Origin of the sequence: Desulfosalsimonas sp., assembly GCF_046483245.1 — a bacterium.
Lineage (GTDB): Bacteria > Desulfobacterota > Desulfobacteria > Desulfobacterales > Desulfosalsimonadaceae > Desulfosalsimonas.
In genome coordinates this window covers 1-57,671 of sequence record NZ_JAWODO010000003.1, presented here as the reverse complement: position 1 = coordinate 57,671, position 57,671 = coordinate 1, and the positions used below count along the sequence as shown (strand labels likewise).

Here is a 57,671-nt window from a genome sequence, read left to right as displayed (position 1 = left end):
ATCATCAGTTTTTGGCCCGGCTTCATTCCGCAGTCGCCGGCAGTTGATGCTGCCATGCGGCTGCCGGTGGCTGCACAGGCGGTCAAAGAGCAGATCAGGGCTCCCATCAGAATCACATACAGACCAGTTTTCAATTGTTTCATTGTCATCTCTCCTTTACTCTATTGTATGTTATAATAATTCATGCCATTTTGATGGCGCCGTAAAAGTCCAATATCTGCGTTACGCGCAATTTCTCAGAATTTCACGTACGGCTAAGTACGCTGCATTCTTCGAAATTGCGCAAGCCTTGATCTTGAACTTTTTACGGCACCATCTGAAATCAGACTTTTTACGGTGCCATCATTTTTGAAATTCGGCAGAAGCGTAAAAAGCTTTTATTTGTGATAATGCCAGATCTGTGCCAAAAAAATAAATTAAATTATTTCAAGTATTTGAAAAATAAGAAAGGTTGCATTTGTTATATATGAACAAAATCATTTAGTCATATATGACAAATTAGTTATATATGACTAAACATCCGGGAGATATTATGCAGGTGGATGGCAATGAATTTTTCCGGCAGGCAACTGTCCGGATATGCAGCAGTTTGGATATTGAAGTGGCCCTGAAACGGATGCAGCAGTATGTGAACCAGTTTTTGCCCGCCGGCTTCATATCCCTGGTGCTGTTTGACCCGCAGAAAAATGTGATCCGCAATATTGCGGGAAAAATTTCAAAAACCGCGGAAAAATACGGACAAGAAGTCTCATTGCCAGACACCCGGGAGATGCGGGCCAGGTGGATCCAAAAACAGGTGGACCTGGAAGCCTATATGGTGGTCAATAATCTGGAGCAGGACCCGGACCTGCTGGACTTGTTCACCCGGCTGGGCCTGGATACCGACATTTCCTTTATCATGATCCGGCTGGAGCTGGAGGGAAACCGCATCGGAGGCCTCTGGGTTTCGACTGCCGGCCGGAACCAGTACACCAAAGAGCAGGCGGAGCTGCTGCAGATTATCCATGAGCCCGTGGCCATTGCCATGTCCAATGTGCTCCAGCACCGGGAGGTGCTTGCGTTAAACCGGCAGCTCACAGATGATATCCGCCATCTTCACGCGCGGCTGGATGAAAAAGCAGAGACAGAGATCATTGGTGCAGATCAGGGGTTAAATCAGGTCACGGAAATGGCCCGGCAGGTGGCCGGCCTGGACAGCCCGGTTCTGATCCTGGGCGAAACCGGGGTGGGCAAGGAAGTGATCGCCAATTTTATCCATAACCATTCCCACAGGCGAAACGGACCGTTAATCAAGGTCAACTGCGGGGCCATTGCCGAAAGCCTCATGGACAGTGAATTGTTCGGGCATGAAAAAGGGGCGTTTACGGGTGCCGTTGAAAGAAAAAAAGGACGTTTTGAAAGGGCCGACCGGGGAACCATTTTCCTGGATGAAATCGGAGAGCTTTCCCCCCAGGCGCAGGTTCGGCTGCTTCGGGTGCTGCAGGAGAAAGTCATTGAAAGGGTGGGCGGATCCGGGGAGATTGCCGTTAATGTCCGGATTTTATCCGCCACTCACCGCAATCTCCAGGACATGGTGGCAGAGGGCCGCTTCCGGCAGGATTTGTGGTTCCGGCTCAATGTGTTTCCCATTTCCATCCCGCCCCTGCGTGAGCGAAAGGAAGATATCCCCGAGCTGGTGAATTTTTTCATGCAAAAAAAGGCACAAGAGTTGAAAATCAAGCAGCCTCCTGAACTGCAGAGCGGGGCTTTGCGTCAGTTGCTGGCCCATGACTGGCCCGGCAATGTCCGGGAACTGGAAAATCTCGTGGAACGGGCCCTGATTCAATACCAGGGGGGCCGGATTTCCTTTTCCGGATTTTTCCGGAAAAATTCGTCGCTTTTGCAGGATACGGACGAACTGCGGGAATCCGGCCCGATGCCGACTTTAGATGAGGTGATGGCCCGTCATATCCGCCGGGTGCTGAAGGCAACCAACGGCAAAATCAGCGGCCCCGGTGGTGCCGCCGAGATTTTGGGCCTTCATTACAGTACCTTGAGGCACCGTATGCGGAAGCTCGGGATCTCTGTTGACCGAAACCCTTCCGGATGATCTTCACGTGTCTTTCCTCGTAATAAACCGGGCTTTTTTTCTCGTACCGGCTGTGGCTCCGGGCCTTCCAGTGGCCCCGGGCCCTTGAGTGACTCCGGCTGTAGTGCGGCGGCGGACATGCCCGGTGATCGCGGCTTTTGTGGATTACGGTGACATGGTCCGGGCCACTGTTGTAGTAGCTGCTGATAATGGCATGGCCGACAATGGCCGCGCCCACCCCGATGGCAACGCCTTCCCACCGGTGGCGCTGTTTGTCTCCGGCAGATGCGGATGTGCCGGCAAAAGCCACCAGGCAGACCGCAACGAGAAGCACAGTAAATATCTTTTTCATTTTTTGCCTCCTTTTTTTCGTGCTTTCAGTCCACCCGGGATATAATGCCGGTTAATCCCGGGATTCCGCGTGCCGGGTGATTTCCCGGTCCACCAGTTCGATGGCCCGGTCCACCACACGCTGCAGTACGGCAATTTCATCCGGTTCATCGCCAATGGCGGCGGCCAGGGGCTTATAGCTTCTGGCCTGCCGGGCCTTGATCTCCGCAACCTTTTCACGGCCTTTCTGCGACAGCTCAATTAAGTGCACCCGCATGTCGTTTCGGTCCACTTTCATGTCCACCATTTCCAGTTCTGATCTGAGCCGTTTGACATCCGTGGACAGGGTGCTCTGCTTGACTCCGGGAAAAAAGCGCAGCAGGTCGCTCATGCTCATGGGGCCCTGGGTGCTGAGGATTTCAAGAATCAGCATTTCCCGGTCCTTAAGTTCTCCGGCCTCGCTTCCCGCAGCCTCAATGGCCCGGTAAATCCGCATCTTGATGCTTAATCTGGCGATGTTTGTAAAAAGATCCTGAATCATTGCCCTGCCTTTTTCTGAAAGCGTGTTTGAAACCAGTTAATAATTTCAAGATAGTTTTGTCAAGAAAAATAGTTCATAAAAATAATATAGTTCATAAAAATGATATAGCTGGACCAAACCCCCCGGCATCCGGGAAAACAAGGAAAAAGTGGGGGAATGACCAAGCCCTGGTATGACAGGCAGTGAAATCAGGCTTGATTTTCCGGGCGGACAGATGCACACTACACTTTCATGAATCGCGGAGCTTTGAACATGGCAAAAAAGAAATTAAAAGCCCATCACATTGAACGCACCTGGTGCAAGGGTTGCGGGATTTGCGTGCATTTTTGTCCCAAGCAGGTTCTGGCGCTTGATGAGCACAACATTGCCTATCCTGCCGCCCCGGAAGCCTGTATCTGCTGCCGCATGTGCGAATACAGGTGCCCGGACCTTGCCATTGAAGTCGAATGTCAGGAGACTTGAACTGATGCAGGGCAAAGTGAAATTCATCCAGGGAAACGAGGTCTGCGTGGAGGCTGCCCTTTATGCGGGCCTGGAGTTTTTTGCCGGCTATCCCATCACGCCTTCCACCGAGATTGCCGAGGCCATGTCCGTTCGCCTGCCGCAGATCGGAGGCCGGTTTCTGCAGATGGAAGACGAGATTGCCTCCATCTGCGCCATTATCGGGGCATCTTTGACCGGCCGCAAGGCCATGACCGCCACCAGCGGCCCCGGTTTTTCCCTGATGCAGGAAGCCCTGGGCTATGCCGTGATGACCGAGATCCCCTGCGTGATCGTGGATGTGCAGCGCGGCGGCCCGTCCACGGGTCTTCCCACCCATGTGGGGCAGGGCGATGTCAACCAGGCCCGCTACGGCACCCACGGTGATCATGCCATTGTCGCCCTGACCGCCTCCAATCACCAGGACATGTTTGCCATCACCGTGGAGGCCTTTAATATTGCCGAGACTTTCCGCACCCCGGTGATCCTGCTGTTTGACGAGGTCACCGGCCACATGCGCGAAAAGGTGGTGATTCCCGAAAAGGGTGAAATCGCCCTGGTGGAGCGGCTCAGGACGTCTGTTGAAAGCGGGGTGGACTATCACCCCTATCTGCCTCGGGAAGACGGACGGCTGCCCATGTCGGATTTCGGCGGGGTGCACCGCTACAATGTCACCGGGTTGTATCATGATATGTGGGGCTTTCCTTCAGATGATCCCAAAATCGTCTACGGCCTGATCCGGCATCTCATGGACAAAATTCAGAATTATGCCGGCAATATGACCTTTTTTCGGCAGGATCACATCGAAGATGCCCACACGGTTCTGGTTTCCTATGGAGCGGCTGCCCGCTCGGCCCGGCATCTGGTGGAAAACCGCCGCAAGCGCGGAGAAAGGCTGGGCCTGCTGGAACTGCAGACGCTTTGGCCGTTTCCCGGTGATGTGGTCCGCAAGGTTTGCAAAAATGCCGATTATATTGTGGTGGTGGAATTAAACACCGGCCAGGTGATCCGGGAGGTAAAGCTGGCCGTGGACCGGCCCGAGCGGGTGTATCTGGCCAACCGCATTGACGGCCAGCTGATTTCCCCCACGGATATCCAGAACATCCTGCGGCTGCTGCATGGCAAAGGCGTATAATTTCAAGGTGATTTGATGTCTGTCAAAGACTATATCCGCGAACGGTTTTTCCCGCACATGTGGTGCCCGGGCTGCGGTCACGGGGTGGTGCTAAACGCCATGATCCGGGCCATGGAATCGCTGGGCATGAGCAAAAACGAAATCGTCATGGTTTCGGGCATTGGTTGTTCGGCGCGGATTTCCGGGTATGTGGATTTCCACTCCATGCACACCATCCATGGCCGCGCCCTGGCCTTTGCCACGGGAATCAAGATGAGCCGGCCGGAGCTAAACGTGATCGTTCCCATGGGAGACGGAGACGCGCTGGCCATCGGGGGCAATCATTTTTTGCATGCCGCCCGGCGCAATGTTGAAATGACGGCCATTATCATGAACAACCGGATTTACGGGATGACCGGCGGGCAGTTCTCCCCGCTGTCGGGTTATGCAGCCGCGGCCTCCACTGCGCCTTATGGCAACATTGATCACGGCTTTGACATTGCAAAACTCTCCGAGGCGGCAGGGGCCACATTCGTGGCCCGGACCACAACCTATCATGTCCATGAACTTTCCCGCCTGATCCGGGATGCCATTTTGCATGAAGGATTTTCCGTGCTTGAGGTGCTCACCCAGTGTCCCACGTATTTTGGACGCTACAACCGGGCCGGGGATGCCCCGGAAATGATGGAGGCCTATAAGAACCGCACCGTGGCCGTGGGTTCTGAAAAAAAGAACCAGGACCCGGATCTGATCGAGCGGGGCGTGTTTGTGAAAAAAGAGCTTCCGGAATACTGCCGGGAGTATGAAAAAATCATCGAAAAAAACCAACAAAAGCAGACATAAAAGAAGGCATGATGGAAAAGTGCAGGCTGGTTTTTTCCGGTTCCGGCGGGCAGGGCATCATCACTGCGGCAATCCTGCTGGCAGAAGCCGCTGTCCTCCACGAGGGGCTAAACGCGGTCCAGTCCCAGAGCTACGGGGCCCAGGCCCGGGGCGGGGCTGCCAGAAGCGATGTGATCATCTGGGATAAGCCCATTTACTACCCCAAGGTGATCCAGCCCAATGTTCTGGTCTGCCTGACCCAGACCGCATACAACAAATACCATCCCACCATGCGCCCCGGCGGCCTGCTGATCACCGACACCGCCCTGGTAAAGGTGGACAAAAGCGCTGAAGCCCGCCTGGCGCAGCTGCCGTTTCAGGATCAGGTCAAACAGGAGATGGGCAATACCCGGGGTCTGAATATTTGTGTGCTGGGGGCCGTGGCCGCCCTGACCCAAATCGTTTCCACCCCCAGCCTGGAATCAGCCGTGGCCGGCCGCTTTGATGAAAGCTTCCGGGAAGCCAACCTCAAGGCCCTGCACATGGGAATAGCGCTTGGAAGCCAAAGATCTTCAGCTATCGCTTAACAAAACCGCCCGTGCCACCTGCTATTGCAAAAAATCGGTCATAATGCTTGAACAAGGTTAAATTAAATGATATTATTAAATTTGATTGAAAATTTTTTGTGTCCCTGGAATTCAGTGTAAAGGTGTATTAAATGGATAGCCAACAAAACGCAAAAACTATTGAGGATAGACGAAAAAGCACTCGGATACAGACCGAAAACGATGTCAGCTATATTCTTTTTGATGCGAACAGGCAATTAACGGATCAGGGCAGGGGAAAGGCCCTGGACCTGAGTCAAAACGGCATACTTTTGGAAACAGAAAAACCATTGAATGGCTCCTGCATTATGCTGATCACCCTTGATTTGAACGGAAAAAAGGTAAAAGTCAAAGGCCGGGTGGCAAATACCCGGAAATCAGATACGCCGGGCTGCCATTTAACCGGGATTGAATTCAAAGGACCTGAAGAAGAACAAACAAAGGCCATTGTTGCATTTGTAAAAGTTTATCATAATCGCCGGCAGCGCGATCAAAATAAAAACCTGTATTCAGTCCAACAACCTGTTTTAAACAGCAGCGTATCGGACCTGAAATTCTCCAGGAGATCCATTTTTTTGCAGGTGTAAAAAATGCAAACCAACGCTGCGGATGACCGGAGTGGCTTCGGTCATCCGCAACAGATCGGCCCGGTTGCAGGCAACCGGTATGGGATATCAAATGCGATGTGTTAACAGCAATCGTCTCAATTCTGTTCCGATAACACTTCCAGGGCATAGCCCTTGTTGTCTCTCACCAAACCCAGCAGAGTTGTCTTCTGATTTTGCTGAAAAAAAACAAAATCAATTAAATCCCTGGGGATTTTCTCGGAACTCCAGCTCTGATACAGGTTGTCTGAAGCGCATGTTAGCCCGACAATCCGATCCAGACCATCTTTGGGAGAAATCAAGCTGATCAGTTTTTCTGAAACTTTTTTTGCCGGGACCCGGCCTTTATCCATGAAAAAACACTGGTTTTGGAATTCTTTTGCAAAGACAAATCTTCTTGGGGCAAATGCTTCCCGGCTGGTGATCTCCTCATCAAATCCACCCCGATAGGTTTTTTCCGCCAGCCTGACCGGGTAAGCAATCTCCTTGTATGTGCCAAACCCCACGTCCGTAGTATCCAGCAGATGTTCATCCGGCAGCCGGTACAAAGACACATGGTTTTCCGGCTCAAGAATCAGGGCTTTTTCAGGTGATCCGCAGCCGAAGGTGAACTGATAAAGGCTGTAAATACCCGATGCAGGCTCATACTCACGGCCCTGGCTGAATTTTTTGTTTTCCCGGTCCCAGTGAACCTGAAAAATAGGACCGGCATATTTTTCCGGGCCCTTTTTCTCCTGTCCCAGCAGGATTGGCTTTCCTGAAGGCTCATGGACAGCCCTGAGATAAAACCCAATATTGTCATCCAGCACTGTAAATCGATCTTCCTGCCAGTCCAGGGCTGCCGAACGCAGGTTTGTGTCCGGAGCATCCAGATAGGTGGTTTTCCGGGCGCAGGTGGCAAACACCTCCTCTGTTCCGTCACCGGTTGCGTCCATGGCATGCAGGTGCAAACCGATCAATTGGTGATCGTTGAATTGATGGGCTTTTAAAAGCGTCAGGGCGCCTTGATTGAGGGAAAAGGCAAAGACCCCGTTGTCATTGAGCAATACCAGTTCCTTTGGCGGGGTTCCGTCCAGTTCTGCTGCCACAACTCTTCTGAATGCCTCCGGAAGCCGAATGTTTTTTACTTTTTCAAATTGCGCAGCCATTGGATCCCCGGATTTTTCATCGGGTTTCCGGCTTTGCGCAGTTGTCCCGGCAGTTTGCTGCGCCAGGTTTTCATTTTCGCTGAAACCCCGGAAATCTGACAAATCAGAAAGGCTGTGGGTGCGGGAAAACAGCGTTGAACCGGTATAAAGGGAGTTGATTTTTATTGTGGCATTTTTTCGGGACTGGCGGAGATCAACCCGCAGGGCATAATTATCCGTTTCCTGCAGATCTTTTGTGCCTGAGATTTCCACAACATCATAATGGTCTCCCAAAAGGGCCTGCAGCAGGCTGTTGTATGCCAGGGAATCCTGCTTTTCTTCAATGTTGGTGCTCAGGCCGATTTTTGGAGGGGGAGGCAGGGCAATGGGGTCGTTTGCTTCAATGGACCCATCAAATTTTTTGACGACTCTGGCCCCGATTGTCTTGTCATCAATGGCATTGACCTTGATTACTGCCTTTATTGAAAACAAAGAAACCGGCTTGCCCCCGGCTTTTTTCAATACCAGCAGTTCCTGTCCCCGGACCGGAATTTTGACAGGATTTTTAAAAATTAATTGGTTGTGGTCCGTATCCGCCACTTCCGCGATTGTTTCATAAGCCGGTGCATGGCGGGTTTCCAGGTAGGTAAAAATGTCTGAATAATCACCAGAATCCCCATAGACCGGGGCTGTGCCCATAATGATCACCATCAAACAGTAGACAGCGGATCTCATAAAAACATCCTGTGTGTTAAAGTTTGATTCAACGTCTCTGCTGGTTTTTCCTGATATCACCGGAACTACCAAAAGGCTTTTCAACAATTTTGCCAATACAATTACACCTGATGTCAAGCAGGTATTTCATTGTTTTTCCCGGGCCTGGCTGAGGGCGGCAGCCGTGCTGTGTCATCTTTTCATTTCCTAGAATGTCCAGGTCATCTCCACGGTATCCAGATATGCTGTTTCATCAAAGTCTGGGCCATATAAATCCTGGATGCCGTCACCCGGGTCAAATACGCTCAAAACATTACCGATGGAGAAATTTTCACTGAAATGGTAAGTGATCCGCAGGTCAAATTCCCAACCGATATCATCGTCAATTTTTCTTCCATAAGACTGGTCCAGCGCTCCTGTTTCCTCAAACCAGAAGTACTGAAATTGTGTCTTGTAGCTGATGTTATGGTTTTCAAATTTACCCTTGGTTCCAAAACCCAGGCTGTACATTCCGGGACTGTCAGCTTTGGCGGAGTTGCTGATGCCGCCGTAGCCGGGGTCATCTCCGAGCATGGCAAAATCATTGCTGTAAAGGTGTGATCCCAGGATGGGAACATATCTGTAAATGAAAGCATTTTCCATGCCAAAGGTGGAGGTGTACCTGGAAATATTGGTGATGGGGTTATAGGCCTCAATGTCATTGTCATTGCGATCATCATCACCGGTCATATAATAGCCGCCAAAGTAAGGATTCATTTCATCGCTTACATTGACCTCCAGTGCGGCAAACGCAGCCCATGCATCAATATCATAGTCGCGTCCAAACGGGTTGTCCTTGTCTCCTTCGGCATAGACAAACTCCGCTCTGGGAGTGAGCCTCCCGATTTTGCCAAAGGTCTGAACGCCGATGTAATGGACATTGGCGTCCCTGGCTTTGTTGTGGCTGTATGCGTAAAAGGGATTCAGTGTAAGGCCCTGGGCAACAGGCATGGCAAATTTAAAAGTATAGGCTTCCCAGTCATTGTCCTCGAAGTCGGGGCCACCGTAGACCTCGTCGTTGATAAACATGGTCAAAGCTTCCCAGGAAATATCATTGTATTTCCCTTTCAGGCCGATGTAGGGATGATCATCTCCATAGGCCAGACCTCCGGTTTCAATATCCAGCCATTTGGTGTCCCATCCGGTCATCACTTGCATGGGCGCGCCATGGGAGGTGAAATCATAGGTGAATTCCAGTTTTTCAATGGCAAATTCATTTCCTGTCATTCCAGTATCTTCGATTTCGCCCCCGAGCCGCCTGCCGCGGTCCGTGTTGCCCTTGCTCAGGGCAAAGTCCGCCTCAAGGATGGTCATAAAGGACCAGTTTTCACCCTTGCCGGAAAATCCCAGTCTGGCTTCACTGCGCACGGTTGCCGAGTCGTCAATCCAGCCACCCTCATCCAATAGACGATCATATTCCGTGTTGTCTGAATTAAAATCCGAATCCGTCATAAAATGCGGATACATTTTCAGACTTCCAAACAGTTCAATATCCACATTTCCGCTTTTGGCTGTGACCCTTCCTGAGCCTACTTCACAAAAAGCAACGCTTGAATGAACAATAAACATTGTTAACATTAATAGAACAATCTTTTTTGTCATCTTTTTGGCCTCCTTTGGGTTTGTTTTGGCCAGATGGCCAGGTGGGTTTACACGGCCTGCCGCCCGCGGCCGGTTTAAGAATTACGTTTTAATTTATATCTCAGGCAAATATTAATGCAAGAATAAATTTTAAATTTCCCTGGTTTTATATGTTGGTAACCGGATAACACCTTAGTTTAATTGGAAATAAAAAATAGGAGAGGAGCAAATGGATCCAGGCAGGACAGATCTTTTGTTCGAGTCTTTGTGTATGAAAAAATATTGAAATATGCTAGAATTTAAAATTGATGGTGCCGTAAAAAGTCCAATATCTGCGTTACGCGCAATTTCTCAGAATTTCACGTACGGATAAGTACGCTGCATTCTTCAAAATTGCGCAAGCCTTGATCTTGAACTTTTTACGGCACCATCTGAAATCAGACTTTTTACGGTGCCATCAAAATTGATGGCGCGGTAAAAAGCTTTTTACGGGTGCATCAAAATTGAAGCGGAAATAACTTTTTGCTGTAAAACCTGGTACAGGCGACTCAGTAAAGCGGCATTACATAAGGATCGATCATGAGCGCAGGCAATCAAAAAATCCGGATTTTCGGCCAAACAGCTTTGACAGACCGCAAGTTTGTCAATCTGTTTGAAATCCGGTACTCGGACAGAAACGGCAATGAAAGGCGCTGGGACTTTGCCTCCCGGCAGAATCCGCCCAAGATTGAAACCGGCGCATTTGACATTGTGGATGCAGTCATTATCGTGCCCTGGCATGTGCCCAGCGGCAAGCTGGTTGTGATCCGGGAATTCCGGATGCCGTTAAATGACTACCAGTACGGATTTCCCGCCGGACTGGTGGATCCGGGCGAAAGCCCGCAGCAAAGTGCCATTCGGGAACTCGGGGAGGAAACCGGCCTGAAGACCACCGGCATCCGCCGCACCAGCCAGCCCATATATGTGTCATCGGGCCTTACAGACGAATCCATTGTCATGGTGTATCTCGACTGTGATGGCCGGCCATCCGACAGCAACACCGGCAGCGCAGAAGACATTGAAACCGTGTTTTTGTCCCAAAAAGAGGCCGCAGATCTGTGCGCTGATTCGGCGCTCAAGGTGGATGTGAAAACCTGGCTGGTTATGGATAAATTTGCCGCCACAGGCGGGATATAAAAATATTTGAAGGGCGTTATGCCTGCGTATATACCGGCGTGATCACACCGTGGCATCTGCATGCAGTGGCAATCAGATGCTTGCCGGGTTTTTGGGACACTTTTTGTTTGAGTTCAAGCAGGGATTCGGGTTTGTAGCCGCCAACGCCCGGCGCAAGCTGATGGCTTCGGATTATCTTGATTTCAAATTCCGAAACATCCAGTTTTTCCAGCCGTTCAAACAGGTTCTGCTCCCGTTTTTTACCGGTGGCCGGGCAGTAATCCGCCGGCTCGGGGCAGTTGTCCGGGCACATAAAATCAGCCATGCTTATGTAGATATCGCCGGTATGGCCGTATATGGGATTGGGAAGCCGTTTTTCCAGGCCTTCGGGCGGCTCACAGCGCCGGATCCGCACCGGTTCGGCATCGGCCATGAGCCAAAGCACGGCCAAATGCACGGGAAGGGCGGGGATGATCCAGTCAGGGGCGCTTTGTCCGGCCAAATTTTGTTTTAGAAAATCGACCCCGTCCTGACGGACAATTTTCACATTTGCCCTAGGCTGTGGAAAATGTTCGGGCTCTGGTTCCACTACCACGAATTTGGTTATGCGTTTGCCTGAATCCAGCCTTTCCAGAGCAATACGGCCAAACCGGCCGCAGCCGATGATCCATATGGTTTCCATGTTTTATCCCTGCCGGGTTTTTATCAATTCCGGGATCGGTCTGCCTTTGACCCAAAAGAGCGGGGTATCGGGCAGCGGGGTTGAACATTGTCTGGCAATTGATTATAATTAGTGCCTGAACGAAAACCGTCTTTTTCGCCAATCTCTGCGTCCGGCTCAAATTTTAATCCTCAAAATACGTCGAGTATTCCTGCGGTTAAAATTTTCGCCGTCCTTGACCTTGACGAAAAATCCTGGTTTTCGTTCGGGCACTAATTACACAATAACCTTGTCGGATGGACGGGCACAAGGCATTTTTTTTAAATCAGACGGGCAAACGTGGAAAGGAACAAGCCAATGGAGGAAATACGCGAAAAAGCACGCACCCTGATGAAGGGATACTGCCGGGTCTGCCCGGTGTGCGACGGCCGGGCCTGTGCCGGGCAGGTGCCGGGAATGGGCGGTCTGGGCACGGGATCGGGTTTTCAGGACAATGTCCGGGCCCTTTCTGAAATCCGGTTTAACATGCGCTGTCTCCATGATGCCGCAGAGCCGGACACGGGGCTTTCCCTGCTGGGCTTTGACCTGTCCATGCCGGTGATGGCCGCCCCCATCGGCGGGGTGTCGTTTAACATGGGCGGGGGCATGCAGGAGCAGGACTATATCCTGGCCAAGCTTTCGGCATGCGCTGATGAGGGCTGCCTGGGATGCACCGGCGACGGTGTGCCGGATTTTATTCACGAAAGCGGATTTGCCGCCATCAGGGAACTGGAAGGCCGGGGCATTCCGTTTATCAAGCCGTGGGAGGACCAGGAGCTGTTTTCCAAGGCGGAAAAGGCGATGGAAGCTGGCGCTTCGGTCATCGGCATGGATGTGGATGCAGCCGGCCTGGTGACCCTGCGCAAGATGGGCCGGCCGGTGTCGCCCAAGCCGGCGGCAAGGCTTGCTGAGATCATTGAGCGAATACCGGCCAAATTCGTGGTCAAGGGGGTGATGACTGCAGATGAGGCAAAAATGTGTGTGGATGCCGGCGCCGCCGGGATCGTGGTGTCGAATCACGGCGGAAGGGTGTTAGACGGCGTGCCCGGAACCGCGCGGGTACTGCGTGATGTGGCCGCAGCCGTTCAGGGGCAGATCGCTGTGCTGGCCGACGGCGGGGTGAGATCCGGCGGAGATGTGCTTCGCATGCTGGCCCTTGGCGCGGATGCGGTGATGATCGGCCGGCCGTTTTCGGTTGCCGTGCTCGGCGGGGGCAAAGACGGGGCTTCCACCTACCTGTCCCAAATCCGCCAGGAGCTGATTCAGAGCATGGTGCTCACCGGCACAGCCTCGGTGCGGTCCGTGGACGGATCCATTCTGTGGTCGGGATAACCCCCTAGATCAGCCCGGCTGCGGACATGATGTCCGGGACCACCTCCTCCTTGCCGATGGCCATGATGTGGACCCCGTCGCAGATTTTTTCTTCCTTGATCTGCGCGATCATGCGGCCGGCAATCTCGATGCCCTTTTTCAGGGCCCCGCCCTTTGGGGCGGCAGCCATTTCATCGATCAGGCTCTGGGGCACCATGACACCGGCCACGTTTTTGTTCATGAACCGGGCCATGCCCGCAGAGGTCAGCAGGATCACGCCGGCCAGGACCTTAACGTCAAATTGCCGGGCGTAATCCATGAATTTTTTGAAATTGTCCAGGTCATAGACCGCTTGGGTCTGGATGAATTCGGCACCTGCCTCGATTTTTTTCTCAAACTTGATCAGCTGGGGCTCAATGGGATTGGCCTCCGGGGTGACAATAGCCCCGGCGCAGAACTTGACGGCACCGTCCAGATCGTTTCCGGCCATGTCCTTTCCCCGCTCCATGGTGCGCACCGCGGCCACAAGCTGGCTGGAATCCAGATCAAACACGGCCTTGGCCTCCTTGTGGTCGCCGAGCATCACCGAATCACCGGTTAAGCACAACACATTGTTGATCCCACGGCTGGCGGCAAACATGAGATCCGCCTGCAGGGCCAGGCGGTTTCGATCCCGGCAGGTCATCTGCAGAATCGGCTCTCCGCCGTTTTCTTTGACCAGAAGGGCCCCGCCCAGGGAGGGAAAGCGCATCACCGAGCTCTGGTGATCGGTGACATTCATGGCATCCACCTTGTCTTTTAACAATTCCACGTGGTGTGCCATTTTCTCCAGGTTGGTCCCCTTGGAGGGGGCGACCTCGGAGGTGACCACGAATTTTCCGGAATCAAGGGCTTTTTTAAATGCGGATGGCATGGGAAGTATCCTTATAAATAGTGTTAAGTGTTAAGTGATTATGAGTTATGGTTGTATCAGTCCGCCGGGATGTTGAACTTGCCCGGGCTGGGTTCGCCCAGGTGATTGCGCGGCTTTTTGTAGGTGCGCATGGAATCGAGCCGGTCCAGTTCTTTTAGACGGTTGTAGATCATGGTCCAGGCGCAGTCTTTGTTGGAATCGATTTCGCATTTGCCGTTGTTGGTGCCCCCGCAGGGGCCGTTGACAAGCCCCTTGTGGCAGGTGGTCACCGGGCAGATGCCGCCGGTTTCGCCGATCACGCAGGTGCCGCACTGGGTGCAGATTTCGTTGAACTGGCCGGCGGCGTTTTCCTTGCCGATAAAGAGGGTGTTCTGGGCCGGCACCACCATCTGGCCGAGCTGGCTGGCCATGGTCTGCACACCATAGGCGCATGACATCACCAGCAGCGCGTCTGCCTGGTTCATGCGCGCGCCGAACTCCGAGAGGATGTCGGCGGCGAGATTGTCACAAGCCACGGGGACCACGGTGGTGCCCGTGATCACCTTGCCCCTGGCAGACAGGTCTTGGGCCATGGCCGCCACCTGTTCCACGCCGCCGGTCCGGGTCAGGGTGGTGCAGGTGCCGCATCCGATGACAAATATCCTGTCCATGCCTTCGAGCAGCTGCTCGATTTCCTCCATTGGTTTCTGCTGGGTAATGGATCGAATCATGGTGGTTAGCTCCTCTCTTTTTCAAGATCGCACCTGAGGCACCGCCTGGCTTCAAAATGGGCCTGTTCGGCGGTAAAGCCCCTTTCAACTTCCCTGAAGTCGCAGACGCGGTCCTCGGGTTTTTCCGTTTCAATCCGGATCCGCGGCTGATCCTCTGTGCTTTCCGATTCCAGGGCCAGTCCGGTTTCCTGGGCCAGGGGGGTTTTTTCATCCGGCATGAAAATCGGGGTCTGATCGCCTGAAAGATATTTGTGAATGGCCAGGGCCGCCCGCCGGCCCGAGGCAATGGCCCGGATCACAAAGGTCGGTCCGGTGGTGAAATCGCCGCCGGCAAAAACCCCGGGCACATTGGTGGCCAGGGTGTTTTCATCCACGGCCAGAGAACCCCACAATGCCCGCTCCAGCTGGGAGTCTTCGGGCAGAAACGAGGTATCCGGGGCCTGGCCGATGGAGATGATGATATTATCGGTTTCGATGTACTGGGTATCGGACATGTCGCATTCCGGCCGGAAGTTGCCCTCCTGATCAAATACCGCCAGACAGTGGGAAAAACTGATGCCTTTGACTTTGCCGTTTTTCTCATAGATTTGCTCCGGCGACCACTGCAGGTTCAATATGGCGCCTTCCTCCTCGGTTTCCTCCACATCCTTGTCCCAGGCCGGCATCTCATCGCGGCTTTCCAGGCAGAAGACCTGGACATCGTCGGCACCGGCGCGAAGGGCGGTGCGGGCCACATCCATGGCCACATTGCCACCGCCGATAACCACGGTTTTTCCAGAAAGTCGCATGTCATGGCCCAGGCGCACGTCGCGCAGGAAGTTTAAGCCGTAATAAAGCCCCTCCAGGCCCTCTTCCTCTCCGGGAATCCCGATGCGCTTGCTGGCCTGGGCGCCGGCGGACAAAAACACCGCGTCAAATCCTTCCTTTTTCAGGTCAGTGAGGGTGTGGTTGGCGTCAATGGGCGAATTGTACTCAATTTTCACCCCGGCGTTTTGGATCCACCTGATTTCCATGTCAATGACATCCCTGGGCAGGCGGAACTCGGGCAATGCAATGTTTAACATTCCGCCGCCCACGGGCTGGGCCTCAAACACCTTGGTTTCGTATCCGAGCTTGGCCAGAAAATAGGCGCAGGTCAGGCCCGCGGGTCCGGCGCCCACAATGGCCACTTTCTCAGACCGGGTCACCGGGAAGGGCTCGCGCTCGGCACCGTATTTTTCATAATAATAATCTGATGCAAACCGTTTCAGGGTTCGGATGGCCACGGGCTCGTCGAGCTCTCCCCTGCGGCACTTGTATTCGCAGGGATTGATGCAGACCCGGCCGCACACGGCCGGAAACGGATTTTTCTCCCGGATGATTTCAACGGCATCCTCGTAGTTGCCGCTGCCGATGGCCGCCACGTAATTGGGCACGTCAATGCCGGCCGGGCAGGCGTGCTGGCAGGCCGATATCACCATGGAATCGCACACCGCACCGGCACACCGGTGCTCGTGGATATGATCGCGGTATTCCTGCTCAAAATAGCGCAAAGTGGACAGGGCCGGCTTGGGGCTGGCCTGGCCCAGGCCGCACAACGAGGCCTCGCTCATGGTGTGGCCGATGGACTTGATGGTGTCAATGTCCTGGATGTGGCCCTGGCCCAGGGTGATGCGGGATAAGGTCTCCAAAAGCTGGGTGGTTCCCAGCCGGCACGGGGCGCATTTGCCGCAGGACTCGGACTGGGTGAAATTTAAAAAGAACCGGGCGATTTCCACCATGCAGTTGTTTTCATCCAGGACCACAAGACCGCCTGAGCCCATGATGGCGCCAATGCGCTGGATGGTGTCATAGTCAATGGGCAGGTTTAAAAATCTGGCCGGCACACATCCGCCCGCCGGTCCGCCCATTTGCACGGCCTTAAACTGCCTTCCCTTGGGAATGCCGCCGCCGATGTCATAGACTACCTCCCGGATAGTGGTGCCGATGGGCACTTCCACCAGGCCGGTGTTGTTGACCTTGCCGGCCAAGGAAAAAATTTTGGTTCCCTTGGACGCATCTGTGCCCAGTTCACCATACCATTCGGATCCGTTTTTGATGATCAGCGGGATGTTGGCCAGGGTTTCAACGTTGTTGATGTTTGTGGGCTTTTGATCAATTCCGGCCTGGGCCGGAAAGGGGGGCCGGGGCCGGGGCATGCCGCGTTTTCCCTCAATGGAGGCCATCAGCGCGGTTTCCTCGCCGCAGACAAAGGCGCCGGCGCCCATTTTCAGGGAAAGATCAAAGTTAAATTCCGTGCCCAGGATGTTTTCGCCCAGAAGGCCCAGCTCTTTTCCCTGCTCAATGGCCAGGGTCAGGTGCTCCACTGCAATGGGATATTCCTCGCGCACGTAAATGATGCCGTATTCCGCGCCCATGGCATAACCACCGATCATCATGCCCTCGATCACTGCATGGGGATCGCCTTCCAGGAGGGCCCGGTCCATGAAAGCCCCGGGATCGCCTTCGTCTGCATTGCAGACCACGTATTTGGGCGTGGTGGGCGACTGCCTGGCAAACCGCCACTTGATGCCCGTGGGAAAGCCCGCGCCGCCGCGTCCCCGCAGCTTTGCGGAAACCACTTCCTCGATGACCGCTTCCGGGGTCATCTGGGACAGGGCCTTGACAAACGCCCTGTACCCGCCGGCGGCAATGTAGTGCTCGATTTTGGTCGGGTCGATCCGGCCGCAGTTGGCCAGCACCCGGCGTACCTGTTTCTGGTAAAAGGGGATTTGGTTTCGGTAATAAACAAACCGGCCGGTTCTTGGGTCCTGGTAGGCAAGGCGCTCAATTAACTGCTGATCCTTGATGGTTTTGTCCACGATTTCCGCGGCATCGTCCGGATCCACTTCCTGGTACTGGACTCCCAGAGGCTCTATGGCCACCACCGGGGCCTTGGCGCAGAACCCGTGACATCCGGTGGAGCGGATTTCCACTTCCTTGTCCAAGCCCTGGCGGGTGACGGCGTCGGCCAGGGCGTCGCGCACGGCTGCAGCTCCGTAGGCCCGGCATCCTGTCATGCAGACGTGGATTTCGGTCTTTTTTTTGCCTGAATCCGCAAGAATCCTGTTGCGGAGCCATTCGATCTGTCCGATGGATGTGAGTTTTTTCATAGGGCTCAATCATCCTCCTTGTCTTTCCGGTATTCGCCCAGCACGCTGACCACCTTGGTGGGGTTGAGCCTGCCGAAGTAGTCCTTGTTGACCATCATGGTCGGCGCCAGAAAGCAGGCTCCCAGGCATGCCACGGTTTCCAGTGTAAACTGGTAGTCGGCGCTGGTCTCGCCTTCCTCGAGGTTGAGTTCCTTTTTGACCAGGCGCAGGATACTCCGGCTTCCCTTGACATGGCATGCCGTTCCCCGGCAGACCCGCAGCACGCAGCGGCCCTTGGGTTTTAAGGAAAAACCGGAATAAAACGTGATCACCCCCTGAACCTGTGAGGCAAACATGTTCAGGGCCTCGGAAACGGGCTCGATGGATTCGGGCGGGATAAATCCGAATTCTTCCTGGATTTCCTGGAGAAGGGGGATTAAGGCCCATTTGCGGTCCCGGTAATCCTCGATGATTTCATGGAGTCTGCTTCGGTCAAATTGCGTGGGATCCATTGGCTTTTGCTCCTTGGCATCTAAATTTTCTCAATGCTGACCCTGCAGGTGCGCCATGCCGGTGCCGGCGACTGGATTGCCTCTATGCCGGCCAGGGCGGCTGCATCGTTTCCGGAAAATCCCGTGGGCACAAACACCTGTCCGGGCATTACTGCCGGATCGGCCACAAAGCTGCGTTCAATGGCGCCGTGATCCGATACAATGCGGATTTTTCCGCCTTCTGTTATGGCCAGAGACCCGATGTCAGTGGCAGATAGCCGGGCTTCATTGTCGCGGTTCCAGGAGTTGATCCGGGCGGACCGGCTGGTGCGGGTGCCGCCGGCCAGGTGCCAGCGCAGGGGGCCGAGTATGGCTGTAAAGCCTTTTTGGCCGCTTGTCTGCGGCTGTGGCGGTTCAATATCCGCAAATGTGAACCTGTGGCCGTTTCCGGAAAAAGGCGTGTCTGCATCCGTGTTTTTGATCCATTCCTGGCGGTGGTTGCCGATGGCGGCGTACATGGGCACGGTTTTCCTGATTTCCTGGCGGATTTTTTCAATGGTGGTGTATTGTTCCGGATATCCCATGTTCTGGGCCAGCATGCTGAGAATCCGCCAGTCGGCAAGGGCTTGTCCAGGCGGGGCCGCAGCCTGGGAAAAAGACTGGATCCGGCCCTCCATGTTGGTAAATGATCCGGTTTTCTCGGCAAAAGCAGTGCCCGGCAGCACCACGTGGGCAAGACGTGTGGTGCGGTTTTCGAAAATGTCCTGAATGACGATAAAGTCGAGTTTTTTCAAGGCATTTTCCACCCGCTCCGGGTCGGGCAGGGTGCGCACCAGGTTTTCGCCCATGATGTAGAGACCCTTTAAGTGGCCGGATTCCGCCGCTTCGACAATGCCGCAAAGATTTAGTCCCGGATCCGGGGAAAGCTTGGTGTTCCAGAACCGCTCCAGATGCTTTCTGGCATCCGGGTCGGAAAGGGGGTGTCTGCCGGGCAGCAGATCCGGGGCCATTCCCATGTCCATGGCACCAACGGTGTTGCTTTCCGGAGCCGGGATGAAGATTCCGGCATTGGGGACGCCGATGCTGCCGGTTGCAAGAGCAAGATCAAAGGCGGCATCAGCGATCCGGTCGCCGCTGATCTGTTCCATGATATCCGCGCCGATCACAAGGCCGATTTTGCGGCCTGAAAGCATTTTCGCCGCCCGGTGGATTTCCTTTTCCTCTGCTGCTGAAAGGGGCTGAGCGGACAAAAGGGAATCAATGGCGGCTTTGCAGTCCTCCCAGCCGCTGGTGTATTGCCGGATAAAATCGGTGCTGGTCCCGCCGGCACCAGCGATTTTTTCGGCAAGGGCGCATATGAGTGCCGGGATGCGCGTGTTTGGCTCCATGCCGGATTCCGGGCGGATCCGCGCCCCGGCAAATCCGGCAAGGCGTGTTTTGCGGGCATCAATTGTCACCAGGGGCGTGCCCCCCCGGGCGGCCCGCTTAACGTGATAGCCGGCAACCGGCACGGTATTGTCCGGGTCAAAGCATATGGTCACAATGGCCTCTGCCTTTTCCAGTCCGGACAATGGCATGGTGCGCACCGCGCCCATGGTTTTTTCCTCCATGCGGCGCAGCAGGGGCTGGCCGTTGATCGTGCCGGTGCTGGTGACGTTGTTGGTGCCGAACAGGACCCGGGCGATTTTCTGGAAAAGATAATTTTCCTCTGTACTGCACTTGGGCGAGCCGATAAAGGCAATGCTGCCGGGTCCGTGGGTGCGCTTGATTTCCGCCAAAGATTCTGCGGCCCGGGAAACCGCCTTGTTCCATTCCACAGGCTCAAATTTTTCATCACCGTTTTCGCCCCGGGTCCGGATCAAGGGCTGGTGTAGTCGGTCGGTATTGTTTAGAAAATCATGGGCAAAATGGCCGCGCACGCACAGGGTGGAACCGTTGACGCTGCCATTGAGTTTTAATGGATTGACTTCAACCACCCGGCCGCCGGAAGTGCCCATGGCCAGGCTGCAGCCGGCCCCGCAGAAACCGCAGATGGACTCTTTTTGATTTTCCGGGGTGCCCACATAGCCCGCATGCTTGGCGGAAAGGGCCCCTGTGGGGCACATGGAAACGCAGGTGCCGCAAAACGTGCAGGTGGAGTCTTCCAGAGGCATTTCCATGAGGGTTGCCGGACGGGAGGAAAAGCCCCGGTCATTGTAGTCAATGGCCCCTGTGGCCACCAGTTCGTGGTCGGCGCGGATGCATTTGCCGCATAAAATGCATTTGCTCAGATCCCGCACGATAAAGGGATTTAATTCCTCATAGGGTTTATGGTTGGGCATGGGATATAGGCGGGTTTCGGCAATTCCGAGGCGTGCGGCCAGTGCCCGCAGTTCGCACCGGTTGCCCTTGGAGCAGACAATGCACGATTCCGGGTGCTCGGCCATCATCAGGCGCACGATGTTTTTCCGGTGGCCGATGATGCGCTCGGTGTCGGTGAGCACGGCCATGTCCTTTGCCGCCGGGGTGACGCAGGCGGCCATGAGCCGGCCGGATTTTTCGTCTTCCACCAAGCACATGCGGCAGGCGCCGTAGGGCTTTAATTCCGGGTGATGGCACAGGGTAGGGATAAAGATGTTGTTTTTTTGCGCAACGGAAAGAAGGGTGTCGCCTGTGCGGCAGGTCACCTTTTTTCCGTTGATAGTCAGGGCAATTGATTCCACGGGGCGGCTCCTTTTGCTTCTGATGTTTTGAAAGGGCCGTTGAAAAAGCATTGCCGTATTTACGCGCCGGCCGGCAACGCCTTACCTGAGCTTGGCGGCATCCAGGTAATGCCGGAGTTTGTCCTCACCTCCGATGGTGATGATATGGATGCCGTCGCACAGATCCTTGAGACCCTTGACGGTATCGGCAAACAGCTCGATGCTGGCTTTGTCCTTGTCAGTGGCCTTGGCCAGCTTCTGGATGGCCCAGTCAGGCACCAGGCCGGATTTGAGATGCCGGTTTAAAAATCGGGCCATTCCGGCAGTCCGCAAAATCAGAACCTCTGCAATCACAGGCACGCCGAATGTGTTGGTGCGCGACAGAAACTTGTCAAACCGCTCCAGGTCAAATACCGGGGTGGTCAGAAAATAGCCCGCTCCCATCTTTGTCATCTCCTCCATTTCCTTTAACTCCAGGTCGGGCACATTCTTGCCCCAGGAGGCCTCTACCCCGGAGCCAAGGCAGAAGTTGGGCTGCACTTCGATCTCCTGACCCTCAATACCGCGGCCGTCTCTGAAATGCTCCAGCACGGACTGGAGTTTTCCGGCATCCACGTGGAAAAACATCATTTCCTGGAGGCTGTCGCCGGTGATCCGGTAGTCCTCGGTAAACACCAGCAGGTTTTCAATGCCGGCGTGATGAGCCGATATCAGGTCCTTTTGGAGTTGGATCCGGTTTTTGTCCCGGGTGGTGGTTTGGTAGATGGATTCAAAGCGGTTTTCCTTGAGGGTTTGGCAGGTTTTGATGGTGTCGCCCACGATTCCCTGGAATTCCACTTCAGAAAGCGACACCCCGTCGACACGCCCCCGGATGAGGTTTAAGCTTTTGACCAGGTCCTCGGGTTCCTGTTCAATGGGGGCCTGAACTTCGGTGGTGACCGCAAATTGTTTTTTTTCAAGGGCTTGTTTTAATTTCATGAATGCCTCCTTGAAATTAAGGGTTCCGGCGGCAGGGTGCCGGATTTATGCAGGGCCAATCAGTCGCGCCACTTCCTCCTTGAGCTGGGAGAGGGGAAGGGGCTTGGAAAAGCAGGCATCCGCACCGTATTCTTTCATCTGCTGAAATTTTTCCTCATCCAGGTAAGCCGACAGCACAATGATCTTGGTGTCACTGGTTTCCCTGTTGCTTTTGATTTTCTGGCAGACGTCATATCCTTTGATATCCGGCATCATGATGTCGAGAATCAGCAGATGGGGCTTGAAGTGATTGACCTGAAGGCCGGCTTCAAAACCGTCTGCCGCGGATATGACCTCGTAGTCGTGCTCGTCTTCTTCAAGGGACTGGACAATGCTTTCAACAATAATGGGATCATCATCGACCACCAGGATCCGCCTGCGGTCGTTTTCCTCCACGGTTTCCGGAATGGGAATGCCCTGCTTGCGCATGAACTCTTCCAGGTCCTTGCGGTTGATGCGGCGGTGGCCGCCGGGGGTGCGGTAGGCCTTTATGTGGCCGGCATCAATCCAATTGATAATGGTTTTGGGAGAGACGTTGCAGTGTTTGCTGGCTTTAAATACGGTGAAAACTTCGTCCATGGCGGGCCTCCTCCCTTGGAAAAAGGGTTGACTTTTTAAGTTTTATATTAATTATAGGATTTAAGCGTGTCAAGAAAAAAATGTAATTTTTTTTAAAAAAATTTTAACTCACTTAATTTATGGATTTAAATTTTTATTTAGGAATTAAAATTTAATGTTGGTTTTTATTTTTTATGATTATTATAGTTATTATAGCTTTATAAATCTTAACTGATTTTTGGGTGTTTTCAAAAAACGGCCATTTCTGTTTTTGCCAGGACATTTGCAACCGCTGCGGGAAATGGTAATAATGACCTTAAACGGCTCAATAAAAATGATCCTGGAGCAAAAACCGGCAAAGGAGGTGCGGGGTGAAATCATATGATGTGGTGGTTGTGGGTTCAGGCACCGGCGGGCAGACCGCAGCCTATAGCCTGAGCCAATACGGAGTCTCTGTTGCTGTGGTGGAAAACAGTTCCACGCCCGGCGGGGTTTGCGCCCTGGCCGGTTGCCAGGCCAAGAAATGGTATTACGAGGCTGCAGAAACAATGGCCCGGGCCCGTGACCTGTCTGGAAAAGGCGTGGTTGCAACCCCGGAGATGGACTGGAAAGCGGTTCGGGATCAAAAACGGGCCTTTACCGGCGCTGTCCCGGATTCCACCCGAAAAGGTTTTCAGGCCGCAGGCATTGATTTTATCGCCGGCACTGCAGCATTTCGCGATCCTGAGACCTTGACGGTGGACGGACAGCCGGTGCAGGCAAAATTTATTGTTCTGGCAACCGGCGCCCGTCCGGCCCCTTTGCCGTTTGAAGGCGCCCAGTACCTGGTCAGCAGCAGCCAGTTTCTGGAGCTCGACGGGCTTCCGCCCAGAATCGCCTTTGTGGGCGGCGGGTTTATCTCCTTTGAGTTTGCCCATTTTGCCGCGCGCCTGGGTCCGGCCCGGCAGATTCATATCCTTGAAGCCGGCCCCCGCCCCCTGGGCCCCTTTGACGGGGAAATGGCGGCCCATCTCATGGCTGCTTCAGGGGCAGAGGGCATTGATATCCATACGGATACCGAAATTACCGGAATTGAGAAAAACAACCGCGGCTATGTGGTTAAAACCCCGGGCAAAAAGGATCTTTACGCGGACATGGTGGTGCACGGCGCCGGGCGGGCACCTGCCATCACGAACCTGGAGCTGGAAAAGGGCTCTGTGGATTATACCCGCCGCGGCATTGTTGTGGATGAGAAAATGCGCACCGCCAATGCCCGGGTTTTTGCCGCGGGCGACTGTGCAGACACGGTTCAGCTGGCCCGGGTGGCGGACTACGAGGCCTGTGTGGCGGCAAAAAACATCCTGGCAGAACTCCGCGGCGGACAGGAAGCGGTCATGGATTATCGGGCCGTGCCTTCGGTTTTGTTTACCCTGCCCCAGTACGCCATGGTGGGGGCTACAGAAGAGGCCCTGAAGTCAGAAGGCATCCGGTATTCCAGAGCAATGGCCACCAATCTGTCCTGGCCCACCTACCGGCGTACCGGGATGAAGCATGCCGCTTACAAGGTGCTGGTGGATCACAACAACCGGATTGCCGGGGCGCATATTATTTCCGATAATGCCGCCGGCCTGATCAATATTTTCAAACAGGCCATGATTCACCACCAGGATGCCGGCCAGCTCTACTGGGAGCATGTCATGGCCCCGTATCCCACCCGGGAGAGCGACATCACTTATATGCTAAAGCCGTTTTTCAAACACGATCCCCTGGCCGGCTTATAGTAGGCCGGCCGGCAGCTCGTTTTAATTTTCGGACGCCATGGAACACCACCCGGTTGCGGCCTTCATGCCTGGCCCGGTAAAGCGCGTCATCCGAGAGGCGGTTTCTTGGTCATTTTTCTCATTTTCACTCTCCTTTCCTGCAATGGATTTGAACAAAGCCGGCTTGGCATAAAAGGCCGGATCTTTGCAGGAAAAGGTAACGGCATCTGCGGGAATTGCAATTTGCAGGGAAAATATTGCCGGCCCCGGCCCGCCTGCGGCCGGGGCCGGCATGTTTGTGCTGGGGTCGTTAGTAGCTTCGGTCCAGCATTTTTGCACAGATATGGTTGGCTGCCGATTCCGCCATGGTTTCGGCGTTGACTGAATCTTCCCCCTTGGTCCAGGTAAAATCGGTCATGGAGCGCCAGGAGTCAATCTTTTGGCCGGTTTTGGCGTCATTGATGTAAAGGTGCACATCCACATCCTTGCGCCATCCGGAAAAGGTCAGGCTTTTTCGCACGGAAACGGTTCCGTGAAGGGTATAATCCACCCCGAGTTTGTTTCCCAGGTTTTTGTACTGATCCTTTTTGAGGCCGAACATGGTGCCCATGTCATATCCGGTTGCGTCAACAACCTGGTTTACCTTTTGCTGACCGGCAAATGTTAAAACGTTTCTTTCTTCCAGGCAGTTTTTGATCTTTTCTGTTACCAGTCCGGCGATTTCGGGATCATTGGTGTTTTCAAACGGCAGTAAGGCAGCGGTGGGCGCGGTTCCCTGTCGTTTTTCCATGGGCGGCGGCGCGTGACGGGTGGCAGTGGCAAAACAGCCTGCAAGGAAGAGGCCGGCACATAACAAAACAGCGCACTTCATCCAGGTTTTGGGTGTTGATAAAAGAATCATCGCATTTTCCTTTTTATATGGTTAAGTAAACTCCCGGAACAACCGGTCCCGGGGCTATGGGGACAGGTTTCTGAACTGGGCGATCTGGCGGGATACGGCGATCAGTTCGTTATTTTCATCCCAGATCTCACCGTCTTCCTCAAGCAGGCCGCAATTGATAAACCGGGTGGAAAATCGGCATTTGAGCCATTGGGTCTCGGCTGTATTGCGGATGCTGACACTCAATTCAAGGGTGGGCACCCATGCCACCATGCCCTGGCTGGCCAGCACGGCCGGGGGAAAGGCGTCTGCTGCCAGGGCGGCTGCAAAAACGTCAAACGGGCGTTTGTCCTTAAACCGCAGCCAGCCCTTTTGCTCTGAACGTTCTGAAAGCCGGTTTTCCATCCATCCGGCACAGCAGGGATCCAGGCGGCTTTCCATGTGCTCGTATACAGTGTATCCGGGCATTGCGGGAATCCGGATGCAGCTCTCCGGCGGGGCGGGTTCCGGAGGACCGGTCTCGTATCGCCTGATTTCGCATTCTTCCGGGGCCACGGCAAAAGTGCCAAAGGCCCGGGCGGTTTCGGTTCCCGATTGGAAGATCCGGGCCTGGAGGCGGGTAAATTGTCTGGAGCGGTTCATTGTTTCAACGGCAATTTCTGCCGGGCCCGGAACCGTTTTTGACATATAGTTGACCGTAAGGATCGGGGTGGCGGATTTGTCACTGCAGCCAATCATGGCGCTGGCCAGAATTGCCAGCAGATATCCCCCGTTAGGGTTGCCGTTGATTGACCAGTTGTCTGAAACCGCAGCCTGAAAACCATCCTGCGGGTTTGCGGTAACTGAAATATCTGTATCAAAAAGATGCATTTTGTTATCTGATGGTGATATTTTGACCGTTTTTCTTTTTCGGGGACCTGTTTCGGTTGTGTTTAGCATAAAGCGTAAAATCCCGCAACCCGGAAAAAGCCCGGCATGCGGCGGGTTGTCCGGATTGATCTTTTCAGCCAAAGGTGCGTTAAAAAATTGATCCTGTCGGAAACGCAGAAAATTCAACCACAGAGGAATAACGGGTTTATGGAGAATCATCAAAAGGGCAACATCTTTTCTCTGCTTCCCAAAAAACTTGACCGGGAAGCATTTGAGCCGATTGTGGCCCATGATCATGTGGTTATTGAACGGATTGTTTCCAGGGGGCATAGGTCTCCGGAAACGGGATGGTATGATCAAAAAAGCAATGAATGGGTCATGGTTCTGGCGGGCAGGGCAACCATTGTTTTTGAAAACGGTCAGGAAGTCCGGCTTGAAAAGGGCGATTATGTCAATATTTCAGCCCGCACCCGGCATAAGGTGACCTGGACGGATCCGGGCGTTGAAACCATCTGGCTGACTGTCCACTACGGGTAACCACAGATTACCGGTAATAATAGGGATGATACCAGTAGCGCAACCGCGGGCCGTACCACGGGTAAAAGGGGTCATAGAACGGGTCGTAAAACGGGTCATGGTAATAGAGATCCCGCCGCTGCCGGGGTTTTTGCCAGAGATGAATTTCCACGGCACGGATCACGGGCAGGGTGTAATCATGCTCGCTGATCCGGGTTTTTTCTGACCCTGCAACCCGGCCGGCCACGGTGATCTTCCGGTCCTTTTCATAAATTTCAGGATCCAGAAAGCCCTCATGAATCAGTATAAAACGGCCCCGGGACAAATCTTTGGATTTGGGCTCATCAACGAAATCCAGAGGCGCCTGAAGTATTATGAGCCGGGTTTGATCGGCCAGGTTGCGGGTTTCCAGGATATAGCCGCCCAGAATCACGGTTTTGTCAATATGCGTATCCGGATTTTGCTTCAGGGATGCAAAGTTCACACCGGTTGCGGCACTGGTGCGAACATCTCTGGAAATCACCGAGCACCCGGAAAAAAGCACCGTCAGAAGGATGCAGCACAAAAGCAATGTGGTTTTGCGTAAATGCAGATGACTTGTTTTCATTTTGACCCGGGTGATAAGAAGTTTGCCAAAAAAGGTTGTCCCTGCTGTAGCCGGGGAACCGTTTCAAACGGATTTTCTTTTCAAATAAAATTTCCGTGTTATATTAACAGTAGCCATGATCACCGATATTTTCAAGGAACCGGTCGAAAAAGGGGGGAATGAACCCGTGCGATTCAAATATTTTTTTATTTCATTGTGTGTGTTGATCATGATCGGAGCCTGGGGGTGCGGGCCCAGGGTTCCCAGGGATATTGTGCAAAAGGTTACCTGGAAGGGTGATTTCAGAACGCTCCAGGTTGACACGGATCAATATATTGATGAATATGTGATATTTGGCGGCAGAATTATCAGCACGGATAATCAGCGGGACAATTCTGAAATAACCGTTCTGCAGTTTCCCCTGGATTCTTCAAACCGCCCGCAGATGGAAAAGGAATCAAACGGCCGCTTTCTGATCCGATCGGATTCCTTTCTTGATCCGGAAATATATGCGCCGGGAAAACTGGTTACGGCTGCAGGCCGTCTCATTGGCGCTGAAACGCGTTTGATCGGTGATTATGAATACGCGCATCCAATCATCAAGGGGGATTTGTGGGTATGGGAGCCCCGGGAAAACAGTTTTCCTCGCTTCCACTTCGGGCTGGGAATCGGCAAGACGTTTTAGCCAGCAGGTCAACGTGATTTCCGCCCTGTGGTCTAGCTATAGATATCCAGGAATTGGATGTTTTTCACCTTGAGACGGTCCTTGATGGCCCGGGCGAGTTCCGACATAAACCAATAGCCCATCTCAAAATCCTGCTCAAAAAGGCTTTGGAGGTCATTGCTTTTCCATGACAAGGCTTTGACATCGTTTAAGGCCTTGGCACAGGTCATATGCGTTCTTTCCGGAGTAAAGATTGCCGCTGAAACCCCGAAGGAGTTGGCAGGGCCGAGTTCAACCACCCAGGTGTGCTGATGGGACTGCCTGCCTTTCGCGCTTTTGGCAACAGCCAGGCCCACCCGGCCCGACAATATGGCATAGAGTTTATCTGCAGGATCTTCAGAGTGGTAAAAAAATTCTCCCTTACGTACGCTTTCCAAAGATGTCACATCCCGCAGATGTTTGAGTTTTTCATCATCCAGAGGCTTAAGCAGGTTGATCCGTTTCAGGTCTTCCATCTCAATCATATTGAAACCTCCTTGTTTTGATGTTCTCCGACCTGCGCCGGATTTGCGGCCGGGAAAAAGGTGATTTATCGCTGCAAGCTTTTTGTCGGTTTGGAAAGATGAAAAAACACTTCCCATAATTTTATATATTACTGTCATTAACAGGTGTGTCAAGTTTAAGCCGCACGGTTTCGCAGAAGCAGCCAGCCTCTGGTTTTCCACAGATCTGCCGCAGGAATTGAAAAATTGGATACCACAGGTTATAAGAAGACTATGTGAGATCGTCTGAATAACAAGAAAATACGATAGCGCTGGCCATGCCGGAAAACCAATCCTGGAAAATTTTGTTCATTGACGATGAACCCAGCATTCTCAATGTCACGGGCATCACCCTGGAGGATGCGGGCTACCGGGTTCAAACCGCTGAGGACGGGGAAAAGGGCCTGGCGGCATGCCGGGAGTTTGCCCCGCACATTGTCATCACCGACATCCGGATGCCGAGAATGGACGGCATCGCCCTGCTCGAAGCGGTCAAAACTGAATTTCCGGAAACCGAGGTGATCGTGGTCACGGCCTACGGGGAAATGGATGTGGCCATCCGGGCGCTTCAGCTTGACGCCTCGGATTTCATTACAAAGCCGGTCCATGACGATGCCCTCCACGTTGCAATACAGCGGGCCATCAGGCGATATAACGACAAAAAGCGGCTTGCCGACTACACACGTTTTCTGGAGGAAGGCTGGAACCAGACAACCCGGGAGCTTATGGAGGCCTTTCATTTTGAAAACAGCCTGATTGAGAGCTCCATGGACGGAATCGTGGGCTGTGATGCCAAAGAAACCATTATTACCTTTAACAAGAGTATGGAATCCATGCTCGGCTACACAAAAAGTGAAGTGGTCCGCAGCAAAACCCTTTCCGGACTTTTTTCGCCAAAGAATTACCAGCAGCTCAAGTCTGACATGGCGGGCTTCGGCTTTGGCGGCAAAAACCGGCTGTTTGTCTATGAAATTAAGCTTTTGACCAAATCCGGAAATCCCCTGCCGGTCCAGGTATCGGCCGCAACCATTCTCCTAGAGGCCGGGCCGGCCGGGCTGGTGTTGTTTTTCAGGGATTTACGGGAAATCCGGCGCCTGGAGCGGGAAATGGAGGACCAGGCCAAAATCCTGCACCAGGACAAGATGATGTCTTTGGGACGGCTGGCTGCCAGCGTGGTGCACGAGATCAACAATCCCCTTTCCGGCATTCTCAACTACGTGCGCCTGATGATTCGGGTTTTGTCCAGAAAGGAACTCGATGACCAGAGCCGGCAGCGGTTTTCCTCCTACCTTTCGATCGTGGAAAGCGAAACCGACCGGTGCTGCCGCATCGTATCCAATCTCCTGACCTTTTCAAGAAAGTCGCCGGCGGAATTTGTCAAGGTTTCCGTTGAGGCCCTGATTGACCGCTGCGTTCTGCTCAGCCAGCACAAACTGGCGCTTTCCAATATCGAGCTTCACTATCACACCGCGGAAAACACACCACAGATACACGGCGATATCAACCAGCTACAGCAATGCCTGATCAACCTGATTTTCAACGCAATTGATGCCATGCCCGACGGCGGCCGTTTGGGGATCGAAGCCGGATATGATGCCGCAGTCGGCCGGGTGACCATTTCCGTGGCAGATACCGGCACAGGGATTTCCGAGGCTGATTTGCCTCGTATTTACGAACCATTTTACACCACCAAACAGGAAGGCTACGGGGTGGGTCTCGGTTTGTCCACGGTTTACGGGATCATGGCCGCCCATAGCGGCATCGTTGATGTCCGCTCCACCCCGAGCAAAGGGACCACGTTTTATCTGCATCTGCCTGCCGGATGATGCAGGCACGGGTGATTGTTGTTGTATCTTTGCGACAATTTGTTGCAAAGATACAACAACAATCTGCAACGCCTTAACTCTTCAATAAAATATAAGATTGCAACATCTGCAAAATTAACTGTTGCATTTTCAGAATCCATCGGCCTGTCGGTCTTTTCATAAAAATAGCAATAACAATTGGTTGCACTTCCCAAAAACATGGCATGTTTCATGCTTAATCATTCATAACATATGTCGTTTCAAAAGGCATATTTCCTTTCCTGTCAGCAAAAAGGGAGTCTGCTGTGACTTCTGATGCGCACCGCAAAACCGTTCTCATTGTCGATGATGACCGCGATATCCGCCTGTTTGTCTCCGGTCTGATGAAAAGGTCCGGATACCGGGCCCTCAGCGCACAGGACCGCCAGCACGGCCTGGACAAGGCCCGCACCGAACAGCCCGATTGCATCATTTTAAACTGCACCATGGGAGACGAAGACGGCATGTCGCTTTACAAAACTTTAAGAACTCAAACCGATTTAAAACATATACCGGTTGTAATGGTCTCACCAGTGTCCAGGGAAGTCATCGGCCAGCACTGGGTTCTGCGCCACGGATCGGTGGCCGGGCCGGAAGCTTATGTGCAGTCCCCGCCGGAAGCCGGAAGCATCATACGCGTGGTGGGCGAACTCATCGGCCAACGGCACACAAGGCATCCGGAGAAATAAAAATAACCGAAAGCAAAAAAAGGCATCGCCATGACCCAAGCCATTGCTCCCCAAATTTCCGCCGGGCCCCGCATCGGCTTTTACATTTGCCATTGCGGCATCAATATTGCCTATAAGGTCCGGGTCCAGGAGGTGGCGGCCTGGATGGCAACCCAGGCAAATGTCGTCATATCCCGGGATTACAAGTTCATGTGCTCGGATCCGGGCCAGGAAATGATCGAAACCGACATCCGGGACTACGGATTAAACCGGGTGGTGGTGGCTTCCTGCTCCCCCCGGCTGCATGAGAAAACCTTCCAGGCCGTGTGCGGAAAGGCGGGCATCAATCCCTATCTTTTTCAGATGGCTTCTGTGCGCGAACAGGTCTCCTGGGTGACCGCGGATGAGGACGAGGCCACTCAAAAAGCCAAGACCCTGGCAGCTGCAGCGGTTAACCGGGTCCGGTTTCATCGTCCCCTGCAGACCCGGGAAGTGGGGGTTCACCCGGACACCCTGGTTGTGGGCGGCGGAATTGCGGGCATGCAGGCGGCCCTCGATATTGCCGCAGGCGGCAAAAAGGTCTACCTGGTGGAAAAGGACACCACCATCGGCGGCCACATGCTCCAGTTTGACAAGACCTTTCCGACCCTGGACTGCGCGGCCTGCATCGGCACGCCCAAAATGGTTGACGTGGGCCAGCACCCCAACATCGAACTGCTGTCCTACAGCGAGGTTGAATCCGTATCCGGCTATATCGGCAATTACACCGTAAATGTGCGCAAGCACCCCAGGTACGTCAGAGAGGATGCCTGCACCGGCTGCGGGCAGTGCGCTGAAAACTGTCCGGTCACCATGGCAAGCGGGTGGGATGCGGGCATCGGTACCCGGAAGGCCATTTACCGAAGCTTCCCCCAGTCCGTGCCCATTACTTTTTGTATTGACAAAAAGGACCGGGCGCCCTGTGTTTCTGCATGCCCGGCCCATGCAAACGTCCAGGGATACGTCCAGCTCATCGGACAGGGCAAGTATGAAGAAGCCCTTCGGCTGATCATGGAAAAAATCCCCCTTCCCGGCGTGCTGGGACGGGTCTGCCCGCATCCATGCGAAACCCGCTGCCGTCGCCAGGAAATCGATGCATCGGTCTCCATCCGGGAACTGAAACGATTTGTCGCAGATGCCGTGGATCTCGATTCCCTCCCCCTGCCGGAAATCACGCTGAGACAGGAAAAAGTGGCGGTCATCGGATCCGGTCCTGCGGGTTTGACCGCAGCCTGGGACCTGGCCCGGGCCGGATATCAGGTGACGATTTTCGAAGCCATGGAGCAACTCGGCGGCATGCTCAGATACGGAATACCCGACTATCGGCTGCCGCCCGGGGTTCTGGACCGGGAAATCGCATATCTGCTTAAAATCGGAATTACGGCAAAAACAGGCCAGCGCCTCGGCCGGGAAATTACCCTGAAATCCCTGGAAGACGAAGGGTTTTCCGCGATTTTTATCGGCATCGGTGCAAGCGGGGGCAAAATCCCGGGCATTTCCGGGCAGGACGCCATGGGTGTGACCGATGCAGTGGTTTTTCTGCGCCGGGTCAATGCCGGTGACACGACCCCGCCCGGCTCACAGGTGGCGGTTATCGGCGGGGGAAACGTAGCCGTGGATACCGCCCGTGCCGCCCTGCGGCTGGGCGCGGATTGCGTTACCATCGTATACCGCCGGGACCGCGGGGAGATGCCGGCTTTTGCCGAAGAAATCACGGAAGCCGAAAAAGAGGGGATCCGGCTGGAAGTGCATGCCGCACCAAAAGGGATTATCACCGAAGGCGGCAACGTGTCCGGCCTGGAATGCATCCGCACCCGGCCCGGCCCGCCGGATGAAGGCGGCCGCCGCAGACCCGAACCAATTGCCGGCTCCGGGTTTTCCATTTCCTGCGATGCGGTCATCAGCGCCATCGGTCAGCAGGTGCTCCCGGACTGGGAGGATGCCGGCATTTCCCTGGAATGCGACGCGGGCAGCCGAATTATCATTAACCCGCAAACCATGCAGACCTGCATCCCGCATGTGTTTGCAGCCGGAGACGCGGTGACCGGCCCGGCTACTGCAGTCGAAGCCATTGCCGCCGGACACCGGGCTGCAGACAGCATCCGGCAATACATTGAAGACCCGGAATCCCTCTCCGGCAACACGACGCCGGAGCAAGCCCCAGAGCCGGAGCCCGGCGACTGGATGCCCCTGCCTGAAAACATTGAACCCTGCGCCCGGGCTACAGCCACGGAACTGGCGCTGCAGGACCGCGCCTGCGGATTTGATGAGGTCTGCACCGGCCTGAGCGCCGAGCAGGCAGTATATGAAGCCCGTCGATGCCTGAACTGCGGGGGCTGCTGCGAATGTATGGAATGTGTAAAGGCCTGCGAAGCCAATGCCATTGACCATACCATGATGCCCGAAGAAAAGGAAATCCGGGCGGGAAGTATCATCCTGACCACCGGATACGATCTGCTGGATCCCACTTCCATGCACCAGTACGGCTACGGCCGCTATCCCAACGTCTTTACCAGCCTGGAATTCGAGCGCCTCAGCAACGCCACCGGCCCCACGGGCGGCCGGATCATGATGCGCGACGAGAACTGGGAATTTTCAAAACCGCCGGAAAGCGTTGCCCTGCTTCACTGCATCGGCAGCCGGGACGCCAATTACCACGAATACTGCAGCCGGGTCTGCTGCATGTATGCGCTCAAGTATTCCCACCTGATCAAGGAAAAGGTCGGGCATCATGCGCAGGTATATGAGTTTTACATCGATATGCGCTGCTTTGGCAAAAATTACGAGGAGTTTTACAAGCGATGCCAGCAGGAGGGCACGGTTTTTATCCGGGGGAAAGTGGCGGAAATCACGGATGAACCGCAAAGCCCGGAGGAGGAAGGCAAGCTCGTGGCCATTGGCGAGGACACGCTGCTGGGCCGGCCGGTCCGGGTGCCGGTGGACATGGCCGTTCTGTGCGTGGCCATGGAGGCGCGGCCCGAGGCCGCTGAAGTGGGACGCATTTTTGGCATTTCCCAGGGGGCGGACGGGTTTTTCCTGGAATCGCATCCCAAGCTGGGGCCGATGGAGACGCCCACAGACGGGGTATTTGTGGCCGGGGCCTGCCAGTCGCCAAAGGATATTCCGGACACCGTGGCTCAGGCCTCGGGTGCGGCAGCCAAATCCCTTGCACTGACATCCCGCGGCCGGGTGACCATCTCATCGATGATCTCCCATATTGACCCGGACATCTGCATCGGCTGCCAGACGTGCATTGATTTGTGCCCCTACGGGGCCATCGAATTTGATGCGCGCCGGGGAGTGTCCGTAGTCAATGAGGCGCTGTGCAAGGGATGCGGCAGCTGCTCTGGCTTTTGTCCCAGCGGTGCCGCGCGTGTTCGCCATTTTCAGAAAAAACAGATCCTGGCTGAATTTGACGGGCTGATGGACGCCATTGCCGAAGTAGGGGTATAAAAAAATTCGAATATCGAAATTCGAAATTCGAATTAAAACCGGAAAACATCCATATATCGGCACGCAAGCATGACGCATAAGACACAAAACACGCAAAGCGAGCATACACCATGGAAGAGAAATTTGATCCCGTAATTGTCGCGTTTGTCTGCAACTGGTGCACCTACACGGCAGCCGACCTGGCCGGGACCTCCCGGCTGGGATATCCTAAAAACATCCGGCTCATCCGGGTGATGTGCACCGGCATGGTCGACACCCAGTACATTATCAAGGCGTTTCTGGAAGGCGTGGACGGCGTGCTGGTCTCAGGCTGCCATCCCGGGGACTGCCATTACATCAACGGCAACTTTAAGGCCCGGCGCCGGATGAAATTGTTGAAAACCATCCTGCCGCAGTTCGGTATCGAGGAAAACAGACTCCGGCTGACCTGGATCGGGGCCAGCGACGGCATCGAATTTGCCGAAACCATGCAGCGGCTGGTCGATCAGATCAAGGAACTCGGGCCGAATCCGGCCCGCTCACAGCAGATCATTTAAACCGGGAGACCCCATATGTCCCGCACCGCGGATATTAACATCGGAAACAGTCAAATTGCCGGCGCAATCGGTGAATTTTTGAAAAAAATCCTGGAAAGCGACGAAGTCGCCGCTGTTCTGGTACCGCACCGCCCGGCGGAAAAAGACATGATTCTGCCCAGGCTCATTACCGACCCGGCGCACCTGCAGGGCGTAGAGCCCGTGTCCCCGGCATTTGCCGTGAATTCCGCCCGCCTGGTTTCCCGGCTGACCCGGCAATCAGCGGGCGGCACCATTGCAGCAGTTCTGCGGCCCTGCGAAATTCGGGCTTTTGTCGAATTGGTCAAGCTCAACCAGGGCCGCACCGAGGACTTGGTCATTATTGGCACGGACTGCCCGGGCGCCCTGCAAAACGCGGACTTTTTCGATCTTGCGGAAAAACATGGAAACAATGCATCAGCCCATTTCCTGGAAACCGCGTTTTCCGATGGCCAGGCATCAGCCGAAGATCCTCAGATCGCACCGGCCTGCCGCGTATGCACCCAGCCCACCCCGGAAGGTGCGGATCTGGCCATCGGCCTGTTCGGCCTCCAGCCAGGACCGAAAATCCAGATATACGCACAGACCGAGCACGGCGAGGCCATGCTCGAAAAGCTGGACCTGGAAGACGGGCAGACGGATGAAAAACGCCAAACCGCAGCCCAAGACCTGATTGCCCGCCGCAGCCAGGCCCGGCAGGAAATGATCGTACAGACCCGCGCGGCCACAGACAGCATGGAAAAGCTTGCGGATTATTTTTCCCGGTGCATCAACTGCTACAACTGCCGCACGGCTTGCCCGGTCTGCTACTGCCGGGAATGTGTTTTTGCCACGGACGTTTTTGACCACGAGCCGGTGCAGTACATGAAATGGGCCGGCCGCCGGGGATCGGTGAAAATGCCAACGGATACGCTGTTTTTCCATCTCACCCGCATGGCCCATATCAGCACGGCGTGCGTGGGCTGCGGCCAGTGCGCAAACGTCTGTCCAAGCGGCATTCCCCTGGCCGAACTGTTCATATCGGTTGCCGAACAGACCCAATCGGCATTCGGTTATCAGGCCGGGAAAAATCTTGACGAACAACCGCCCCTGGCAGTGTTCCAGGAGGATGAATTCCAGGAAGTCGTGGGGATCGAAAATGGAAGCTGAAAGCATGTCACAAAAACAGGGCAGGGCAATGGTCGTGGGCGGCGGTGTCAGCGGGATGCGCGCGGCCCTGGACCTGGCCGAGACCGGCTACCATGTCACCCTCATTGAGGAGAAATCCCATATCGGCGGGGTGGTCAGCCAGCTGGACCACCAGTTTCCCACCGACGGATGCGGGATATGCAAAATGCTGCCCCACGCTGATGCCGGACACGTGCTGCAGCAGTGCGTGCGAAGGGGGCTGGCTCATGAAAACATCACCATTTACCTGCAAACCCGGGTGATGTCCGTGTCCGGCGAACCCGGCAACTTCACGGTCACCCTGCAGCAGCACTCCAACCCGGTGGACCCGGAACGCTGTATCGGATGCGGGCTCTGCATTCCATTATGCCCTGTGGATATGGCAGACCCGTTTAATGCCAGCAAGGGCATATGCAAGGCCATTGGTCCGCCCACGCCGCACATGGCTGCCGGCCCCTACCGGATCGACACTGAGGCATGCACCCAGTGCGGCAAGTGCCGGGAGATCTGTCCCACGGATGCCATCCGCCTGCCCGAAGAAGACCGCAAATCCTTCACCATCCTGGTGGTGGATGATGAAAAGATCATCCGTGATTCACTCTCGGAATGGCTGGGCGAGGAAGGCGGATTCTCCGTGATTACCGCGGAATCCGGGGAAAAGGCCATGGAACTGATCGAAGAACAATCCGTGGATCTTATGCTGGCAGACATCAAGATGCCCGGCATGGACGGGATCACCCTGCTGGAAAAGGCCCTGGAAATTCGCAAGCAGATGCCGGTCATGATGATTACCGCCTATGCCACCGTGGACACGGCGGTTTCCGCCATGAAGCAGGGGGCGGCCGACTACCTGGTCAAACCCTTTGACCCGGATGACCTGCTGCCGAAAATCGTGGCGATGTATCACGAACTCACGCTTCCGCCCGGCCCGGAAATCCGGGTCGGGGCCATTGTGATCGCCGGCGGCACGGACGAATACAACCCGGCTTCCGGCAAAAACCCTTTTGGATATAAAATCATAGAAGACGTGGTCACCGGACCGGAGTTCGAAAGGATGCTCAGTCCTGTGGGCCCGACCGAAGGCCGCCTGGTTCGCCTTTCTGACCAGCGCCCCCTGCGGCGCATTGCCTGGATCCTTTGCGTGGGTTCCAGGGATATCCAGGCAGAGGCGGACTATTGCTCCGGGGTATGCTGCATGTATTCCCTGAAGCAGGCCCGGCTGGCGCAAAAGGCGGCCCGGGAGCAGGGCGCGGAAATCGAGACGGTGCTTTATTACATGGACATGCGCACTTTCGGTAAATCCGGCCAGCCGTACCGGGACGCGGCGGAAGCCGAAGGCGCGGTGTGCAGGCGCAGCCGCGCGCATTCCATTGTCTGCGAGGAGATGAGCGGGGATCTGTGCATCCGGGCGGCAGATCCCTCCGGGCAGATCCGCGAGGACCGCTATGACCTTGCTGTTCTGGCCACGGGCCAGCGGCCTTCGGCCAAAGTCACGGACCTGGCGGAAATGCTCGGCATTGAGCTCAACTCCTGGGGCTTTATCCGCACCCGGGAATTTTCCCTGACCCAAACGTCGGGCAGTGGCGTACTGGCCGCAGGATCATGTACCGGCCGAAAAGACATTAGTGATGCGGTTATATGCGGCAGCTCCGCAGCCTTTCATGCCTCGCGCCTCCTGCATGCCGGCGGCGGCAGCTTGCGCGAACAATCTGCGTTGTCTGAAACCACCGCAGATATTTTTCACGAGCCGCCCCTGGTCTTTACTGCGGTATGCGGCTGCAGCGGGGCTGTATCCAAAATTTTCGATCCGGAAATATTTTCCGGGAAGTGTTATGGGGATCCCGCGCTGTGCAGCGTGGAAACCGCGGATTGGCTGTGCACAGAAGCAGGGCTTGCCGAACTGGCGGAAAATATCCGGCTGTCCGGTGCCAACCGGGTGGTCATCGGTGCATGCCGTCCCCTCTGTGCGCCGGAAAAGAAAAAGGCGCTGGCCCGGGCCGTTTCCCTTTTGCCGGAGCTGATTGAAATCGTGGATCTTCGCTCGCAGGTACCGGGCGTATCCGAAGAAAACCCGGAGCAGCAAAAAGCCGGAACGCGCGAAACCATGAGCCTCCGGCTGGAAATGGCCCTGTCCCGGGTAAAGCTGGCGGATCCGTCATTTGTCCCGGATATCTCAACAGGCCAATCCGTGCTGGTAATCGGCGGCGGCATTGCCGGGATGACCGCCGCTTTAGGCGTTGCCGATCATGGCTACGGAGTACACCTGGTGGAGAGAGCCGACCGCCTGGGCGGAAACCTCAACTGGATGCACCAGACCATCGAGGGCAATGATATCCCCGAACTTGCCGAGCAGACGCGGTCGCGGGTAAAAAACCATCCAATGATCACGATTTACACCAACACGCAGGTCACCGAAACCCACGGCACCGGGGGCGCGTTTACCACCACGCTGCAGACCGGAGACGAGGCGGGTTTTCCCGTGGAACACGGGGCGGTAATCCTGGCCACCGGCGGCGGGCAGGCCGAAACCGAAGCTTTCAGCCGGGGCACGGACTCCCGGATTATCACCCAGCAGGAACTGGAATTCCGGATCCGGGAAAAGAAACTGGATCCAGGGCAGATCAACAGCATGTGCATGATTCTGTGTGCAGGCACCCGGCAGCCGCCGAAAAATTACTGCAGCCGGATCTGCTGTGCAAGCGCCCTGAAACATGCCCTACACGTCAAGGAAAAAAATCCAGAAGCCGGGGTTTATGTTTTATACCGGGATATGATGGCATACGGATTTCTGGAGGCTTGGTTTACCCGGGCCAGAAAGGCCGGGGTCATATTCATCGCCTACACCCCGGGAACCGAACCGGCAGTATCCGCACAGGAAGATGCGGTTCGGATAACAGCCACCGAACCGGTGATCCAGCAGGAGGTGGAGATCTCCGCAGACCTGCTGGTGCTGGCCACAGGAATTGAACCGACCGAATGCGGGGCGCTTGCAAGAAGCTTTGGCGCGGACACGGATGAGCACGGTTTTTTCCGGGAGGCCGAACCCAAGTGGCAGCCAATGGGATCTCTGGCTCCTGGGGTGTATGCCTGCGGAATCGGGCTTCGGCCTGCAAGCATTGCCGAATCCGTGGCTTCGGCCGAGGCCGCCGCCCAGCAGGCCGTGATCCGGTTTGGCCGTAACCACCTGCCCGCGCCCCGAAATATCGCGCGTGTCCGGCACAGCCTGTGTTCTTTGTGTCAGAACTGCATTGCGGCGTGTGCATACGGTGCCCGGACATACGACCGGCAAGCGCAAATGATCATCGTGGATCCGGAGGCATGCCGGGGGTGCGGCGCTTGCGCGTCTGCCTGCCCGAATTTTGCCGCATACGTGGAAGGCTTTGCCCCGCGCTGGATGCTTTCCATGATGGAGGCGGCAATAGATAATTGAAAAGGTTAAATGCAAAAAAGGACCCGAGCTGATGAACAGAAAACAAAAAACAGCACAGGCCTGGATTCGTCCCGAACAGCCGGACCCGGCGCTGGAACGGGTTCGGGAAAGGGTGCGGACCTGCATCCAATGCGGCACATGCACAGGGTCGTGCCCCAATGCTTTTGCCATGGATGCCACGCCGCGAAAGCTCTGGCGTCTGGTGCTCATGGGACAAACCCGGGAAATTTTTGAAAGCCACACCTTTGCCCTTTGCTCGGACTGTTACTGCTGCAGCCTGCGGTGCCCCCGGGGACTTGCGCTCACCGATGCCATGGCCGATCTCAAGCAGATCGCCGCGGCCAGAAAACATGGGGGGGACCCGGCATGCACGGCATTTTACAGCGCATTTCTGCAATCGGCCCGGCGGTACGGAAGGGTCCAGGAAACCCGGCTGATGGTAAGATATCTTGCGGTCATGACCCCCCGCCGGCCGCTGATGCCCTTGCGGTTCTCCGGGCTGGGGCTGCAGATGATCAAAAAGGGAAAAATCAGCCTGTGCCGGCCGGCCGGCGGCAGAAACCTGGAAGGCATTTTCGCCAGAATCGAATCCAGGAGAGACGGGCAATGAAATATCTTTACTATCCGGGCTGTTCACTGGAATCCACGGCCCGGGAATACGACCTGGCAACCCGGGCGATAATGCACGCACTGGGCGTGGAGCTCATTGAAATACCCGACTGGACGTGCTGCGGGGCCACTGCGGCCAAGGCCGTGGACCGCCGCCTGGCCCTGGCCATGCCTGCGGTCAGCCTGGCCCTGGCCGAAACCGTGGAATCGGGAGCCGACATCCTGGTGCCGTGCAGCGCCTGTTACCTAAACCTCAAGCAGGTGCATCAGATCGCGGCCACCGACGCCCGGACCCTGGCGGAAATCAATGAACTTCTTGCCGAGGAATCCCTGCACTATTCGGGAAAAGCCCGGCCGCGTCATATCCTCGATATTCTTTCCACAGATATCGGTTCAACCGGAATTTTGCAGCAGATCACCCACAGCCTTTCCGGTTTGCGTGTGGCTCCCTATTACGGCTGCCAGTGTCTCCGGCCGTACCGGATTTTTGACGACCCGGAGGCGCCGACCTCAATGGACGCCTTGCTTGGGGCTGCCGGGGCGGACCTGCATCCCTGGTCCATGGCGGCCAGATGCTGCGGGGCCTCGCACATGACCACAAACGCAGATGTCAGCAAGGAACTGGTCTTTCGCATTTTAAAGTCCGCCAGCGGCGCGGATGCCATCGCCACGGTCTGCCCCATGTGCCAGATGAACCTGGAGGGATACCAGGGGTGGATATCGTCCCGCTACGGAGAAGATGTGCGGATTCCGGTATATTACCTGCCTCAGCTTCTGGGCCTGGCCATGGGCATCCCGGCCGGGGACCTGGGCCTGGATGCCAAATCCGCCCGGGCAGCCGCCCCGTCAGCTCAATGATTGATCCGGGGAGTCCGAAATGCTAAAATTTTTTACATATATGCGAACCCGCACGGCCTTCAAGCTACTTTTTCTCATGATAGCGGGTACCGCCCTGCTGATCTGCATTACCTTCTGGGCATGGTCCGGCATGGGCACGGACCGGCAAACCTCCCCGCTCGTAAAAGCCGTCCTGCTGCTGGCTATGTTTTCCTTTGCCGGGGCCGGGCTGCTGATTTTTTTCATGGGCGAACAAATTGCGCGTAAACAGGCCGAACTCAACAAGCAAAAGCAAAAATACCGCAATCTTTTTGAACTGGTGCCCTGTGAAATTGCCATACTGGATACGGATTTCCGGCTGATCCACTTCAACCAAAGGTTTGCTGAAAAATTCAATCCAAAAATCGGCGAATATTGCTTCCGCGCTTACAAGGGCCGCGAGCAGAAATGCGTGTCCTGTCCGGTGGAAAAAACCTTTGAAGACGGCCGCCCGCATTTCAGTGAGGAAACCGGATATGCAAAAGACGGCACAACCGCCTACTGGCTGGTGGTCACCTCCCCCCAGAAGGATGACGATACCGGAGAAATTACGGCGGCCCTTGAAATGACCCTTGATCTCACGGATTTGAAGCTGCTTGAAGACAAATTGAAAAAATCAGAAAAAAAGTATAAGGATATATTTAACAACATTGCCAATCCCATCTTTGTCATCGACCGGGAAGATTTCACGATTCTTGACTGCAACAAAAGCGTCCAGGGGGTTTACGGCTACAGTCAATCCGAGATTTGCGGTACCCGGTTTACGAACCTGTTTGTTGGCGATGACCGGAAATATTTCGGGCAGTTAATCAAAACTCGGAATGAAATCCACCGGGCCAGGCACCTGCGGAAAAGCGAAAAAACCCTGTTTGTCAATATCCGCATTTCTCCTTCGGAATACGAGGGAAAATTCGTGTATCTCGTTACCACCAGCGACATCACACAGCGCCTGGAAGCCGAACAGCAGCTCATCCAGGCAAGCAAGATGGCCACCCTAGGGGAAATGGCCACCGGCGTGGCCCATGAGCTCAACCAGCCCCTGTCTGTGATCAAGACGGCAAGCAGCTATTTGATGAAAAAGATCAAGAGCAACACCCCCATTGAAAATGAAAATCTCTGTACCATGGCCGAAGAGATCGATACCCACATCAACCGGGCCACCCGGATCATCCGCCATATGCGCGAGTTCGGCCGCAAATCCGGAATCACATCCGAAAAGGTAAGTGTCAACCCGGTAATTGAAAAGGCTTTTGACATTTTTGCCCAGCAGCTCAAGCTGCGAGGCATTGACGTGGTCTGGGAACTTGCACCGGACCTGCCCAGAGTCCGGGCAGATGACAGCAAGCTCGAACAGGTCATTGTCAACCTGCTAGTCAATGCCCGTGATGCCATCGAAGATCGCTGGGGCCAGCGATCTTCGGGCATAGACACCGGGGAAAAGAAAATTCTTCTGCGCTCGCATTCAGACGGCCGTTTTGTTACAATCGAGGTCGAGGATACGGGAAGCGGGATTGCCCCCGACCTGGTGGACAAGATTTTTGAGCCTTTCTTCACCACCAAGGATGCGGGAAAAGGCACCGGCCTGGGTCTTTCGATTTCCTACAGCATCATCAGGGAATGGGGGGCGACTATTTACGCCGAGCCGGGCCGCAGCCAGGGCGCCCGGTTTATCATCCGCTTTCCGGTTTCAAAGGAAGACGCTTCGCTGCGAGAGGGGGGATGACCAACAATGCTGCTGCAGTATGAACAGATCGGTGAAATTTTTGACTGCCTTTCCCTGGGCGTGATCATTTTGTCCAGGGACCGCAAGATTCTCTTCATTAACCGGTCCGCAGAGCAGTTGACCGGATTTTCGGCATCCGGGACTGTGGGACGGTACTGCTACCATGTATTTCTTGATTACCTTTGCGGCGGCCGGTGCAAATTTCTCGAATCCAAGGATGAGATCACTCAGACCCTGGTTTCGGATATTGAGGTCAAGGACCAGCAGAATAGAGCCACCTCCATTACCAAGATCGAATCTCCGATTTACGGACAGGATGGGCAGATGATCGGCTGTATCGAGGTTTTTCAGGATCACAGCGCATTTCGGGAACTCATCAAGCGCATCCGTTTCGACGACCTTCGGCTCAAGCTGATTTTAGACAGCCTGGATATCGGTATCCTGACACTGGACCGGGGCAACCATGTCACGTTTGTCAACACCAATGCCGAGCAGATTACCGGCTTTTCCCGCACTGAGCTGCTGGGCAAATCCTGTAAGACGTTTTTCGGTCCCCGGTTCTGCCGGGACGTACTGGATCAATGCGGTTACCCCAACGGCACCGGTGAGCAACTTTCAACCGAGACCCGGCTGATGACCGAGCAGAGCCACCTGTTGCCGGCCCGGGTGACTTATCTGCCCCTGAAAAACGGATCCGATATGATCGTGGGCGGACTGATCACCATTACCGATTTGTCGCTGAAATACCATTTTTACAGCGCCATCAAGGACCGCTACACCTTCTACGACATGATCGGTCGGCATCCGGACATGCAGAAAATTTTTGATATGATCCCCATGGTGGCGGCCACAGACACCACCACCCTGATCGAGGGGCCCACGGGCACGGGAAAGGACCTGCTGGCAAAGATCATCCATAACGCCAGCCCGCGGGCCGGGCGCAAGCTGGTAAAGGTCAACTGCGCCTCCCTGCCCGACACCCTGCTGGAATCGGAAATGTTCGGTTATGTGCGGGGGGCCTTTACCGGCGCAGATCGTGACAAGCCCGGCCGCTTCCAGGAGGCAGAAGGCGGCACCATATTTCTCGATGAAATCGGAGATCTGCCGTTGCCGCTGCAGGCAAAGCTGCTGCGGGTTATCGAGGACCGGGAGTTTTACCCCCTGGGATCCCGGAAAACCACGGGCGTGGATGTGCGCATCATCTCGGCCACCAACCAGGATCTGCATCAATTGGTCAAGGAAAGACGCTTCCGGCAGGACCTGTTTTATCGGCTCAATGTCATGCGCATTGCCCTCCCGCCGCTGAAGGACCGCAAGAGCGATCTGGCCCTGCTCATTCACCACATACTGAAAAAACTCTGCATGGCCATGGATGTGCCGGTCAAGAAAATATCCAAGCCGGCCATGCATATCCTGCTCAATTACGACTATCCCGGAAACGTGCGGGAACTGGAAAACATCCTGGAGCACGCGGTGATTATTTGCCGAGGCGACACCATTGAAACGGATCATTTTCCCCGGGCCCTGATCGAATCTGAAGCGCCCGCAAAATCCCCGGGTCCGGCAGACCCCGGGGATTACAGCGAGCGGATGAAAATCATGAACGCGCTGGACCAGTGCCGCTGGAACAAGACCCGGGCGGCAAAAGTTTTAAATATTGACCGCTCCACGCTTTGGCGAAAAATGAAAAAGTTTCAAATCGCATCATAGGAACCCACAACGCCTTGAAATCAAAAAATCGTGCCTGACAAGGCCGGGGTCAACCTTCAACTTAGCTTGGCGGGGTCTGCGAACATGACGGGAAAAATACTTCTTGTCGACGATGAAGAGGGCATCCGCAGCGTCCTGGGCATTTCCCTGTCTGACATGGGATATGAGGTGCATACCGCGGAAAACGGGGAAAGCGCCCTTCGGGTATTCCGTGACCAGCGGCCGCAGATTGTCCTGGCGGATGTCAAGATGCCCGGAATGGACGGCATTGATCTTCTGCGCAAACTCAAGGCCGAGGACCCGGACACCGAAGTTATTCTGATTACCGGTCACGGGGACATGGACCTGGCCATCAAAAGCCTGAAATACGAAGCCACGGATTTCATTACCAAGCCCATCGAGGACCGGGAGCTGGAAAGCGCCCTGGAAAAAGCCAGACAGCGCATCAAGCTGCGCCATCAGTGGCGAAGTTATACAGAAAATCTCGAGGACATGGTCCGCCGGAAGACCGACCGGATCACTGCTGCGGCAGAAGAGGGCCACAATGCTGAAAACGGGCGTTTTCGACGTCTTTTTGAAGAACTGCCCGGTTATGTGGCCGTCATTGACGGCGACTACCGCATCACCGAAGTCAACAAGGCGCTTAAATGCGATTTTGGCATCGATGACCCCGGGGGGATTCACTGTTATGAATTGTTTAGGGGCTTGGATGAACCCTGCGTCAGCTGCCCGGTGGCCAGGAGTTTTGCGGAGGGAAGCCCCTGTCAGGAGGAATTGAAATTCACCCCGGACGGCGGGGCCCGGACCTGCCACATGTTTGCCTGGACCACGCCCCTGCAGGACGAAACCGGAGATATCTCCCGTGTAATGATCATGATGACAGACATCTCCCAACTCCTGGATTTAAAGGATCACCTTGCCTCTCTGGGTCTGATGGTGGGGTCGGTCTCCCACGGCATCAAGGGGCTTTTAACCGGGCTTGACGGTGGGGTCTACATGCTCAACTCCGGATTTTCCCGCGACGACCCGGAGGAAATCTCCGAGGGGATCAAAACCGTCAGGACCATGTCCGACCGGATCAAGCACATGGTGCTTGATATTCTGTATTATGCCCGGGAGATGAAGCTTGATAAACAGCCGGCCGACATCGCTGCATTTGTGCGTGAAACCGCAAAGGTGGTGGCTGCCCGCGCCAGGGAATCCGGCGTCGAGCTTGTCCTTGACGTGGATGCATTTCTGGAAAACAGCCGAATCACCATTGATGCCGAGCAACTCCGGGTCGCCATTGTCAATATCCTGGAAAACGCTCTGGACGCCTGCGCCGAAGACGGGGAAAAAGCTTCCCACCACATCGACTTCAGGGCTTTTGCCGAAAACGGTGCGGTCTGCTTTGATATCAGCGATACCGGTCCGGGCATGGACGCGGAAACCCGGGAAAATATCTTCAAGCTGTTTTACTCTTCAAAACGTTCCAGGGGTACCGGCATCGGGCTGTTTATTACCCGGAAAATCGTTAGCCAGCACAACGGTACCATCGAGGTGGAATCCACCCCGGGCCGGGGCACGCGCTTTCGCATTCGGATTCCATACGGGCAATAAGGGATCGTTTGAAATGCCGTTTTCGGATTTTTACATATCAAGCAAGGGGGTAACGATGACCAAAAAAATCCTCGTAATCGACGATGACCCCACCACGGTCAAGTACCTGGTCAGCGTACTGAAAAACAACGGGTTTGAAACCTGCGAGGCCTATGACGGAGTGGAAGCCATGGAGGTGCTGCAGCGGGAAAAGCCGGATTTGATCACTCTGGACCTGGAAATGCCTGAGGAATGGGGAACCCGCTTTTACCGGAAACTGCGCAAGCAGGGCGGCGAGCTCAAGGACACGCCGGTGCTGATCATCAGTGCCATGCCCTCGCGGCATCTGTCGGTGCGCGATGTCGTGGGATACCTGTCAAAGCCGTTTGACCCTGGTGAGGTAATTGATATTATAAATCAAAACACATAATTTTTTTTCACCCGCCATCGCCGCCGACCGGTCGGGCCCTTTTGCCGGCCGCATCCGGTGCGCTCTCCATCTGGTCTGCACTGACAGCATGCAGTCTTTCCCGTTCTGATTCCGCTGGCCTTTCAGCAGGGATCAATTCGTTTTGAGCTTTTGCTTGACTCGTTTCAATAATCGATATAAGTTAGCCGATTTGAAAACGAATTTTTGATTAACCTGTTATCGCGGAGGTTTTGGTATGGTTTTTACGGTATCCCTATATGCCTCTTTAATAATATTTTTTCTGGGGCTTATATACAGGGGCGGCACCTGGTTTCAACGGGAGGCCGGGTTTTACGGACAGGAGATGAGCGCTTCAACGCGGTTTTTTTCCGTTTTTAAATCAATGCTTGGGGTTATCTTCAGCGCAAAGATTCTCAGGCTGCTCCAGGCTTTTGTCCTTGATGTACTGCTTCAAAGAAAGATTTTAAAGGAAAGTGTTCTTCGGTGGGCAATGCACATGCTCATCTTCTGGGGTTTTATCCTGCTTTTATTCATGCACGCCCTGGGCCGGATCGTCACGGATTGGCTTTTCAGCAATTACGAACCCACACTGAATCCCTATTTTTTTCTCCGGGACCTGTTTGGCCTCATGGTTCTTGCCGGGGTCGTTGTTGCCGTGATCCGGCGTTTTTTCCTCAAGATACCGAGGCTGATGACAAACAGTATGGACAAGTATGCCATCGGCATCCTGGCGGTGATCATCCTGTCGGGGTTTTTGCTGGCGGGGTTAAAGATTACTTCCAACACTGAATTTTCCAATATGGTGGATGAGTACGCAGGCTGGCTCAGCGACGAAGAACTCCAGGCCCTGGAAAGCTACTGGGTAAGCGATCAGGGCCTTGTGTCTTCGGATGTGACCCGGCCGTTTGAAGCCGATGTGCTGCAGCAGGGCAAACAGGCCCATGAAAGCTATTGTGCTTACTGCCATGCTCCGGCGCAATCGGCCTTTGCAAGCTATTCCACCGGAAAGGTCCTCAGTCCGGCCGCCGGCGCCATGGACCGGGCGGGCTTTGTGGGCATTTTGTGGTATATTCATTTTTTGTCCTGTTTTATCGCTCTGGCATACCTGCCTTTCAGCAAAATGCTGCATATCTTTTCAACGCCCCTCACCATTATGGCCAATGCCGTGATGGATGAAAAAAAATCAAAACCGGAAAATGTGGCCACCCGGCAGATCATAGAACTGGATGCCTGCACCCACTGCTGCACCTGCAGCCTGTACTGCTCTGCCATGATGGGCTATGAAGCAAGGCAGAACACGTATATTCTGCCATCAGAGAAAATTGCGCCCCTAAAGGCCCTGGCAGCCGGCAGGGACCTGGATGAAGCCGAAACCCGGGCCATTTTGGAAGGGATTTATTTGTGCACCAACTGCGACAGGTGCACCGTGGTCTGCCCCTCGGGCATCAACCTGCGGCAGCTGTGGCTCAATGCCAGGGAAAAACTGTTGCAGCAGGGCCCTGCAGAACCGCTGGTGCTTTCCCAGCTTTCATTTGTCAGGGGGCTGAACCGCAAAAAGACCCCGGCTGGCAGTTATCCCCTGCCCCTGGAAAAAGCCGATAATGCAGTTTCTGCAAAATACCGGCCTCTTCTGGATCCGGACCGCTCCATTGACCTGACCCCGCCTGCGGCCGGCCTGAAGCTGACCAGCGGCTTTGAAAATACGTTTTCCTATTGTTTCGGGTGTCAGAACTGCTCCACTGTATGCCCGGTGGTGGGCAATTACGAAGATCCCCAGGAGCAGCTCGGGCTGATGCCCCACCAGATCATGTGCAGCCTCGGACTGGGACTGACCGAAACAGCCATGGGCGCAAAAATGATATGGGATTGCCTGACATGCTACCAGTGCCAGGAGCATTGCCCGCAAAATGTGAAAGTCACCGACATCCTCTATGAGCTGAAATACATGGCAGTGGCCGGTGTGGATGAGGGAAGGCAAAATCATGATCAGGCCGGAGGTTTAAGATAATTATGATGCGCTACAGTTTTTTTATCGGCTGCCAGATTCCTTCACGGGTTCCCCAGTATGAAACAGCCGCCAGGGCTGTTTTAAAAAAATTCGGAGTGGAACTGGCAGATATCAGGCAGTTTAACTGCTGCGGCTATCCCATGCGCAATGTTGACAAAAAGGCGTTTCTTCTTTCTTCAGTCAAAAATTTGGCCCTTTCCGAAAACCAGGGGCTGGATATGCTGGTGTTGTGCAACTGCTGTTTCGGGGCGCTGAAAAATGCCGAGCACATCATGGCCGAAAAGGGACCCCTGCAGGATGAAGTGCTGGGCAAAATCCGGGAAATGGGCCTGGATTACCAGGGAAAAACCCGGATCCGCCATTATTTGTCCGTGCTGTATCATGAAACGGGCATTGCTGCGATCAAAAAGCAGCTGCACAAAACTTATAAAGAATTAAACATTGCCGTCCAGTATGGGTGCCATGCCCTGCGGCCCAGCACTGTCACGCAGTTTGATGACCCGGTGGCCCCGTCCTTGTTTGATGAACTGGTTGCCGCAACCGGGGCAAAAAGCGTTGACTGGACAAACAAGCTGGAATGCTGCGGGGCGCCCCTGATCGGGACCAATGATGCGCTGTCAGCGGATCTGTTCTCAAGAAAGCTGGAAGCCGCAATAAAGGCAGAGGCTGATTTTTTCTGTACATCCTGCCCGTACTGCCAGATTCAGTTTGATACCGTACAGCAGATGCTTGTTGAGGACAGTGCCGGCCAAAAGCCCCTGCCTTCCATTCTTTTTCCCCAGCTGCTGGGGCTTTCAATGAACATTGATCCCCAAACCCTGGGTCTTGGGGCCAACAAGCTGGATATAAGCAAAATAGAATCCTATTTAAGCAAGGACAAGGAGTAGATAATGCCGCGTGAAAACAATGGCGCTGTGCTGGTTGTGGGAGGAGGCATCACCGGAATGCAGGCATCGCTGGATCTCGCCGATTCCGGCTACTATGTCTACCTGGTGGAAAGGTCCAGTTCCATCGGCGGGATGATGTCCCAGCTGGACAAAACATTTCCGACCAATGATTGTGCCATGTGAATTATTTCGCCCAAACTGGTCGAGGTCGGCCGGCACATCAACATAGAATTGCTCACCCTTTCAGAAGTCAACAGCATCTCCGGCGAGGAAGGTGATTTTGAGGTCAGCATCACCAGCCATCCCCGGTACGTGGATGTGGACAAGTGTATTGCATGCGGGCTTTGTGCGGAAAAATGCCCCAAAAAGGTCCCCAATGAATATGACGGCAGCCTGGCCAACCGCAAGGCCATTTACGTGCAGTATGCCCAGGCAGTGCCCCTGAAGTATGCCATTGATCCGGAACACTGCATCAAACTCAACAAGGGCAAATGCGGGATCTGTGAGAAAAAATGTCCCACGGGCGCCATTAACTACGAGGATACCAAAAAGGAGATTTCCTTGAATGTGGGGGCCGTGGTGCTGTCCCAGGGCAGCGAAACCTTTGATCCGGCTGTTCACGACACATTCGGGTATAAAAAGTATCCCAATATTGTCACCAGCCTGGAGTTTGAAAGGATCCTGTCGGCTTCCGGGCCTTACGGCGGCCACCTGGTCCGGCCCTCTGACAAGCAGGAACCGGAAAAAATCGCTTGGCTTCAGTGCATCGGCTCCAGAGACGAGCACCTGGGCGCCAGGGGGTATTGCTCGGCGGTTTGCTGTACTTACGCGGTCAAGGAGGCCATGCTGGCAAAGGAGCACTGCAAGCACAACCTGGACACGGCCATTTTCTATATTGATATCCGCACAAACGGCAAGGATTTTGAAAAGTATTACAACCGGGCAAAAAACGAGATGGGCGTGCGGTTTGTCAAAAGCAAGGTCACCGGCGCCCCCCCGGTGGACGGCACTGGAAAGCACCTGATCCGCTACATTGATGAATCCGGAAAAAGGTGCGAGGAAGAATTTGACATGGTGGTGCTGTCCGTGGGTCTGGGCGCCACGGCCCGGGGCGCGGAACTGGGCAGAAAACTGGGCATTGAACTCAACCAATACAACTTTGCGGCTTCTTCCAGCTTTGCCCCGGTCTCCAGCTCTGTTGCCGGCATCTATGTCTGCGGTGCCTTCCAGGGGCCCAAGGATATTCCCTCCTCGGTGATCGACTCCAGTGCGGCAGCCGGCGTGGTGGGCTCCAGGCTTTCAAATGCCAGGTGGACCCGGACCCGGGCAAAGGAAATGCCAAAGGAGAAAAACGTTATCGGAGATCCCCCGCGCATCGGTGTTTTTGTTTGCTGCTGCGGCACCAATATTGCGGGTGTGGTGGATGTGCCCAATGTGGTGGAGTATTCCAAAACCCTGCCCGGGGTTGTTTATGCCGAGCAGAACATGTTCAGCTGTTCCCAGGATTCCCAGGACAAGATGGCCCAGGTCATTCAGGACGAAGGCCTCAACCGCATTGTGGTGGCCGCCTGCACGCCCAAGACCCATGAGCCGCTTTTTCAGGAAACACTCCAGAACGCCGGGATCAACAAGTACCTGTTTGAAATGGTCAATATCCGGAACCAGGATTCCTGGGTGCACAAAAACAATCCAGAGGCCGCCACCCAAAAGGCCAGGGATCTGGTGGGGATGTCCGTGGCAAAGGCCGCCAGAATCGAGCCCTTAAAAGAGCCGGTTTTGGCGATCAACCAGCGGGCCATGGTTATCGGCGGCGGCGTGGCCGGAATGACAGCGGCTGAAAATATGGCCCTGCAGGGCTATGAGGTCGACTTGGTGGAGCGCGATGCGGTTTTGGGCGGAAATGCCCGGAATCTGCCCGAAACCTGGCGCGGTGAGGATGTACAGGAATTTGTTGCCGGCCTGACCGGGCGGATTGAAAGCAATGCCAACATTGCCGTGCATTTGAGTTCCAGCATCAAAAATGTGGACGGATTTGTGGGTGATTTTAAAACCACCATTGAAAGCGACGGTCAGGAAAGCACACTTGAGCACGGCGTGGCGGTGATTGCCTCGGGCGCGTCTGAATACAAGCCTGTGGATCAATACCTCTACGGCCGGGACGAGCGCGTGGTCACCGGCCAGGAACTGCAAAAACGGCTGGTGGACAATGATCCGTCCATAAGCCGGGCCGATTGTGCTGTGTTTATTCAGTGCGTGGGCTCCAGGATTCCGGAAAGGCCTTACTGCTCCAAGCTTTGCTGTACCCAGTCCATAAAAAGCGCCCTTGAACTCAAGAAACGAAAACCTGAAATGGACGTGTTTGTCCTTTACAGGGATATGCGGCCCTACGGCCTAAGAGAGGACCTCTACCGGGAAGCCAGGGCCAGCGGCATTAAGTTTGTCCGGTATGATTTTGATAACGGGCTGGCAGTGGAGCCAGAAGACAAAGCCCTGAAGATCCGTTTCAAGGACTTTGTCCTTCGGCGGAGCATGTCGCTTAGTCCGGATCTCCTGGTTCTGGCATCAGCTGTGGTGCGCGAGAAAAACGATCCCCTGGCCCGGTTTTTCAAGGTCACCCAGAACGATGACGGGTTTTACGTGGAAGCCCACTTAAAGCTCAGGCCGGTGGATTTTGCAACCGACGGGGTGTTTTTGTGCGGCCTGGCCCACGGGCCTAAACCCCTGGATGAATCCATTGCCCAGGCCCAGGCAGCAGCGGCCAGGGCCGTGACCCTGCTTTCGGCCAAAAACATCTCGGTCAGCGGCACCGTGGCCCAGGTGACCCCGTCCTTGTGCGCCAGCTGCGGGGTATGTGTATCCGTGTGCCCGTATTCAGCCCCCCGGATCAGCGAAAAAACCGATAAGGCGGAAATCCAGTCCGCCCTGTGCAAGGGGTGCGGATTGTGCGTGGCTTCATGCCGCTCAGGGGCCATAGAGCTGAAAGGGTTTGGAAACAACCAGATCATGTCCATGATCGATGCCTCCATGGCCAACTGATCGTATCCGGAAAGGGGGAAAAATGGCAGATTCAAAAGACCTGCTTGAAGTGCACGTGAATGTGAATATACCGGCCTCCGCGCTTACCGCCATTGTGGAAAACGCAAAACAAATCGCCGGCCCTGATGCTTCCGGAAAATACCGCGTGGACACGGCCGCCATGGTCGGGGAGATGATTTCCCGTTTTCTTTACCAAAAGGATTTTGAAGGATATGTGCAGGATATCAACAATTTTCCGGGTGCATGCGTGTAAAAACCAGGAGGCTGATGATGAAGATTACGATTCTATACGACAATGACGCATTTGACAAACGCCTGACCCCGGACTGGGGTTTTGCGGCTCTGATTGAGGCCTGTGGCCGGACCATTTTGTTTGACACCGGCGCAAGCGGACAGATCCTGACCGAAAACATGCACCGCCTGGGAGTCACCCCTGAGTGTATCCAGGAGATTTTCATTTCCCATGATCACTGGGACCATACTGATGGATTGCCGGGCATCCTGGAACTGAATCCCGTACGGGTCTATGTGCCGGATACCATTTCCAATGTGGACCGGGCCCCGGAAACCGTTTCCATCAGCCAGCCCATGGAAATTCACGAAAACATTTATTCCACGGGCACGCTGAAAAATATCGAGCAGTCCATGTGCATCAAAGAAGACAACAAGGTGGTGGTGATTGCGGGCTGCTCGCATCCGGGTGTGGAAACCATCCTTGCCGCCGCAGCGCCAATCGGTCCGCCTGTTGCGCTCATCGGGGGACTTCACGGATTTTGTGATTTTCCGGTCATTGATTGCCTGGATTGGGTGTGTGCCACCCACTGCACCCAGTACAAACAGCAGATCCAGTCCAGGCTTGGGGACAAAAGCCTTGCCGGCGGGGCCGGCCGGGTCATTGAAATATAGACGGCGTTGCTGCCAAAACCGCGGTATTGTCCGCTGATTGCCTCGCGCCGTTGGGGTGTGTCTGTAACTTCCCGGAATTCTTCCCTTGACTACAAATCCGTGCTTTACTATGGGATAGGGTTATTGTTTACCGGCGATTTTGGGTTGCAAGGGCCAATTTAGCTGCAGGAGGCACAGACAAAATGGCGAAACGCGAGCAATGGGGTACAAGAAGTGGATTTATTCTGGCTGCAGTGGGCTCGGCCATCGGCCTGGGAAACATCTGGCGGTTTCCCTACATGGCCTATGACAACGGCGGGGGAGCTTTTCTGATCCCCTATTTTTTTGCCCTGCTCACCGCCGGCATTCCCATCATCATCCTTGAGTTCGGGGTGGGGCACAAATACAGGGGATCTGCCCCCATGACCTTTTTTAACATCTTTGGAAAATGGGAGTGGCTGGGCTGGTGGCAGGCCCTGGTGGCCTTTGTCATCAGTGTCTACTACGTGGTGGTGATTTCCTGGGCCCTGAATTACGCCTTTTTGGCCCTGGATCTGGGCTGGGGTGCAAGTCCGGAAAGGTTTTTCTTTGATGAGTTTTTGCAATTAAGTAACGGGCCCATGAATCTGGGCGGCATTGTCTGGCCGGTATTTGCCGCTGCCATTGCCATGTGGGCGGTGACCTGGATCATTTTGTTCAGCGGCGTGAAAAAGGGAATCGAACTGGCCAACAAGATTTTCATGCCGCTTCTTTTTCTGCTGCTTTTGATCATGCTGGTGCGCGCCGTGACCCTGGAGGGCGCGGCCCAGGGCATTGACTGGCTGTTTCGGCCGGATTTCAGCGCCATTGCCGACTACCAGGTCTGGACTGCGGCCTACGGCCAGATCTTTTTTACCCTGAGCGTCTGCTTTGCCATTATGATCACCTATTCCAGCTACCTGCCGGCTGACTCGGATATCAACAACAACGGCATGATGACCGCGTTTATCAATTGCGGATTCAGCCTGCTGGCCGGAATCATGGTGTTTGGGGTGCTCGGGCACATGGCGGCCACACAGGATGTGGCCCTCCATGAGATTGTCACCCAGGGTGTGGGCATGGCCTTTGTGACCATCCCCGAGGCTGTTAATCTGCTGCCGGCCCCGGAATTTTTCGGGTTTTTGTTTTTTTTGTCCCTGGTATTTGCCGGGCTCAGTTCCATGATATCCATTTCCGAGGCCTGCTGCTCATCGATAATCGACAAGTTCGGCTGGGACAGAAAGCCCACCACCAGCCTGTTTTGCCTGGTTGGGTTCATGCTGAGCCTGATTTTCATGACCCGGGGCGGTTTGTTTATCTTAGATATCACGGATCATTTCATCAATAATTTTGGAATCGTTTTTGCCGGGCTGGTGGAGGTGATTTTGCTGTCGTGGTTTTTTAAGCTTGATACCGTGCGCCAGTATGCCAATTCGCTTTCCGACTTTGCCATTGGGTCCTGGTGGAATTTCTGCCTCAAGGTGATCACCCCGGTTGTGCTGGGATACATGGCCGTGGCGAACCTGGCGGGCGACATCCGGGAAAATTATGAGGGTTATGACGGCAGCGCCCTGGTCATGTTCGGCTGGTGCGTGGTGGCGGGTATTGTGCTTTTGAGTTTTGTCCTGCAGTCCATGAAAAGCGCCTGGGCGCAGAAAACCAGATAATCGCACAGGATAAAGGAGTCCCGGAAATGAGCAGCGGATCCATTGCCATGATGATCATCGGCCTGGCCGTCACCTGGGGCGGTGCAGCCGTGTGCATTGTCAACGCCCTGAAAAAAAGGCACCTATAAGCCTGTGATTTGATCCAGAAGCGTGCGGATTTCGCTGATGCGGTTGACACTTTCGATCCAGTCTCCGGAAAGCGCCTCCATGCCCAGATGCGCGCCAAGGATCATCCCGGCGATGGTTCCCCTGGCCGCGCTGTCGCCGCCGGCCATCACCGACTGGACCAGGGCTTCTTTGAGATTGTCTTCATACCGGGCAATGAGATGAATGGTGCCTGGCAGCGCCTGGTCGATTTCACAGGCCGGGCCGAACCGGGCGATGGCATCAGCGCTCTGCTCGTTTGCGGATTTGAGTCCCGGGCCGATATACATGGAAATGGGGGACATGGCAAATTCCTCGTCCTCTGCAATGTTTTCCACGGCTGCGGCGGGAGCCGAACCCTGGAGCACCGCATGGACCACCCGGGCAAAAAACGCCGCTGCATCAATTACGGCTTCATTGTTATGGGTCATGGCCGTCTGGGAGCGGGCGGCTTGTACCAGCTTTTCCGGGTCATCGGGATAAAGGCGGATCAGCGGGGCGATCCGGGCGGCCCCGGCCAGATCATTGGACGATGAGCCCGCATTTTCCGGGCCCGCACCCTTTTCATAATTGGCCAGGGTCTTGCGGGTGGCATTGTCAATGTAGCCGTCATAGTTGTCAAACAAGGCCCGCCATTTTTCGGAAAAATCAGCTGTCACAAATTCTTTTTGCTCCGCAATGGACCGGAACAGCACCAGCATTTGGTCGCCGTAATGGGTGAAATCCCCCTTGCCTTTGGTCTTGTGAAAGGAATCCGGGCCCGGTGCCACCGGAGATTCGATTCTGCCGAAATCTGCCTGGATTTTTTCCGGATCATAGATCCAGTGGGCACCCAGGGCCAGGCTGTCTGCGGCAAACGCGGCCAGCACTGCGGCTTTGGCGTTATCGCTCATGACGGATCCTCCTTATTTTGATGCTTTTTCCTGTTCGTTTTCATCTTTGCGGCAGATGCATTCATGCTCCCCGCATTGATCACAGATATATGTGGCCTCAACGGCCGGGGTGCCGGCGGGCTCCGCGGGCCTGTTTTTTTTGTACAGGAAAAATCCCAGCACAACAGCCAGCAGGACAATGACAATGAAATATTCCATGTGTTGTTTTCCTTGTTGAATTCAGTTCAGTGTTTTCGTTTCTATAATAATTATCATCATTGGCCGGAATGCAACGCAGATATCCCGGTCTGGGTGCGCGTCCGGCAAGGGCCCCCACCAGTTACCGGGCTACAAGGAATACTATCCGATTATCATCGGGAAAACCATCATGAGCGCTGCGGCAATCAGGGTGGCGGCTATCATCAGGCGGCAGGCCGGCAGGATGTGGCCCGGGCCGGGCAGGGAAAAATCAGCCCCGATCCAGGGTTTTTCCACAAGGCGGCCGTGGTAGATGCCCGGGCCGATAAGGCGCACGCCAAGAGCGCCGGCAAATGCGGCCTCCGGGCGTCCGGCATTGGGGCTTTTGTGATTGCCGCCCTCGGATACGGATGTTTTAAAGGCCCTGCGGCCGGTTTTGCAAACCAGGGCGGCTGCCAGAGAGATGATTGGCACACAAAGCCTTGCCGGAATCCAGTTGGCCGCGTCATCGAGTCTGGCCGCAACTTTTCCGAATTGTTCATATTTTTCCGTTCGATACCCCACCATGGAGTCCAGGGTGGAAATCATTTTAAAGGCCATGGCTCCGGGTGCGCCCAGGATGGCGGCAAAAAACAGGGGAGAGAGCACGCCGTCAACAAAATTTTCCGCAACCGTTTCAATGGCCGCCCGGCTGATTGCAGATTCATCCATGTTTGCCGTATCCCGGCTCACCAGCATGGCAATCAGGACCCGGGCCTGATCAAGGCGGCCGGCAGCAATTGCCTGATGCACTTTTCCGGCCTCGTCATACAGGCACCGCGGGCAGATACAGGTATAGACCAGCAGGATTTCCAAAACCGTGCCTGCAGCCGGATGCGCCAGACGGGCAAGCAATACCCCGGCAAGGGTAATGACGTAAGTGCCTGATACCAGGACTGCGGCAAATGCCAGCCCGGCTGTGAATTGATTGGGCAAAAACGCCCGGAAAGGTTTTTCCAGCCGGGCTGCGGCCGCGCCCATCAGGCGCACCGGGTGGGGCAAACGGGACGGATCGCCCATGAGCAGATCCAGGGCCAGGGCGGCGGCGATGATCCAGGCAGCAGAAATCCCGGTCATCAGGGGTTCTCCCGGCCGGCCGTCTGCGCGCGGTTTTCGGCATAATCGGCAATCAGGTCTGCTGCCTTGGCGTTTGTATCCGGGTCCTGGATGGATATCCGGAAAAAATGGCTGTCAAGTCCCTTGAAATTTTCGCAGTTCCGGATCAGCAGGCGGTGCTCGAGCATGCGGGAAGCCATTTCGGCTGCCGTGAAATGTCCGGCCTGCAGGAGAATAAACGTGGCATCCGAATCATGGACCCGAAGGCCGGGCACGCCGGCAAGCCGCCGGCGGATTATGGCGCGCTGGTC

At 54.9% G+C, this 57,671-nt stretch carries 50 protein-coding genes and 1 pseudogene (1 of these 51 running past the window's edge); 30 read left to right on the top strand and 21 right to left on the bottom strand.

From position 1 onward, the window contains the following. Positions 1 to 143: the start of a hypothetical protein gene (locus R6U41_RS00355; RefSeq protein ID WP_410267851.1), read on the bottom strand. It extends 493 nt beyond the left edge of the window; 143 of the gene's 636 nt are visible here — the first part of the coding sequence; the start codon lies at positions 141 to 143; its stop codon lies beyond the left edge, outside the window. Positions 144 to 532: 389 nt separating this feature from the next. Here R6U41_RS00355 and R6U41_RS00350 point away from each other — a divergent pair, with 389 nt between their 5' ends. Continuing rightward, positions 533 to 2,089: a sigma 54-interacting transcriptional regulator gene (locus R6U41_RS00350; RefSeq protein WP_410267850.1), complete on the top strand. Its 1,557-nt coding sequence runs from the start codon at positions 533 to 535 to the stop codon at positions 2,087 to 2,089. Here the strand turns inward: R6U41_RS00350 and R6U41_RS00345 are convergent. Continuing rightward, a complete protein-coding gene (locus R6U41_RS00345) occupies positions 1,983 to 2,420 on the bottom strand; it encodes a hypothetical protein (RefSeq protein ID WP_410267849.1) in 438 nt (145 codons plus the stop codon). The genes R6U41_RS00350 and R6U41_RS00345 overlap by 107 nt on opposite strands. Positions 2,421 to 2,471: 51 nt before the next feature. Next, entirely contained in the window at positions 2,472 to 2,939 is a 468-nt protein-coding gene (locus tag R6U41_RS00340) for a MarR family winged helix-turn-helix transcriptional regulator (protein ID WP_410267848.1), read from the bottom strand. 252 nt (positions 2,940 to 3,191) lie between these two features. On the opposite strand from R6U41_RS00340, the gene R6U41_RS00335 reads away from it, so the two are divergent. The 5 genes from R6U41_RS00335 (at position 3,192) to R6U41_RS00315 (ending at position 6,547) form a co-directional block, all read left to right on the top strand. After that, positions 3,192 to 3,401: a ferredoxin family protein gene (locus R6U41_RS00335; RefSeq protein WP_410267847.1), complete on the top strand. Its 210-nt coding sequence runs from the start codon at positions 3,192 to 3,194 to the stop codon at positions 3,399 to 3,401. A 4-nt stretch (positions 3,402 to 3,405) separates the two neighbouring features. Continuing rightward, on the top strand, positions 3,406 to 4,554 hold the full coding sequence (locus R6U41_RS00330; protein ID WP_410267846.1) for a 2-oxoacid:acceptor oxidoreductase subunit alpha: 1,149 nt from the start codon (positions 3,406 to 3,408) through the stop codon (positions 4,552 to 4,554). A gap of 15 nt (positions 4,555 to 4,569) precedes the next feature. Continuing rightward, entirely contained in the window at positions 4,570 to 5,376 is an 807-nt protein-coding gene (locus R6U41_RS00325) for a 2-oxoacid:ferredoxin oxidoreductase subunit beta (RefSeq protein WP_410267845.1), read from the top strand. A gap of 8 nt (positions 5,377 to 5,384) precedes the next feature. After that, positions 5,385 to 5,942: a 2-oxoacid:acceptor oxidoreductase family protein gene (locus R6U41_RS00320; protein ID WP_410267844.1), complete on the top strand. Its 558-nt coding sequence runs from the start codon at positions 5,385 to 5,387 to the stop codon at positions 5,940 to 5,942. Between the two features lie 131 nt (positions 5,943 to 6,073). Beyond that, positions 6,074 to 6,547: a PilZ domain-containing protein gene (locus R6U41_RS00315; protein ID WP_410267843.1), complete on the top strand. Its 474-nt coding sequence runs from the start codon at positions 6,074 to 6,076 to the stop codon at positions 6,545 to 6,547. Between the two features lie 116 nt (positions 6,548 to 6,663). Here R6U41_RS00315 and R6U41_RS00310 read toward each other — a convergent pair whose 3' ends face one another. Beyond that, positions 6,664 to 8,427 (bottom strand): hypothetical protein, encoded by a 1,764-nt coding sequence (locus tag R6U41_RS00310; protein WP_410267842.1) that lies wholly within the window; start codon positions 8,425 to 8,427, stop codon positions 6,664 to 6,666. Between the two features lie 186 nt (positions 8,428 to 8,613). Then, positions 8,614 to 9,912, bottom strand: a complete 1,299-nt coding sequence (locus tag R6U41_RS00305; RefSeq protein ID WP_410267841.1) for a hypothetical protein — start codon at positions 9,910 to 9,912, stop codon at positions 8,614 to 8,616. Positions 9,913 to 10,605: 693 nt separating this feature from the next. Between R6U41_RS00305 and R6U41_RS00300 the strand changes: the two genes are divergently transcribed. Next, positions 10,606 to 11,202, top strand: a complete 597-nt coding sequence (locus R6U41_RS00300) for an NUDIX domain-containing protein (protein WP_410267840.1) — start codon at positions 10,606 to 10,608, stop codon at positions 11,200 to 11,202. Positions 11,203 to 11,218: 16 nt separating this feature from the next. Here the strand turns inward: R6U41_RS00300 and R6U41_RS00295 are convergent, their stop codons facing one another. After that, complete coding sequence (locus R6U41_RS00295; RefSeq protein ID WP_410267839.1) at positions 11,219 to 11,863, bottom strand: potassium transporter; 645 nt, start codon at positions 11,861 to 11,863, stop codon at positions 11,219 to 11,221. Between the two features lie 336 nt (positions 11,864 to 12,199). Here R6U41_RS00295 and R6U41_RS00290 point away from each other — a divergent pair, with 336 nt between their 5' ends. Beyond that, positions 12,200 to 13,213, top strand: a complete 1,014-nt coding sequence (locus R6U41_RS00290) for an alpha-hydroxy-acid oxidizing protein (RefSeq protein WP_410267838.1) — start codon at positions 12,200 to 12,202, stop codon at positions 13,211 to 13,213. A 4-nt stretch (positions 13,214 to 13,217) separates the two neighbouring features. Here R6U41_RS00290 and R6U41_RS00285 read toward each other — a convergent pair whose 3' ends face one another. From R6U41_RS00285 to R6U41_RS00255, 7 genes are all read right to left on the bottom strand, one after another. After that, positions 13,218 to 14,105 (bottom strand): methylenetetrahydrofolate reductase, encoded by an 888-nt coding sequence (locus R6U41_RS00285; RefSeq protein ID WP_410267837.1) that lies wholly within the window; start codon positions 14,103 to 14,105, stop codon positions 13,218 to 13,220. Positions 14,106 to 14,161: 56 nt separating this feature from the next. Next, the gene (locus R6U41_RS00280; protein WP_410267836.1) at positions 14,162 to 14,815 is read right to left on the bottom strand and encodes a methylenetetrahydrofolate reductase C-terminal domain-containing protein; all 654 of its coding nucleotides are present in this window, start codon (positions 14,813 to 14,815) and stop codon (positions 14,162 to 14,164) included. A gap of 5 nt (positions 14,816 to 14,820) precedes the next feature. Further along, positions 14,821 to 17,946 (bottom strand): FAD-dependent oxidoreductase, encoded by a 3,126-nt coding sequence (locus tag R6U41_RS00275; RefSeq protein ID WP_410267835.1) that lies wholly within the window; start codon positions 17,944 to 17,946, stop codon positions 14,821 to 14,823. Between the two features lie 5 nt (positions 17,947 to 17,951). Beyond that, positions 17,952 to 18,437 carry an NADH-quinone oxidoreductase subunit NuoE gene (gene nuoE, locus R6U41_RS00270; protein ID WP_410267834.1) on the bottom strand — a complete coding sequence of 162 codons (486 nt, stop codon included), beginning with the start codon at positions 18,435 to 18,437 and terminating at the stop codon, positions 17,952 to 17,954. A gap of 20 nt (positions 18,438 to 18,457) precedes the next feature. Further along, complete coding sequence (locus R6U41_RS00265) at positions 18,458 to 21,118, bottom strand: molybdopterin-dependent oxidoreductase (RefSeq protein WP_410267833.1); 2,661 nt, start codon at positions 21,116 to 21,118, stop codon at positions 18,458 to 18,460. 81 nt (positions 21,119 to 21,199) lie between these two features. Then, on the bottom strand, positions 21,200 to 22,075 hold the full coding sequence (locus tag R6U41_RS00260) for a methylenetetrahydrofolate reductase (RefSeq protein ID WP_410267832.1): 876 nt from the start codon (positions 22,073 to 22,075) through the stop codon (positions 21,200 to 21,202). 45 nt (positions 22,076 to 22,120) lie between these two features. Next, positions 22,121 to 22,693: a response regulator gene (locus R6U41_RS00255; protein ID WP_410267831.1), complete on the bottom strand. Its 573-nt coding sequence runs from the start codon at positions 22,691 to 22,693 to the stop codon at positions 22,121 to 22,123. A 350-nt stretch (positions 22,694 to 23,043) separates the two neighbouring features. Here R6U41_RS00255 and R6U41_RS00250 point away from each other — a divergent pair, with 350 nt between their 5' ends. Further along, entirely contained in the window at positions 23,044 to 24,432 is a 1,389-nt protein-coding gene (locus R6U41_RS00250) for a dihydrolipoyl dehydrogenase family protein (protein WP_410267830.1), read from the top strand. Between the two features lie 289 nt (positions 24,433 to 24,721). Here R6U41_RS00250 and R6U41_RS00245 read toward each other — a convergent pair whose 3' ends face one another. Together R6U41_RS00245 and R6U41_RS00240 are read right to left on the bottom strand one after the other, a co-directional pair. Next, positions 24,722 to 25,312: a hypothetical protein gene (locus tag R6U41_RS00245; RefSeq protein WP_410267829.1), complete on the bottom strand. Its 591-nt coding sequence runs from the start codon at positions 25,310 to 25,312 to the stop codon at positions 24,722 to 24,724. A gap of 54 nt (positions 25,313 to 25,366) precedes the next feature. Next, positions 25,367 to 26,161 (bottom strand): thioesterase family protein, encoded by a 795-nt coding sequence (locus R6U41_RS00240; RefSeq protein WP_410267828.1) that lies wholly within the window; start codon positions 26,159 to 26,161, stop codon positions 25,367 to 25,369. 207 nt (positions 26,162 to 26,368) lie between these two features. Between R6U41_RS00240 and R6U41_RS00235 the strand changes: the two genes are divergently transcribed. Further along, positions 26,369 to 26,698 (top strand): cupin domain-containing protein, encoded by a 330-nt coding sequence (locus tag R6U41_RS00235; protein ID WP_410267827.1) that lies wholly within the window; start codon positions 26,369 to 26,371, stop codon positions 26,696 to 26,698. A gap of 7 nt (positions 26,699 to 26,705) precedes the next feature. On the opposite strand, the gene R6U41_RS00230 is transcribed toward R6U41_RS00235, so the two are convergent. Further along, complete coding sequence (locus tag R6U41_RS00230; protein WP_410267826.1) at positions 26,706 to 27,284, bottom strand: Slp family lipoprotein; 579 nt, start codon at positions 27,282 to 27,284, stop codon at positions 26,706 to 26,708. A gap of 166 nt (positions 27,285 to 27,450) precedes the next feature. On the opposite strand from R6U41_RS00230, the gene R6U41_RS00225 reads away from it, so the two are divergent. Then, positions 27,451 to 27,948 carry a Slp family lipoprotein gene (locus tag R6U41_RS00225; RefSeq protein WP_410267825.1) on the top strand — a complete coding sequence of 166 codons (498 nt, stop codon included), beginning with the start codon at positions 27,451 to 27,453 and terminating at the stop codon, positions 27,946 to 27,948. 32 nt (positions 27,949 to 27,980) lie between these two features. On the opposite strand, the gene R6U41_RS00220 is transcribed toward R6U41_RS00225, so the two are convergent. Next, positions 27,981 to 28,451: a cyclic nucleotide-binding domain-containing protein gene (locus R6U41_RS00220; RefSeq protein WP_410267824.1), complete on the bottom strand. Its 471-nt coding sequence runs from the start codon at positions 28,449 to 28,451 to the stop codon at positions 27,981 to 27,983. 296 nt (positions 28,452 to 28,747) lie between these two features. On the opposite strand from R6U41_RS00220, the gene R6U41_RS00215 reads away from it, so the two are divergent. From R6U41_RS00215 to R6U41_RS00125, 19 genes are all read left to right on the top strand, one after another. Beyond that, complete coding sequence (locus tag R6U41_RS00215) at positions 28,748 to 30,295, top strand: response regulator (RefSeq protein WP_410267823.1); 1,548 nt, start codon at positions 28,748 to 28,750, stop codon at positions 30,293 to 30,295. Positions 30,296 to 30,579: 284 nt separating this feature from the next. After that, a complete protein-coding gene (locus R6U41_RS00210; protein ID WP_410267822.1) occupies positions 30,580 to 31,002 on the top strand; it encodes a response regulator in 423 nt (140 codons plus the stop codon). 30 nt (positions 31,003 to 31,032) lie between these two features. After that, the gene (locus R6U41_RS00205) at positions 31,033 to 34,473 is read left to right on the top strand and encodes an FAD-dependent oxidoreductase (protein ID WP_410267821.1); all 3,441 of its coding nucleotides are present in this window, start codon (positions 31,033 to 31,035) and stop codon (positions 34,471 to 34,473) included. 110 nt (positions 34,474 to 34,583) lie between these two features. After that, on the top strand, positions 34,584 to 35,009 hold the full coding sequence (locus R6U41_RS00200; RefSeq protein WP_410267820.1) for a hydrogenase iron-sulfur subunit: 426 nt from the start codon (positions 34,584 to 34,586) through the stop codon (positions 35,007 to 35,009). 15 nt (positions 35,010 to 35,024) lie between these two features. Then, the gene (locus tag R6U41_RS00195; protein WP_410267819.1) at positions 35,025 to 36,176 is read left to right on the top strand and encodes a 4Fe-4S dicluster domain-containing protein; all 1,152 of its coding nucleotides are present in this window, start codon (positions 35,025 to 35,027) and stop codon (positions 36,174 to 36,176) included. A gap of 4 nt (positions 36,177 to 36,180) precedes the next feature. Beyond that, positions 36,181 to 39,624, top strand: coding sequence for a response regulator (locus R6U41_RS00190; RefSeq protein WP_410267818.1), 3,444 nt, complete (start codon positions 36,181 to 36,183; stop codon positions 39,622 to 39,624). A gap of 31 nt (positions 39,625 to 39,655) precedes the next feature. Next, on the top strand, positions 39,656 to 40,234 hold the full coding sequence (locus tag R6U41_RS00185; RefSeq protein ID WP_410267817.1) for a 4Fe-4S dicluster domain-containing protein: 579 nt from the start codon (positions 39,656 to 39,658) through the stop codon (positions 40,232 to 40,234). Then, a complete protein-coding gene (locus tag R6U41_RS00180) occupies positions 40,231 to 41,091 on the top strand; it encodes a CoB--CoM heterodisulfide reductase iron-sulfur subunit B family protein (RefSeq protein WP_410267816.1) in 861 nt (286 codons plus the stop codon). The genes R6U41_RS00185 and R6U41_RS00180 overlap by 4 nt, the downstream gene beginning before the upstream one ends. A 19-nt stretch (positions 41,092 to 41,110) precedes the next feature. Next, positions 41,111 to 42,832, top strand: a complete 1,722-nt coding sequence (locus R6U41_RS00175; RefSeq protein WP_410267815.1) for a PAS domain S-box protein — start codon at positions 41,111 to 41,113, stop codon at positions 42,830 to 42,832. A gap of 6 nt (positions 42,833 to 42,838) precedes the next feature. Further along, positions 42,839 to 44,542 carry a sigma 54-interacting transcriptional regulator gene (locus R6U41_RS00170; RefSeq protein ID WP_410267814.1) on the top strand — a complete coding sequence of 568 codons (1,704 nt, stop codon included), beginning with the start codon at positions 42,839 to 42,841 and terminating at the stop codon, positions 44,540 to 44,542. 84 nt (positions 44,543 to 44,626) lie between these two features. Further along, a complete protein-coding gene (locus R6U41_RS00165) occupies positions 44,627 to 46,141 on the top strand; it encodes a response regulator (protein ID WP_410267813.1) in 1,515 nt (504 codons plus the stop codon). 55 nt (positions 46,142 to 46,196) lie between these two features. Further along, entirely contained in the window at positions 46,197 to 46,550 is a 354-nt protein-coding gene (gene divK, locus R6U41_RS00160; protein WP_410267812.1) for a DVU0259 family response regulator domain-containing protein, read from the top strand. A 235-nt stretch (positions 46,551 to 46,785) separates the two neighbouring features. Further along, positions 46,786 to 48,558, top strand: a complete 1,773-nt coding sequence (locus R6U41_RS00155; protein WP_410267811.1) for a 4Fe-4S dicluster domain-containing protein — start codon at positions 46,786 to 46,788, stop codon at positions 48,556 to 48,558. Positions 48,559 to 48,560: 2 nt separating this feature from the next. Further along, positions 48,561 to 49,445: a CoB--CoM heterodisulfide reductase iron-sulfur subunit B family protein gene (locus R6U41_RS00150; protein WP_410267810.1), complete on the top strand. Its 885-nt coding sequence runs from the start codon at positions 48,561 to 48,563 to the stop codon at positions 49,443 to 49,445. Between the two features lie 3 nt (positions 49,446 to 49,448). Next, positions 49,449 to 52,481, top strand: a complete 3,033-nt coding sequence (locus tag R6U41_RS00145; protein ID WP_410267809.1) for an FAD-dependent oxidoreductase — start codon at positions 49,449 to 49,451, stop codon at positions 52,479 to 52,481. Between the two features lie 22 nt (positions 52,482 to 52,503). Continuing rightward, the gene (locus R6U41_RS00140; protein ID WP_410267808.1) at positions 52,504 to 52,734 is read left to right on the top strand and encodes a hypothetical protein; all 231 of its coding nucleotides are present in this window, start codon (positions 52,504 to 52,506) and stop codon (positions 52,732 to 52,734) included. Positions 52,735 to 52,748: 14 nt separating this feature from the next. After that, positions 52,749 to 53,387 carry an MBL fold metallo-hydrolase gene (locus R6U41_RS00135; RefSeq protein WP_410267807.1) on the top strand — a complete coding sequence of 213 codons (639 nt, stop codon included), beginning with the start codon at positions 52,749 to 52,751 and terminating at the stop codon, positions 53,385 to 53,387. A 182-nt stretch (positions 53,388 to 53,569) separates the two neighbouring features. Next, positions 53,570 to 55,051, top strand: a complete 1,482-nt coding sequence (locus R6U41_RS00130; protein ID WP_410267806.1) for a sodium-dependent transporter — start codon at positions 53,570 to 53,572, stop codon at positions 55,049 to 55,051. 26 nt (positions 55,052 to 55,077) lie between these two features. After that, on the top strand, positions 55,078 to 55,179 hold the full coding sequence (locus R6U41_RS00125; RefSeq protein WP_410267805.1) for a MetS family NSS transporter small subunit: 102 nt from the start codon (positions 55,078 to 55,080) through the stop codon (positions 55,177 to 55,179). Here the strand turns inward: R6U41_RS00125 and R6U41_RS00120 are convergent. From R6U41_RS00120 to R6U41_RS00105, 4 genes and pseudogenes are all read right to left on the bottom strand, one after another. Then, a complete protein-coding gene (locus tag R6U41_RS00120) occupies positions 55,174 to 56,088 on the bottom strand; it encodes an ADP-ribosylglycohydrolase family protein (protein WP_410267804.1) in 915 nt (304 codons plus the stop codon). The two genes, R6U41_RS00125 and R6U41_RS00120, sit on opposite strands and share 6 nt — an antisense overlap. Before the next feature lie 12 nt (positions 56,089 to 56,100). Continuing rightward, a complete protein-coding gene (locus tag R6U41_RS00115) occupies positions 56,101 to 56,286 on the bottom strand; it encodes a hypothetical protein (RefSeq protein ID WP_410267803.1) in 186 nt (61 codons plus the stop codon). Positions 56,287 to 56,427: 141 nt separating this feature from the next. Continuing rightward, complete coding sequence (gene cbiB / locus R6U41_RS00110; RefSeq protein WP_410267802.1) at positions 56,428 to 57,381, bottom strand: adenosylcobinamide-phosphate synthase CbiB; 954 nt, start codon at positions 57,379 to 57,381, stop codon at positions 56,428 to 56,430. Then, positions 57,381 to 57,671: pseudogene (locus R6U41_RS00105) on the bottom strand (hypothetical protein); the annotation flags it as partial. The pseudogene R6U41_RS00105 and the gene cbiB, both read right to left, overlap by 1 nt.

Coding starts and splice junctions, on each gene's coding strand:
- R6U41_RS00350 (WP_410267850.1), top strand. CDS start 533: ATGCAGGTGGATGGCAATGAATTTTTCCGGCAGGCAACTGTCCGGATA.
- R6U41_RS00345 (WP_410267849.1), bottom strand. CDS start 2,420: ATGAAAAAGATATTTACTGTGCTTCTCGTTGCGGTCTGCCTGGTGGCT.
- R6U41_RS00340 (WP_410267848.1), bottom strand. CDS start 2,939: ATGATTCAGGATCTTTTTACAAACATCGCCAGATTAAGCATCAAGATG.
- R6U41_RS00335 (WP_410267847.1), top strand. CDS start 3,192: ATGGCAAAAAAGAAATTAAAAGCCCATCACATTGAACGCACCTGGTGC.
- R6U41_RS00330 (WP_410267846.1), top strand. CDS start 3,406: ATGCAGGGCAAAGTGAAATTCATCCAGGGAAACGAGGTCTGCGTGGAG.
- R6U41_RS00325 (WP_410267845.1), top strand. CDS start 4,570: ATGTCTGTCAAAGACTATATCCGCGAACGGTTTTTCCCGCACATGTGG.
- R6U41_RS00320 (WP_410267844.1), top strand. CDS start 5,385: ATGATGGAAAAGTGCAGGCTGGTTTTTTCCGGTTCCGGCGGGCAGGGC.
- R6U41_RS00315 (WP_410267843.1), top strand. CDS start 6,074: ATGGATAGCCAACAAAACGCAAAAACTATTGAGGATAGACGAAAAAGC.
- R6U41_RS00310 (WP_410267842.1), bottom strand. CDS start 8,427: ATGAGATCCGCTGTCTACTGTTTGATGGTGATCATTATGGGCACAGCC.
- R6U41_RS00305 (WP_410267841.1), bottom strand. CDS start 9,912: ATGTATCCGCATTTTATGACGGATTCGGATTTTAATTCAGACAACACG.
- R6U41_RS00300 (WP_410267840.1), top strand. CDS start 10,606: ATGAGCGCAGGCAATCAAAAAATCCGGATTTTCGGCCAAACAGCTTTG.
- R6U41_RS00295 (WP_410267839.1), bottom strand. CDS start 11,863: ATGGAAACCATATGGATCATCGGCTGCGGCCGGTTTGGCCGTATTGCT.
- R6U41_RS00290 (WP_410267838.1), top strand. CDS start 12,200: ATGGAGGAAATACGCGAAAAAGCACGCACCCTGATGAAGGGATACTGC.
- R6U41_RS00285 (WP_410267837.1), bottom strand. CDS start 14,105: ATGCCATCCGCATTTAAAAAAGCCCTTGATTCCGGAAAATTCGTGGTC.
- R6U41_RS00280 (WP_410267836.1), bottom strand. CDS start 14,815: ATGATTCGATCCATTACCCAGCAGAAACCAATGGAGGAAATCGAGCAG.
- R6U41_RS00275 (WP_410267835.1), bottom strand. CDS start 17,946: ATGAAAAAACTCACATCCATCGGACAGATCGAATGGCTCCGCAACAGG.
- nuoE (WP_410267834.1), bottom strand. CDS start 18,437: ATGGATCCCACGCAATTTGACCGAAGCAGACTCCATGAAATCATCGAG.
- R6U41_RS00260 (WP_410267832.1), bottom strand. CDS start 22,075: ATGAAATTAAAACAAGCCCTTGAAAAAAAACAATTTGCGGTCACCACC.
- R6U41_RS00255 (WP_410267831.1), bottom strand. CDS start 22,693: ATGGACGAAGTTTTCACCGTATTTAAAGCCAGCAAACACTGCAACGTC.
- R6U41_RS00245 (WP_410267829.1), bottom strand. CDS start 25,312: ATGATTCTTTTATCAACACCCAAAACCTGGATGAAGTGCGCTGTTTTG.
- R6U41_RS00240 (WP_410267828.1), bottom strand. CDS start 26,161: ATGCATCTTTTTGATACAGATATTTCAGTTACCGCAAACCCGCAGGAT.
- R6U41_RS00235 (WP_410267827.1), top strand. CDS start 26,369: ATGGAGAATCATCAAAAGGGCAACATCTTTTCTCTGCTTCCCAAAAAA.
- R6U41_RS00230 (WP_410267826.1), bottom strand. CDS start 27,284: ATGAAAACAAGTCATCTGCATTTACGCAAAACCACATTGCTTTTGTGC.
- R6U41_RS00220 (WP_410267824.1), bottom strand. CDS start 28,451: ATGATTGAGATGGAAGACCTGAAACGGATCAACCTGCTTAAGCCTCTG.
- R6U41_RS00215 (WP_410267823.1), top strand. CDS start 28,748: ATGCCGGAAAACCAATCCTGGAAAATTTTGTTCATTGACGATGAACCC.
- R6U41_RS00205 (WP_410267821.1), top strand. CDS start 31,033: ATGACCCAAGCCATTGCTCCCCAAATTTCCGCCGGGCCCCGCATCGGC.
- R6U41_RS00200 (WP_410267820.1), top strand. CDS start 34,584: ATGGAAGAGAAATTTGATCCCGTAATTGTCGCGTTTGTCTGCAACTGG.
- R6U41_RS00195 (WP_410267819.1), top strand. CDS start 35,025: ATGTCCCGCACCGCGGATATTAACATCGGAAACAGTCAAATTGCCGGC.
- R6U41_RS00190 (WP_410267818.1), top strand. CDS start 36,181: ATGTCACAAAAACAGGGCAGGGCAATGGTCGTGGGCGGCGGTGTCAGC.
- R6U41_RS00185 (WP_410267817.1), top strand. CDS start 39,656: ATGAACAGAAAACAAAAAACAGCACAGGCCTGGATTCGTCCCGAACAG.
- R6U41_RS00180 (WP_410267816.1), top strand. CDS start 40,231: ATGAAATATCTTTACTATCCGGGCTGTTCACTGGAATCCACGGCCCGG.
- R6U41_RS00175 (WP_410267815.1), top strand. CDS start 41,111: ATGCTAAAATTTTTTACATATATGCGAACCCGCACGGCCTTCAAGCTA.
- R6U41_RS00170 (WP_410267814.1), top strand. CDS start 42,839: ATGCTGCTGCAGTATGAACAGATCGGTGAAATTTTTGACTGCCTTTCC.
- R6U41_RS00165 (WP_410267813.1), top strand. CDS start 44,627: ATGACGGGAAAAATACTTCTTGTCGACGATGAAGAGGGCATCCGCAGC.
- divK (WP_410267812.1), top strand. CDS start 46,197: ATGACCAAAAAAATCCTCGTAATCGACGATGACCCCACCACGGTCAAG.
- R6U41_RS00155 (WP_410267811.1), top strand. CDS start 46,786: ATGGTTTTTACGGTATCCCTATATGCCTCTTTAATAATATTTTTTCTG.
- R6U41_RS00150 (WP_410267810.1), top strand. CDS start 48,561: ATGATGCGCTACAGTTTTTTTATCGGCTGCCAGATTCCTTCACGGGTT.
- R6U41_RS00140 (WP_410267808.1), top strand. CDS start 52,504: ATGGCAGATTCAAAAGACCTGCTTGAAGTGCACGTGAATGTGAATATA.
- R6U41_RS00135 (WP_410267807.1), top strand. CDS start 52,749: ATGATGAAGATTACGATTCTATACGACAATGACGCATTTGACAAACGC.
- R6U41_RS00130 (WP_410267806.1), top strand. CDS start 53,570: ATGGCGAAACGCGAGCAATGGGGTACAAGAAGTGGATTTATTCTGGCT.
- R6U41_RS00125 (WP_410267805.1), top strand. CDS start 55,078: ATGAGCAGCGGATCCATTGCCATGATGATCATCGGCCTGGCCGTCACC.
- R6U41_RS00120 (WP_410267804.1), bottom strand. CDS start 56,088: ATGAGCGATAACGCCAAAGCCGCAGTGCTGGCCGCGTTTGCCGCAGAC.
- R6U41_RS00115 (WP_410267803.1), bottom strand. CDS start 56,286: ATGGAATATTTCATTGTCATTGTCCTGCTGGCTGTTGTGCTGGGATTT.
- cbiB (WP_410267802.1), bottom strand. CDS start 57,381: ATGACCGGGATTTCTGCTGCCTGGATCATCGCCGCCGCCCTGGCCCTG.